Annotated in this window: 51 protein-coding genes (1 of these 51 only partly in view); 36 read left to right on the plus strand and 15 right to left on the minus strand. The window is 61.4% G+C overall.

All coding sequences use genetic code 11. The annotated features are described in order from the left end of the window. The first annotated feature begins 145 nt into the window (after positions 1-145). Positions 146-358: a hypothetical protein gene (locus YH62_RS31125; RefSeq protein ID WP_348625792.1), complete on the plus strand. Its 213-nt coding sequence runs from the start codon at positions 146-148 to the stop codon at positions 356-358. A gap of 335 nt (positions 359-693) precedes the next feature. Here the strand turns inward: YH62_RS31125 and YH62_RS26545 are convergent, their stop codons facing one another. After that, complete coding sequence (locus tag YH62_RS26545; RefSeq protein WP_245282212.1) at positions 694-1,266, minus strand: TetR/AcrR family transcriptional regulator; 573 nt, start codon at positions 1,264-1,266, stop codon at positions 694-696. A 151-nt stretch (positions 1,267-1,417) separates the two neighbouring features. On the opposite strand from YH62_RS26545, the gene YH62_RS26550 reads away from it, so the two are divergent. Beyond that, entirely contained in the window at positions 1,418-1,840 is a 423-nt protein-coding gene (locus tag YH62_RS26550) for a DUF6463 family protein (protein ID WP_046797335.1), read from the plus strand. A gap of 290 nt (positions 1,841-2,130) precedes the next feature. On the opposite strand, the gene YH62_RS26555 is transcribed toward YH62_RS26550, so the two are convergent. The 3 genes from YH62_RS26555 to YH62_RS26565 all read right to left on the minus strand — a co-directional run bounded on the left by YH62_RS26555 (position 2,131) and on the right by YH62_RS26565 (position 5,390). Further along, positions 2,131-2,877 carry a DUF899 family protein gene (locus YH62_RS26555; protein WP_046797336.1) on the minus strand — a complete coding sequence of 249 codons (747 nt, stop codon included), beginning with the start codon at positions 2,875-2,877 and terminating at the stop codon, positions 2,131-2,133. A gap of 63 nt (positions 2,878-2,940) precedes the next feature. Further along, positions 2,941-4,158 (minus strand): MFS transporter, encoded by a 1,218-nt coding sequence (locus tag YH62_RS26560; protein WP_046797337.1) that lies wholly within the window; start codon positions 4,156-4,158, stop codon positions 2,941-2,943. A gap of 479 nt (positions 4,159-4,637) precedes the next feature. After that, on the minus strand, positions 4,638-5,390 hold the full coding sequence (locus tag YH62_RS26565; RefSeq protein WP_046797338.1) for an SDR family oxidoreductase: 753 nt from the start codon (positions 5,388-5,390) through the stop codon (positions 4,638-4,640). A 97-nt stretch (positions 5,391-5,487) separates the two neighbouring features. Here YH62_RS26565 and YH62_RS26570 point away from each other — a divergent pair, with 97 nt between their 5' ends. Beyond that, positions 5,488-6,387 (plus strand): AraC family transcriptional regulator, encoded by a 900-nt coding sequence (locus tag YH62_RS26570; RefSeq protein WP_046797339.1) that lies wholly within the window; start codon positions 5,488-5,490, stop codon positions 6,385-6,387. A gap of 327 nt (positions 6,388-6,714) precedes the next feature. Continuing rightward, positions 6,715-7,500 (plus strand): TIM barrel protein, encoded by a 786-nt coding sequence (locus YH62_RS26575; RefSeq protein WP_046797340.1) that lies wholly within the window; start codon positions 6,715-6,717, stop codon positions 7,498-7,500. 65 nt (positions 7,501-7,565) lie between these two features. Here YH62_RS26575 and YH62_RS26580 read toward each other — a convergent pair whose 3' ends face one another. Then, positions 7,566-8,390, minus strand: a complete 825-nt coding sequence (locus YH62_RS26580; RefSeq protein WP_046797341.1) for a bifunctional allantoicase/(S)-ureidoglycine aminohydrolase — start codon at positions 8,388-8,390, stop codon at positions 7,566-7,568. A gap of 24 nt (positions 8,391-8,414) precedes the next feature. On the opposite strand from YH62_RS26580, the gene YH62_RS30345 reads away from it, so the two are divergent. After that, on the plus strand, positions 8,415-8,693 hold the full coding sequence (locus tag YH62_RS30345) for a hypothetical protein (protein WP_137326792.1): 279 nt from the start codon (positions 8,415-8,417) through the stop codon (positions 8,691-8,693). A gap of 10 nt (positions 8,694-8,703) precedes the next feature. After that, complete coding sequence (locus tag YH62_RS26585) at positions 8,704-9,999, plus strand: NCS2 family permease (RefSeq protein ID WP_046797342.1); 1,296 nt, start codon at positions 8,704-8,706, stop codon at positions 9,997-9,999. Positions 10,000-10,096: 97 nt separating this feature from the next. On the opposite strand, the gene YH62_RS26590 is transcribed toward YH62_RS26585, so the two are convergent. Together YH62_RS26590 and puuE are read right to left on the minus strand one after the other, a co-directional pair. After that, on the minus strand, positions 10,097-10,582 hold the full coding sequence (locus tag YH62_RS26590) for an ureidoglycolate lyase (protein WP_046797343.1): 486 nt from the start codon (positions 10,580-10,582) through the stop codon (positions 10,097-10,099). Positions 10,583-10,667: 85 nt separating this feature from the next. After that, the gene (gene puuE, locus YH62_RS26595) at positions 10,668-12,086 is read right to left on the minus strand and encodes an allantoinase PuuE (protein WP_046797344.1); all 1,419 of its coding nucleotides are present in this window, start codon (positions 12,084-12,086) and stop codon (positions 10,668-10,670) included. A 161-nt stretch (positions 12,087-12,247) separates the two neighbouring features. Between puuE and uraH the strand changes: the two genes are divergently transcribed. Genes uraH through xdhC form a run of 4 tightly spaced genes read left to right on the plus strand, consistent with a single transcriptional unit; the run spans position 12,248 to position 17,325 of the window. Further along, complete coding sequence (gene uraH / locus YH62_RS26600; RefSeq protein ID WP_046797345.1) at positions 12,248-12,616, plus strand: hydroxyisourate hydrolase; 369 nt, start codon at positions 12,248-12,250, stop codon at positions 12,614-12,616. Positions 12,617-12,619: 3 nt separating this feature from the next. Beyond that, positions 12,620-14,101, plus strand: coding sequence for a xanthine dehydrogenase small subunit (xdhA, locus tag YH62_RS26605; protein ID WP_046797346.1), 1,482 nt, complete (start codon positions 12,620-12,622; stop codon positions 14,099-14,101). Between the two features lie 3 nt (positions 14,102-14,104). Next, on the plus strand, positions 14,105-16,471 hold the full coding sequence (gene xdhB, locus YH62_RS26610; protein ID WP_046797347.1) for a xanthine dehydrogenase molybdopterin binding subunit: 2,367 nt from the start codon (positions 14,105-14,107) through the stop codon (positions 16,469-16,471). A 5-nt stretch (positions 16,472-16,476) separates the two neighbouring features. Continuing rightward, a complete protein-coding gene (gene xdhC / locus YH62_RS26615) occupies positions 16,477-17,325 on the plus strand; it encodes a xanthine dehydrogenase accessory protein XdhC (RefSeq protein ID WP_046797348.1) in 849 nt (282 codons plus the stop codon). On the opposite strand, the gene YH62_RS26620 is transcribed toward xdhC, so the two are convergent. Then, on the minus strand, positions 17,315-18,259 hold the full coding sequence (locus tag YH62_RS26620) for a LysR family transcriptional regulator (protein WP_046797349.1): 945 nt from the start codon (positions 18,257-18,259) through the stop codon (positions 17,315-17,317). The two genes, xdhC and YH62_RS26620, sit on opposite strands and share 11 nt — an antisense overlap. Positions 18,260-18,398: 139 nt before the next feature. Between YH62_RS26620 and YH62_RS26625 the strand changes: the two genes are divergently transcribed. Both YH62_RS26625 and guaD read left to right on the plus strand, forming a co-directional pair. Further along, on the plus strand, positions 18,399-19,640 hold the full coding sequence (locus tag YH62_RS26625; RefSeq protein ID WP_046797350.1) for a urate hydroxylase PuuD: 1,242 nt from the start codon (positions 18,399-18,401) through the stop codon (positions 19,638-19,640). Beyond that, on the plus strand, positions 19,637-20,977 hold the full coding sequence (guaD, locus tag YH62_RS26630) for a guanine deaminase (protein WP_046797351.1): 1,341 nt from the start codon (positions 19,637-19,639) through the stop codon (positions 20,975-20,977). Before YH62_RS26625 ends, guaD begins: the two co-directional genes overlap by 4 nt. Before the next feature lie 88 nt (positions 20,978-21,065). Here the strand turns inward: guaD and YH62_RS26635 are convergent, their stop codons facing one another. Beyond that, positions 21,066-21,908: an IclR family transcriptional regulator gene (locus YH62_RS26635; RefSeq protein ID WP_046797352.1), complete on the minus strand. Its 843-nt coding sequence runs from the start codon at positions 21,906-21,908 to the stop codon at positions 21,066-21,068. A 159-nt stretch (positions 21,909-22,067) separates the two neighbouring features. Between YH62_RS26635 and gcl the strand changes: the two genes are divergently transcribed. The 4 genes from gcl to YH62_RS26655 all read left to right on the plus strand — a co-directional run bounded on the left by gcl (position 22,068) and on the right by YH62_RS26655 (position 26,921). After that, the gene (gcl, locus tag YH62_RS26640; protein WP_046797353.1) at positions 22,068-23,852 is read left to right on the plus strand and encodes a glyoxylate carboligase; all 1,785 of its coding nucleotides are present in this window, start codon (positions 22,068-22,070) and stop codon (positions 23,850-23,852) included. 32 nt (positions 23,853-23,884) lie between these two features. Further along, positions 23,885-24,703 (plus strand): hydroxypyruvate isomerase, encoded by an 819-nt coding sequence (hyi, locus tag YH62_RS26645; protein WP_046797354.1) that lies wholly within the window; start codon positions 23,885-23,887, stop codon positions 24,701-24,703. A gap of 3 nt (positions 24,704-24,706) precedes the next feature. Next, positions 24,707-25,591 carry a 2-hydroxy-3-oxopropionate reductase gene (locus YH62_RS26650; RefSeq protein WP_046797355.1) on the plus strand — a complete coding sequence of 295 codons (885 nt, stop codon included), beginning with the start codon at positions 24,707-24,709 and terminating at the stop codon, positions 25,589-25,591. Positions 25,592-25,652: 61 nt separating this feature from the next. Further along, complete coding sequence (locus YH62_RS26655) at positions 25,653-26,921, plus strand: glycerate kinase (protein ID WP_046797356.1); 1,269 nt, start codon at positions 25,653-25,655, stop codon at positions 26,919-26,921. Between the two features lie 85 nt (positions 26,922-27,006). On the opposite strand, the gene YH62_RS26660 is transcribed toward YH62_RS26655, so the two are convergent. Continuing rightward, entirely contained in the window at positions 27,007-27,903 is an 897-nt protein-coding gene (locus YH62_RS26660; protein ID WP_046797357.1) for a LysR family transcriptional regulator, read from the minus strand. A gap of 108 nt (positions 27,904-28,011) precedes the next feature. On the opposite strand from YH62_RS26660, the gene YH62_RS26665 reads away from it, so the two are divergent. The 6 genes from YH62_RS26665 to acnA all read left to right on the plus strand — a co-directional run bounded on the left by YH62_RS26665 (position 28,012) and on the right by acnA (position 36,172). After that, complete coding sequence (locus tag YH62_RS26665) at positions 28,012-29,040, plus strand: alpha/beta hydrolase (protein ID WP_245282214.1); 1,029 nt, start codon at positions 28,012-28,014, stop codon at positions 29,038-29,040. 431 nt (positions 29,041-29,471) lie between these two features. Further along, positions 29,472-30,443 carry a tripartite tricarboxylate transporter substrate-binding protein gene (locus YH62_RS26670; protein WP_046797358.1) on the plus strand — a complete coding sequence of 324 codons (972 nt, stop codon included), beginning with the start codon at positions 29,472-29,474 and terminating at the stop codon, positions 30,441-30,443. Between the two features lie 48 nt (positions 30,444-30,491). Next, positions 30,492-30,965, plus strand: a complete 474-nt coding sequence (locus YH62_RS26675) for a tripartite tricarboxylate transporter TctB family protein (protein WP_046797359.1) — start codon at positions 30,492-30,494, stop codon at positions 30,963-30,965. A 9-nt stretch (positions 30,966-30,974) separates the two neighbouring features. Next, positions 30,975-32,474, plus strand: a complete 1,500-nt coding sequence (locus tag YH62_RS26680) for a tripartite tricarboxylate transporter permease (RefSeq protein WP_046797393.1) — start codon at positions 30,975-30,977, stop codon at positions 32,472-32,474. 74 nt (positions 32,475-32,548) lie between these two features. Beyond that, on the plus strand, positions 32,549-33,430 hold the full coding sequence (locus YH62_RS26685) for a GntR family transcriptional regulator (RefSeq protein ID WP_046797360.1): 882 nt from the start codon (positions 32,549-32,551) through the stop codon (positions 33,428-33,430). Positions 33,431-33,547: 117 nt separating this feature from the next. After that, positions 33,548-36,172 (plus strand): aconitate hydratase AcnA, encoded by a 2,625-nt coding sequence (gene acnA / locus YH62_RS26690; protein ID WP_046797361.1) that lies wholly within the window; start codon positions 33,548-33,550, stop codon positions 36,170-36,172. A 4-nt stretch (positions 36,173-36,176) separates the two neighbouring features. Here acnA and YH62_RS26695 read toward each other — a convergent pair whose 3' ends face one another. Then, positions 36,177-37,130: a LysR family transcriptional regulator gene (locus YH62_RS26695; protein ID WP_046797362.1), complete on the minus strand. Its 954-nt coding sequence runs from the start codon at positions 37,128-37,130 to the stop codon at positions 36,177-36,179. Positions 37,131-37,254: 124 nt separating this feature from the next. Between YH62_RS26695 and YH62_RS26700 the strand changes: the two genes are divergently transcribed. From YH62_RS26700 to YH62_RS26725, 6 genes are all read left to right on the plus strand, one after another. Beyond that, a complete protein-coding gene (locus YH62_RS26700) occupies positions 37,255-38,199 on the plus strand; it encodes an ABC transporter permease (RefSeq protein WP_046797363.1) in 945 nt (314 codons plus the stop codon). Next, positions 38,196-39,014, plus strand: coding sequence for an ABC transporter permease (locus YH62_RS26705; RefSeq protein ID WP_046797364.1), 819 nt, complete (start codon positions 38,196-38,198; stop codon positions 39,012-39,014). The genes YH62_RS26700 and YH62_RS26705 overlap by 4 nt, the downstream gene beginning before the upstream one ends. Next, positions 39,011-40,639: an ABC transporter ATP-binding protein gene (locus tag YH62_RS26710; protein ID WP_046797365.1), complete on the plus strand. Its 1,629-nt coding sequence runs from the start codon at positions 39,011-39,013 to the stop codon at positions 40,637-40,639. Before YH62_RS26705 ends, YH62_RS26710 begins: the two co-directional genes overlap by 4 nt. Continuing rightward, positions 40,636-41,493 carry a serine hydrolase gene (locus YH62_RS26715; RefSeq protein ID WP_046797366.1) on the plus strand — a complete coding sequence of 286 codons (858 nt, stop codon included), beginning with the start codon at positions 40,636-40,638 and terminating at the stop codon, positions 41,491-41,493. The genes YH62_RS26710 and YH62_RS26715 overlap by 4 nt, the downstream gene beginning before the upstream one ends. 27 nt (positions 41,494-41,520) lie before the next feature. Beyond that, a complete protein-coding gene (locus YH62_RS26720; protein WP_046797367.1) occupies positions 41,521-43,065 on the plus strand; it encodes an ABC transporter substrate-binding protein in 1,545 nt (514 codons plus the stop codon). A 132-nt stretch (positions 43,066-43,197) separates the two neighbouring features. Next, positions 43,198-44,670 (plus strand): M20 family metallopeptidase, encoded by a 1,473-nt coding sequence (locus tag YH62_RS26725; RefSeq protein ID WP_046797368.1) that lies wholly within the window; start codon positions 43,198-43,200, stop codon positions 44,668-44,670. 66 nt (positions 44,671-44,736) lie between these two features. On the opposite strand, the gene YH62_RS26730 is transcribed toward YH62_RS26725, so the two are convergent. Continuing rightward, a complete protein-coding gene (locus tag YH62_RS26730) occupies positions 44,737-45,489 on the minus strand; it encodes an IclR family transcriptional regulator (protein WP_046797369.1) in 753 nt (250 codons plus the stop codon). Positions 45,490-45,687: 198 nt separating this feature from the next. On the opposite strand from YH62_RS26730, the gene YH62_RS26735 reads away from it, so the two are divergent. From YH62_RS26735 to YH62_RS26770, 8 genes are all read left to right on the plus strand, one after another. After that, entirely contained in the window at positions 45,688-47,262 is a 1,575-nt protein-coding gene (locus tag YH62_RS26735) for an ABC transporter substrate-binding protein (protein WP_046797370.1), read from the plus strand. A gap of 56 nt (positions 47,263-47,318) precedes the next feature. Further along, a complete protein-coding gene (locus YH62_RS26740; RefSeq protein ID WP_046797371.1) occupies positions 47,319-48,173 on the plus strand; it encodes a hydrolase in 855 nt (284 codons plus the stop codon). Next, on the plus strand, positions 48,170-49,780 hold the full coding sequence (gene ggt, locus YH62_RS26745) for a gamma-glutamyltransferase (RefSeq protein WP_046797372.1): 1,611 nt from the start codon (positions 48,170-48,172) through the stop codon (positions 49,778-49,780). The genes YH62_RS26740 and ggt overlap by 4 nt, the downstream gene beginning before the upstream one ends. A gap of 14 nt (positions 49,781-49,794) precedes the next feature. After that, complete coding sequence (locus YH62_RS26750) at positions 49,795-50,769, plus strand: ABC transporter permease (protein ID WP_046797373.1); 975 nt, start codon at positions 49,795-49,797, stop codon at positions 50,767-50,769. A gap of 4 nt (positions 50,770-50,773) precedes the next feature. Then, complete coding sequence (locus YH62_RS26755) at positions 50,774-51,685, plus strand: ABC transporter permease (RefSeq protein ID WP_046797374.1); 912 nt, start codon at positions 50,774-50,776, stop codon at positions 51,683-51,685. Further along, complete coding sequence (locus tag YH62_RS26760) at positions 51,685-52,659, plus strand: ABC transporter ATP-binding protein (RefSeq protein WP_046797375.1); 975 nt, start codon at positions 51,685-51,687, stop codon at positions 52,657-52,659. The genes YH62_RS26755 and YH62_RS26760 overlap by 1 nt, the downstream gene beginning before the upstream one ends. Further along, on the plus strand, positions 52,649-53,707 hold the full coding sequence (locus YH62_RS26765) for an ABC transporter ATP-binding protein (RefSeq protein WP_046797376.1): 1,059 nt from the start codon (positions 52,649-52,651) through the stop codon (positions 53,705-53,707). The genes YH62_RS26760 and YH62_RS26765 overlap by 11 nt, the downstream gene beginning before the upstream one ends. Positions 53,708-53,777: 70 nt before the next feature. Continuing rightward, entirely contained in the window at positions 53,778-54,980 is a 1,203-nt protein-coding gene (locus YH62_RS26770; protein WP_046797377.1) for a M20 family metallopeptidase, read from the plus strand. A gap of 54 nt (positions 54,981-55,034) precedes the next feature. On the opposite strand, the gene YH62_RS26775 is transcribed toward YH62_RS26770, so the two are convergent. The 3 genes in view from YH62_RS26775 to YH62_RS26785 are tightly spaced (each overlapping or abutting the next) and all read right to left on the minus strand, a layout consistent with a single transcriptional unit that may run on beyond the window. Beyond that, on the minus strand, positions 55,035-55,781 hold the full coding sequence (locus YH62_RS26775; RefSeq protein ID WP_046797378.1) for an amino acid ABC transporter ATP-binding protein: 747 nt from the start codon (positions 55,779-55,781) through the stop codon (positions 55,035-55,037). Beyond that, positions 55,778-56,875: an amino acid ABC transporter permease gene (locus tag YH62_RS26780; protein WP_046797379.1), complete on the minus strand. Its 1,098-nt coding sequence runs from the start codon at positions 56,873-56,875 to the stop codon at positions 55,778-55,780. The genes YH62_RS26775 and YH62_RS26780 overlap by 4 nt, the downstream gene beginning before the upstream one ends. Further along, positions 56,872-57,129, minus strand: the final stretch of a protein-coding gene (locus tag YH62_RS26785) for an ABC transporter permease subunit (protein ID WP_046797380.1). It continues 867 nt past the right edge of the window; only the last 258 of its 1,125 coding nucleotides appear in the window; its start codon lies beyond the right edge, outside the window; its stop codon occupies positions 56,872-56,874. The genes YH62_RS26780 and YH62_RS26785 overlap by 4 nt, the downstream gene beginning before the upstream one ends.

Genomic DNA, 57,129 nt, shown 5'->3' on the forward strand with positions numbered 1-57,129 from the left:
ACCGGATACGCCGCTGGGGCGATGGCCACCCACAAACAAGGCTTCCCCAGCATAGTTCCAGACAGCTCCTCAAAAACAAGGCCGGGTGTTCATGTGAAATCCGGATGCCGGTGATTTCTAATGTTATCAAGAACTCGCTGATGTAATGTCGGGCATGACCGAGCGCCCGAGAAAACCACCCTTCCAAGCCGCTGCTCAACGAAACCGATCTGCCGCTCCTGAAGCCCGAGGCGCCGCATGGTCCTTCGACAACGATCCGGATGAAATGTTCCGCGATGCCTGCCAGTCGGGCCTGGAAGGCATCATCGGCAAGCACCGGGACCCCCGTATCGATCCGGACAAACCGGCGACTGGCTGAAGATCAAATGTGCCCTCAACGACAGCTTCACGGTCGTCGGCTACGAGCCATCCACGAAAGTGTCGGTCGCGGTCGCAAGCCTTCTCCTGGCGACGTTCAAAGACGTTGGCATAAGCAGAAAGGCTTAAGCACAGGCTTGAGGCCAAGCTTATGTCTAACGAGTATCGACGCGTCGAAGTGATCACGGGTGACCGGCACTGCCTGGATGGTGCTTCACCGCCTCAGCTCCGTGGATCTAGACGAGGCCCTCATCAGGGGGAAGCCAAGATCCGTCGCTTCCGACCGTGAGGGACGCGCCATGGATATTCGTCTTCCATAAACATCCGTCATCATTGTCATTTTGCGGCATCCAACGCGAGGTCAACGATGCGCCTGAATACGTCATCCTCGGCTAGGACGGGATTGTAGCGGCGGGCGGCAAAAACTCCGAGCAGCGCCAGGTAGATGCCCTTGGAGAGCAATTCGGCATCTGTCGCATCGAGTCCCATAAGCGAAAGCTCGCTCACCAGATAACCGATACGCCGCGCTTCGACAGCGCGCACTTTAGCCGCAGCGACAGGGTCAAGCACCGCCCACGCACTAAACGCCCCCTCGGCGTGCGCTACGTCCACACCATTGTTGCTTGCGTTCAGTACTTCTTCGGCAAGAGCATGCAAACGTGCGCGCGGAGTGGGCAGGGGAGCGACGGTGGCGATCAGTTGGTCCGTAAAATCCCTCTCCCATCGGTCAAGCAGGGCGGAAAGCAGATCTGATCGATCCGAAAAATGCCAGTAGAAGGATCCCTTGCTGACCTTCAGTCGTTTCGCGAGACGCTCCACTCGGACGGCATCTATGCCGCCTTCGGAGAGGGCCGCTAGGCCGGCTAGAACCCAGTCGTCGCGGGTCAGGTCTTGCGTGTTTCTATTCAAATACCTCTCTCCGGTGAGCGAACGCCGAGACATCTTTCCATCCATACGTTCGCGTATGGACTTTGGAAAGGCGTTAAGCTACGTACGCTACCGTATGGATCACTTCAATTAACGTCGCTTGCGCGGCCTTAAACAGCGAGGATCGGAAATTATGATCAGGTGGAGCGGAATCGCGATGGTGGTGGTCGGCATTTTGCACATGATCGTGCTGGGTATCGACGCTGTAGGGGAGATCCCTGGCTGGGTGAGGTTTGAGCTTTGGACGGCGGAGCACTGGCGACCGCTCCGCGCTCAGGCGCCCGAGCTACTGGTGAGCAATGCCGCCTTCTGGTCGACGATCGGCAGCTTTGCTGTGCCACTCATTATGCTTGGCGCTGTGGTGATCTGGCTGGACAAAAGGCAGATTTTCCTCCCCGCATTCCTGGGTTGGTCGCTGCTGGTTTGGATGGTCACCGCGTCCCTAATAATCGAGGTGAGCGGCTTTCCGCTAGGTATTCCCATAGCGATCTGTCTTATTCTCGGTGTTAAGCAGCAACGAGCCGTGCCTCACTTGCGTGACGTCCGTCGCGCGTAGCTCAATTTTCCTGAGAGAGTAATTCAGTAAAACATTTGGAAGGGTGGCTGCATTACCGGAGGCCGTGTTGCAGGACTTTACGGCGTTCTGGCCCAGCGTCTCCTGCTGGCGCTGTTGTCGGCAGCGGGAACATTTTTTTCACGACGTCCTCCACGCACGAGGTTCCCTTTCAAGTGGCGCCACTTCCACTTGCCTTCGTGTCCACAGCAAGGCCGTGAGTGGATACGATTTTTTTCAGTTGTGACGCTCGCCCCAGACGAAACGAACCTCACAAGCCAAGCTGGCGCCGTTCAGTGCCTAGCTGCTCCCAAATCGTCGGAATGTCCCTCCTTCAAGCGACGCCATTGAGAGATGGGGCGGCCATCACGTCGAAACGGATGGTTGGTTTTGCCCCAGTGCTGTGGCCAGCCGGCTGGCGAGTCTTCCCAGTCCTCTTGCCGTCCATAGACCGTCAGGTCGAGCAGGCGGTAGCTGTTATCCATCGCCTCGACGCCACGACGGGTGGTCCAATAGGTCTCGAACACGTCAGACCCGCGCCTCAAATAGCAAACGAGGTACATCAATCCGATACGGCGGCCGACGAGCAGCGTATCGAGTGAGTCCTGGGCCGAGTACCAAGGCATCTTCCAACCCATGAAGTCGCGGTATCGGGCGCTCTCCTCATAAGACCCTTGGCTGAAGGTGGCGTAAGTGACGTCGCGGGAATGTATATGGGAGAGTTCGTGCACCTGCGTCGTGAAGAAAGTGCAACCCTCGCATTGCTCGGGTGTCGGCTTGCCTTCGAACCACATGTGATAATAGGCGATGAGCATCTGGCGCCCCTCGAACGCGTCCAACAGCGTCACCGGCCCACCTTCGCCTACGAGCGGAGTGGCGCCATCGACCTTTATCATCGGCAGCTGCCGGCGGGCCGCTGCGATTGCGTCACCCTCTCTGGTATGTGCCTTCTCGCGAATGCGCAATGCGTCCAACTTTGCCTGAAACGTCGCTTGATCGACGACTTCGGGTGCTGCAGAGTTTACTTTGTCATCAGACATGATCGTCTCCTGTTGTTTGATGGATGGCGCTCGAGTTGGTGTGTTGGGCGTTGGCGCCTGCGCTCACTCGGCAGGGGCCAATGCCGAAGCAGGCGTCTGCGAAACCACATCGGGGGCCCGTTGCGTGACAATCAGGATGGCTGCAAGCAGAGCACAGGTGGCGGTCACATAGAGCGGCGCGCTTGTCCCAAAGCTGTCGACAGCGATCCCACCGACGATGGCACCTAGGGTAATGCCGAACTGAATGACGGCCAGAAAGAGCCCACCCACACCCTCGAGCTGATCGGGCGCGGCACGACCCATCCACGTCTGGGTCATCACCGGTCCCGCGCCTATGGCGACGCCCCAGGCAGCGGCGAAGGCAAGCACCGCGACGTAGCTGTTGCTAAGGGTCGACAGGCCTATCGTGGCGATCCCCAGCACCAGGAACGTGGTGGCGAAGCCATCGCGAAGCACACGGTCGGCGAACACGCCGGCGATTGCGCTGCCGAGCAGACTGGCGAGACCGAGCACCAATAGAACGGGAGCGATCGAAGTCGCATCGAGCCCCCCCTCGCTTTCGAGGTAGGGCCGCATGAAGGTGAAGCCGCACACTTCTCCGCCAAAGAACAGAAGTCCAACGACCAATCCCACCCGCACGTGCCGCCGCTTCAGCAAGCCGAACAGGCTCGAAAGGCTGGTTGCACCCGTCGCCGGCACGCTCGGCAAGCAGATGATCTGTAGTAGCAACGCGAGCAAACCGGCCCCGGCTGCGGCCATGAACGCTACTCGCCAGCCGAATGCTTCTCCGATGAGGGTACTGGCCGCCGGCGCAATGACTAGGCCTGCGGAAAGGCCCATGAATACGATAGACATGCCCTTACCCATGTCTTCGATGGAGACAAGCCGGACCACGGTCGCACCAGCCAGGGCAAAGAAGCCGCCAATAGCGATACCGAGCAGCGTACGGGCGGCAAGCAGCACAAGATAATCTGCCGTGAGCGCGACTGCGATGTTGGAGGCAACCACCAAGGCACAGAGCATGAGGTTGATCAGCTTGCGGTCCAGCCGACCGATGATGAGTGCCACCGTGGGAGCTGCGATGCCGGCAAAGACCGCCGTAAGGGTCACCGCCTGACCGGCGGCACCTTCCGTAACGCCTAGATCAGCAGCCATAGGCGTAAGTACCGCCATAGGCAGCAATTCGCTGCTGATCAGAGCAAAGCTTCCGAAGGTAAGCGAGACGACGGAAAGCCAGGTCGATACAGACCAGGCGCTGCTCTTGGGGATCGGTTCAGACATCTTGTCCTCCTAGTTCGACGTTCGTGGCAGTTGCACAAGGCTAACGCCGGCGCGACATCGAGCGAGAGTGACAAATGTGTCGGGATTTAACCGACCCATGTGAGAGCCGGTCGTCCGCGATCAAGCTTCACTTAGTTGAGGCAGAGTTTGCCCCAGGCGGTTGTACGCTCATTTTTGGTCGTTCACCCACTTTCCCTGGAATGCCTGCAAGCGGCCAGTCTGCTCAGTGCTCAGTGAAGTCAGCACTGGGGTGGGAAATGGACTGGCCAGTTTTGGGTGGCCAAGCCCGGAAAGCTGCCCTTCACCTAGTGACCGAACTTCGGCAGCTCTGCGCTCAAATACGAATATCGCACCCCAAAAAGCGTCAACCCTTCGACGGTCCCAAGGGGAACGAGCCATTCGCCAGGCGGCGGCGCATTCCCTTTGCTTCATTGGCCAAAGCGGCAATGGTGTCACCACTTTGGCTACCGCAGGTCCGGTTACAAACCTGCCTCGGCCATCCAAAGCTCTGCGTCCGCACCACCGGGAATACGCAGTGGGGCAGATGGGTCGGTGGCAGCTCGCCAAACCGCCTCTGCCACGTCAGGCGCATGGGTCACGGGACCTGTGTCTTCCTGCACACTCTTTACGAATTGCTGGAGAAGCGGGACGTAGTCCGGATCGTCCATGCCACGCAGATGCGGACGAGCATTGGCGCCAAAGCTCGTTTCCGGCGCACGGCCCGGCAGAACGATATGGACGCGCACACCAAATGGCTCCATTTCCACCGCCAATGACTCGGTGAAGGCGTTTACCGCGGCCTTGCTCGCGCGGTAGACCCCAACGACCGGCAATGTCTTGACCGTCACCGTGGAAGTGACGTTGATGATGACCCCAGCCCGGCGTCGTCGCATTTGCGGCACTACAGCCTGAACCATCGCGAGTGTTCCGATCGTATTCGTCTGAAACAGCGCCTGGACCGTTTCTGGTGCTGTCAGTTCGACCGGAGATGGAGCACCGAAGCCGGCATTGTTGACCAGAACGTCGATGCGGCCTGCTGCCTCCACTGCCCGCGCGATGCTTGTCGAATCGGTGACGTCGAGCGCAAGCATGCGCAGGCGCCTGGAGGCCGGCAGCAAATCTTCGTTGGGTGTTCGCATCGTCGCGATCACGTCCCAACCCCTTTCGAGGAACAGTTTTGCGGTTTCCAGACCGAATCCGGACGAGCAACCGGTGATCAATATCGTAGGCATAGACATCTCCATACAAAAGAAACGATCCTATCGTAATGACCAGACAAAGGACTTAATATAAGCTATAGTCCGCATTTCTTTAGCGTTAGTCCAGATAATGACCGTCGATCCTCTTGCCGAATTCGTCGCTCTGCTACAGCCTGCCGCCCGCTTCTCGAAGCTGGTGGAATGTGCGGGCTCATGGCGAATTCATCGTGAAGCGACAGGCGAACCATTCTATTGCGCGATCTTAGAGGGGAGTTGTCGCGTCACGTTTGACGATCATCAATCATTCATCCTTCAGGCCGGCGACTTTGTACTCGCGCCAGCGATGCGGAACCTGGTCAACGAGAGCATCGATGCGCCGGCCGATCTGTCAGCCATGATCCCGACACAGGTTGGCGAAGGGTATTTCCGGGTCGGACGCCGTGACGGTCCTGCCGATCTGCGCATGCGGATCGGCCATTGCAGCTTCGGCACGCCGGATTCAGCTCTGCTTGTCTCACTGTTGCCGGATGTGGTTCTCGTTCGCGATCGACCCCGGCTTGCCACACTGATGCAGTTGGTCGACGAGGAAACGCGTGAGCAGCGAGCGGCACGCGAGATCGTGCTGGCGCGGCTTCTCGAGGTAGTGTTGATCGAGGCGTTACGATCCGGAACGGAAACCACATCCGCGCCCGGCCTGAGCCGCGGCTTGGATGATGAACGCCTGGCGGCCGCGCTTCATGCGATGCATGCTCGCCCTGAACATCCTTGGACCGTCGCCGATCTTGCTAACGAAGCCGCACTGTCCCGTTCGGCTTTCTTTGCGCGTTTCAACCGCATCGTCGGCCTCCCCCCGATGGAGTATCTGCTGGCTTGGCGCATGGCACTCGCAAAGCAGCTATTGCGAAACAGGAACCTCGCGATCGATCAGGTGGCGGAACGCGTGGGCTATGGGTCGGCAAGCACCTTTAGCGTTGCATTTGTGCGGCATGCCGGAATGCCGCCGGCTCGATATGCACGCACGGTAGGCTAGGAAAGCGATGATGGACATATAGCCAACTGCCAGCGAGGATCACTCAGTTTTGGAATGGCAGGTTTGTGCCAGAAGTGGCCATGGTCGGCTGAGAATCGTACGTTCGCATTTGAGGCGGCCGCGCCGAGAGAAGGCGTCCGGTTCCGGTTCCTGCACTGTCGTACGTTGTACTCGAGCGAACGGCAGGTTTCGGGTGCCGCAGAAACGCTACGAACGGCCGCAATTGGGGTCGGGACCTGCTGTCGTGGGTTTTGAGGCGGCCTCTAGAACTTTCGCGGCAGGGAAAATGTGACAAAGATGCCCGGCACTTTACAATCGAGGTCTGACATGCGTTTTGCCATCAATCACATCGCAGCGCCGAAGCTGACGCTTGCCGAATTCTTCGCCACGGCCAATGCGCTCGGCCTCAAGGAGGTGGAGATCCGCAACGATCTCCCCGATATCGTCGGGACGGTGCGGCCTGAGGTCGTGAGGGAAGCGGCCGAAAAGGCGGGCCTCACCATCATTTCCATCAATGCCCTTTATCCGTTCAACGTCTGGTCGGGTGATCTGCCTGGCCGCGCTACCGCCCTTGCCGATTATGCCGCGGCAAGCGGTGCGAGGGCGCTCGTCATGTGTCCTCTGAACGATGGGGCAAGGGTCCCATTCGGCGACCTCGTCGCGGCGTTGAAGGAGATGAGGCCGATCCTGGCCGATCGCGGGCTGACCGGGCTTGTGGAGCCGCTCGGCTTTCCGATTTCGTCCCTGCGCACCAAGCGCGAAGCCATCGAGGCGATCGACGCGGCCGACGGCGGCGATGTCTATAGGCTCGTGCACGACACCTTCCACCATCATCTTGCCGGGGAGGCCGAGTTTTTCCCTGAGCGGACAGGGCTTGTCCATATCTCCGGCGTTACGGATGGGACCCTCACGGCGGAGGAGATGCTCGACGCTCACCGGGTGTTGGTGGACGCCTCGGATCGACTGGAGAACCTATCGCAAATCAGGGCCTTGATCGCCGGGGGCTTCAAAGGCCCGTACAGCTTCGAGCCGTTTGCCACCGAAATTCATGCGCTTGCGGATGCCAAGGCGTCGGTGCGCGACAGCATGGCCTATATCGATGCCTCGGTTTGAGCCGGCGGCAAAGGCCTCGTTCGGGCCTTCGCCTAAAATACATCGCTTCGTCGTGAAGCCTGCCGTTAGCGCGACAGCTTCATGTGGCGGTTGACGTCCTTGTAGAGGAGGTAGCGGAATTTGCCCGGTCCGGCGGCATAGCAGGCCTGCGGGCAAAAGGCGCGCAGCCACATGAAGTCGCCGGCCTGAACTTCTACCCAGTCCTGGTTCAAGCGGTAAACCGCCTTGCCTTCAAGGACGTAGAGACCGTGTTCCATCACATGGGTTTCCTCGAAGGGGATGACGGCTCCGGGCTCGAAGGTGACGATCGTGACGTGCATGTCGTGACGCAGGTCCAATGGATCGACGAAGCGGGTGGTCGCCCATTTTCCGTCAGTTCCCGGCATCGGCGTCGGTGCGATATCCTGTTCATTGGCGAAGATCGGCTCCGGAGCCTCCAGCCCTTCGACAAATTCATAGGATTTGCGGACCCAGTGGAAACGTGCGGCAGCCGATCCATGATTTCGCAGACGCCAGCCGCTCGAGGGCGGCAGGAACGCGAAGCCGCCGGAGCGCAGCACATGGCTTGCTCCGCCAAGCTCGATCGTCACCTCTCCCTCGAGGACGAAAAGGGCGCCCTCGGCATTGGGATCGACTTCCGGCCGATCGCTGCCGCCTTCCGGGGCGACTTCCATGATGTATTGGGAGAAGGTTTCCGCAAAGCCTGACAGGGGACGCGAAAGCACCCAGAGGCGTGTGCCGTTCCAGAAAGGCAGGTAGCTCGTGACGATGTCCATCATCACGCCTCTGGGGATGACGGCATAGGCTTCGGTGAAGACCGCGCGGCCGGTCAGAAGCGCCGACTGTTCCGGGTGGCCGCCTGTCGGCGCGAAATAGGTTGACTTGCTCACTTTGCACTCCGCGAAATATGGTACATGATTATCCTTGTCCGGCCGGCAGAAACAGTGCCTGTAAGCAGAACACAGCGGCGAGGTATTCGCTTGCAAATATCTTTTTTGGCACTTTCCGCTCCTCAAAAGCAAATCGGATCGTCCGGAAATAGCTGCAAAAATTTGAAAGTCTTTTGCGTTTTTGCGGAGAAATCCCGCACTAGCGGCGCGCGCAACAACAAAGCACAATTCCCCGCCTTGATCCCGCGTCTGGAGGAGATGCAGGGCTATTGCTGTTTGGCGGCGACGGGGATGCTCGCCTAGGGAGGGAAATGTGTTCGAACGGTTTTTCAAATTGAGTGAGCACGGTACGTCCGTGCGCACTGAACTGGTCGCGGGCGTGACGACGTTCCTGACGATGTCCTACATCATCTTCGTCAACCCGGACATCCTGTCGACGACAGGGATGGACCGCGATGCGATCTTCGTCGCGACCTGTCTTGCCGCGGCACTCGGTTCCATCGTGATGGCGCTGGTCGCCAACTGGCCGATCGGCATGGCGCCCGGCATGGGGCTCAACGCCTTCTTCGCCTTCACCGTCGTTGCCGCTCTCGGCTTCACCTGGCAGCAGGCACTCGGCGCCGTCTTCATTTCCGGTGTGATCTTCCTGATCCTGACGGTGACGGGCGTGCGAAGCTGGCTGATCGCCGGCATCCCGCATTCGCTAAGAAGCGCGATCGCCGCCGGTATCGGCCTTTATCTTGGCATCATCGCGCTGAGGAATGCCGGCGTCGTCGTCGACAATCCAGCGACGCTAATCGGCCTTGGCGATCTCACGCAGACCGGCCCGCTGCTCTCCATGTTCGGCTTCTTCGTGATCGCGGTGCTCGATTCGCTGAGGGTCCGCGGCTCGATCCTGATCGGCATCCTGGCAGTCACCGTGCTTTCGATGCTGCTCGGCGTCAGTGAATTCAAGGGCATCGTCTCGGCGCCGCCGAGCATCGCGCCGACCTTCATGCAGCTCGATATCATGGGCGCGTTGCATGGTGGCCTCATCCACGTCATCCTCGTCTTCGTACTCGTCGAGGTCTTCGACGCGACCGGCACGCTGATCGGCGTCGCCAAGCGTGCGAAACTGGTGCAGGAAGGCAAGCCCAGCCGCCTCGGCCGCGCGCTTCTGGCCGACAGCACGGCCATCGTCGCCGGCTCGCTCATCGGCACGAGCAGCACCACGGCCTATATCGAAAGCGCCTCCGGCGTTCAGGCGGGCGGCCGCACGGGCTTGACCGCGCTGACCGTCAGCGCTCTCTTCCTGGCGGCACTCTTCTTCTCGCCGCTTGCCGCAGCGGTTCCTTCCTATGCGACAGCACCGGCTCTTCTCTATGTCGCCGGCCTGATGATGCGCGAGCTGACGGAAGTCGACTGGGACGATCTGACGGAAGCCGCACCGGCGGCGCTCACCGCGCTTGCCATGCCGTTCACCTCCTCCATCGCCAATGGTCTGGCCTTCGGCTTCGTCAGCTATGTCGTCCTGAAGGTCTGCACGGGCAAATGGAACATCATCCATCCGGCCACGCAGATCGTTGCTGTGCTGTTCATCATCCGCTTTGCCTTCTTCTCGCACGGTTGAGGGTCGACTGAGCGACCTGTTCTGTTAATCCCAAGCGAAATCGGCCGGGCCGCATGAACTGCGGCCCGGCCGATTTTTCTTTGTGGTCGGCGAAAAGTCAGCGGATGAGATAGGGATCCGCGTAGAAATGCTCTTCCAGGTTCACGCCCTCGCCGCCGCGATCGACGACGACGAAATCGGATAGGCCATCAAGGGGCGTGAGGATGCCGTGCCAGACGTTGCGGCCGATATTGACGCCTTGTCCCGGACTTGTCCGGAAGGCGAGCGGCTCGCCTGGACCGTTTTCCGTTTCCGGCGCCGCGACGACCAGGAAAGGATTGGCCGTCAGCGGAATGAAGGCCTGGCTGCCGAGGGGATGCCTCTCCACCATCTTGAGTTCCAGCGGCAGCGGGTAGGGCTCGCCACGGAGAAGGCTGATCATCGGCCGCGCCTTCTCCCCCGTGGTTTCGACCTTTGCGAGATCGTGATGGCGGATGCATTTCCCCGCATTGATGGGAAAACTCTGCGCCCCTTCCATTTCGATGACGTCGCCGAAGGGGGCGAAGGCCTCGCGCGTTAGCGGCCGGATTTCGATTACCTTCATTCGTGCTCCTCCGTTTGCTGTCTCCTCACTGCCCCCGGCTGTCGCCAGCCGGAGGCAGATTTGCAAGATTCTTGAACGCGAGCCTTCAGCCAGGCAGCATGGAAGCGAGGCGCAGAAACGCGATCCGCTCCACCTGGCGGCAGGCGGTCGCGAATTCCGTGTCGCGGTCGTTGCCGATGCGCGTCTCGAAGGCGGCGAGGATGCTTGCCTTGGTGTTGTCCCGCACGGCGATGATGAACGGGAAGCCGAACTTCTCCACGTATTGGGTGTTCAACTCGGTGAAGCGGACCCGCTCCTCGTCCGTCAGCGCATCGAGGCCGACGGAGGCCTGCTCCTCCGTCGAGCTTGCCGTCAGGCGTTTGGCCTGCGCCAGCTTGCCGGCGAGGTCCGGGTGGGCGACCAGCACGCCGAGCCGTTCCGCCTCGCTTGCGGCGCGGAACTGGAAGGTGAGCGCTGCCGCAAGGCCGATTGCCGTGTCGTTGGCCCGCGACAGTTCGTCAGCCCAGGCACGCCGGGCGATCCAATCGGAATGTTCGAAGACGCCGCCGAAGCGCTCGACGAATGCGCTTTCGGACAAACGCGAGGGGGGATCGGCAAGGGTCTGCGGAGGATGGGTCTTCGCCCAATGCTCGGCGATGTCGATGCGCCGTGCGATCCAGACCTTCTCATGGCTCTGGACGTAATCGATGAAACGGGCAAGCGCCATAGCCCGGCCCGGCCGGCCGGCGAGCCGGCAATGGAGGCCGATGCTCATCATCTTCGGGCTTCCGGCAAGGCCTTCCGCATAGAGGACGTCGAAGGAATCCTTGAGATAGCTGAAGAACTGATGGCCGCTGTTGAAACCCTGAGCCGTCGCAAACCGCATGTCGTTGGCGTCGAGCGTATAGGGGACGACCAACTGCCTGCGCCCGCCCTGCTCATGCCAGTAGGGCAGGTCGTCGGCATAGGCGTCGGAGACGTAGTCGAAGCCGCCGACCTCGGTGATGAGATCGATGGTGTTGGCCGAACAGCGCCCGGTATACCAGCCGCGTGGCGGCTCGCCGGTGACCAGCGTGTGCAGGCGGACCGCCTCGGCGATCGCCGCGCGCTCCTCCTCGAGACCCATGTCCTTGTGTTCGACCCATTTCAGGCCATGTGAGGCGATTTCCCAGCCGGCGTCGAGCATGGCGGCGACCTGAGCGGGCGAGCGCTTGAGTGCGGTCGCCACGCCGTAGACGGTGACGGGCACGGCCTTTCCCGTCAGCAGCCGGTGCAGTCGCCAGAAACCGGCGCGGGCGCCGTATTCGTAGATCGACTCCATGTTCCAATGGCGCTGTCCCGGCCATTGGGCGGCGCCGACGATTTCGGAAAGGAAGGCTTCGGACGCCGCGTCGCCGTGCAGCACGCTGTTTTCGCCTCCTTCCTCGTAATTGAGGACGAATTGTACGGCGATGCGCGCGCCGTCCGGCCACTGTGCCGCGGGCGGCGTCTGGCCATAACCGTGGAGATCACGGGGATATCGCATGGAACTCTTCTCCCGAATGTCTTATGCGACCGATTTCTAGCTGCAAATCGCGCGCGTTATTCCCCTTGGAAATTTTGAAAGTCTCGAACGATACCGCTGCTTTCCAGGGGAATGAGGCTGGCGGATAGTGCGGGGAGGAATGCGGTATTCGGGAGGAAAAAATGCAATCGCAGTCACACGGAAAGGGGCGCCTGACGACTCATGTTCTGGATACGGCGCTTGGAAAGCCGGCCAATGGGCTGCGCGTCGAGCTCTTCCGGATCGAGGGCAATGCGTTCCATCATCTTCATACCGTGCATACGAATGATGACGGCCGCTGCGATGCACCGCTGCTGTCCGGCGAAACCATGAAGGCCGGCACCTACGAATTGCGCTTTCACGCCGGCGATTATCTCGGCCGCACAGCTGGCCAGCAGCCGATGTTCCTCGACATCGTCCCGATCCGTTTCGGCATTGCCGAGGAGGGCGCGCATTACCATGTGCCGCTGCTCGTCTCGCCCTACAGCTATTCAACCTACCGGGGGAGCTGAACCATGGCTGTCACGATCCGCTCCGAGCTTCGCTTCATTCTGAACGGCCAGGACGTCGCGCTTTGCGATGTGGCGCCGGACCAGACCTTGCTCGATTGGCTGCGCCTCTCCCGCTCGCTCAGGGGGACGAAGGAAGGCTGCGCTGAGGGCGACTGCGGCGCTTGCACGGTGCTGGTCGGCCGCCTCACGCCGACCGGCGGCCTCACCTATGAGAGCGTCAACGCCTGCATCCGCTTCCTCGGTTCACTCGACGGCTGTCATGTGGTGACCGTCGAGCATCTTGGCGGCAGCGACGGGCGTCTTCACCCCGTTCAGCAGGCCATGGTCGATTATCACGGCTCGCAATGCGGCTTCTGCACGCCGGGCTTCGTCATGTCGCTCTACGCGCTCTGGATGCAGACGCCGAACCCGAGCGATCAGGAGATCGAGACGGCGCTTCAGGGCAATCTCTGTCGCTGCACCGGCTACGAGCCGATCCTGCGCGCCGCTCGCGCCATTTCCAGCTATGCCGGCACGGAGAAGGACCCCCTGCTTGCCGAACGCGAAACGATAATTGTGCGCCTCAAGACTTTGAAGGACGGCGCGCGTGTCGAGATCGGCGAAGGCAAGCATCGCCTGGTCGTGCCGGCCAGCCTCGACGATTTCGCCACGGTCTTGGAAGCATCGCCGACCGCGACCGTGGTCGCCGGCTCCACCGATGTGGGGCTCTGGGTCACCAAGCATATGCGCGACATCACGCCGGTGGTCTTCATCGCCGGGCTCGACGAGCTGAAGTCGATCGCGGTGAAGGATGGCGTGATCTCAATCGGCGCCGGCGTCACCTATTCCGAAGCGATCTCCACGCTTTCGCATCACATTCCGGCGTTAGGGCCGCTCATCACCCGCATCGGCGGTTGCCAAGTGCGCAACATGGGCACGATCGGGGGCAATATCGCCAACGGCTCGCCGATCGGCGACACGCCGCCGCCACTGATCGCTCTGGGAAGCACGCTGACGCTGCGCAGGGGCGGGGTCCGTCGGACCATCGCCCTGGAAGATTTCTTCATCGCCTATGGAAAACAGGATCGCCAGCCCGGCGAATTCGTGGAGGCCGTGCATGTGCCGGTTCCCGCCGCGGCGGAGAAGTTCGCGATCTACAAGGTGACCAAGCGCCGCGACGAGGACATCACGGCAACGCTCGGCGCCTTTCGCCTGACGCTTGCTGCTGACGGCACGGTGGCCGGCATCACTATTGCTTACGGCGGCATGGCGGCGACGCCGAAGCGGGCCCTTGCCGTGGAAAAGGCGCTTCTCGGCCAGCCCTGGACCGAGGCCACGGTGGAGGCAGCCATGGAGAAATATGCGGAAGACTATGCGCCGCTGACCGATATGCGCGCCACCGCGGAATACCGCGCATTGGTGGCCAAAAACCTTCTCCTGCGTTTCCATTTCGAAACGATGTCCAGCGAGGCACCCGTGCAGGTGTCCAGATATGAGGCTGCGTGAGCCATGAACAAGCACACTTCTCACCTCACGGGCGATCTCACGGCTGAAAAGATCGTTGGCAGCGTCCATTCCAGTATTCGCCACGATTCCGCGCATAAGCATGTGGCCGGCACAGCCGTCTATATCGACGACATCACCGAGCCGGCCGGCACGCTGCACGTGGGCCTAGGCCTTTCGACCGTCGCCCACGGTATCCTGAAATCCGTCGACCTATCGGCGGTGCGCGCCGCGCCAGGCGTTGTCGATGTGCTGACCCATGAGGACGTGCCCGGCGTCAACGACATCTCGCCGTCCTACATGAACGACGATCCGGTGCTCGCCAACGGCAAGGTCGAGTTCCACGGCCAGCCGATCTTCTGCGTGATTGCCGAGGCGCGCGACCAGGCTCGTCGCGCCGCGCGGCTTGCGAAGATCGAGTACGAAGAACTGCCGGCCGATATCGACATCTGGGACCTCGACGTCAAAACCCACCGGCAGGTGGTCACGCCGCTGACGCTGAAACGCGGCGATGCGGCCACCGCGCTTGAAAGCGCCCCGCGCCGGGTGAAGGGCCGCATGCGGCTCGGCGGCCAGGACCACTTCTATCTGGAAGGTCAGGTTTCGCTTGCCATACCCGGCGAGGATGACGAGATCATCGTCTATTGCTCGACCCAGGGTCCGAGCGAGACGCAGCACATGGTGGCCCATGCGCTCGGCGTGCCGAGCAATGCGGTAACGATCGAGGTGCGCCGTATGGGCGGCGGCTTCGGCGGCAAGGAAACCCAGGCGAACCAGTGCGCGGCGATCGCGGCGATCGCCGCCAAGAAGCTGAACCGCGCCGTAAAGATCCGGCTCGACCGCGACGAGGACATGGCCGCCACCGGCAAGCGGCACGATTTCGCCATCGACTACGAGGTCGGTTTCGACGAGGAAGGCCGCATTCACGCCGTCGATTATACGTTCGCGCTGCGGGCCGGTTTTTCGGCGGACCTTTCCGGCCCGGTGGGCGACCGTGCACTCTTCCATTGCGACAACGCCTATTTCTTCCCGCATGTGCATGCCAAATCGGCGCCGCTCTATACGAACACAGTCTCCAACACGGCATTTCGTGGCTTCGGCGGGCCGCAGGGCATGGTGGGTGCGGAACGCGTCATCGAAGAGGTGGCGTTTGCCGTCGGCAAGGACCCGCTCGAAATCCGCAAGTTGAACTTTTACGATGCGATGGGCGTCGAGGGGTCACGCAACCTCACGCCCTACCACCAGAAGGTGGAGGACTGCATCATCCAGCGCATCGTCGCGGAACTGGAGGAAAGCGCCGACTATGCCGGCCGCCGCCGCGCCATCGCGGAATTCAATGCCAAGAGCCGCTTCGTGAAGCGCGGCATCGCGCTGACACCTGTGAAGTTCGGCATTTCCTTCACCAAGACGGAATCGAACCAGGCGGGCGCGCTGGTGCATATCTACACGGATGGCTCCGTGCACATGAATCACGGCGGCACCGAGATGGGGCAGGGCCTGCACCTGAAGGTCGCGCAGGTGGTCGCGGAGGAATTCCAGATCGACATCGACCGGGTGAAGATCACCGCCACCACCACCGCCAAGGTGCCGAACACCGCACCGACCGCTGCTTCCTCGGGCGCCGACCTGAACGGCATGGCGGCGCAGAACGCCGCCCGCCAGATCAAGGATCGGCTCATCGATTTCGCCGCCGAAAGCCATCAGGTGCCGCGCGATCAGGTGGTTTTCCTGCCCAACCGGGTGCGCATTGGCCATATCGAGATTTCATTCAATGAACTGGTGAAGAAGGCCTATATGGCGCGCGTTCAGCTCTCGGCGGCCGGTTTTTACAAGACGCCGAAGATCCATTGGGACCGTTCCAAGGGCCGAGGCCATGCCTTCTATTACTATGCCTATGGGGCGGCTTGCTCGGAGGTTTCCGTCGACACGCTGACCGGCGAATATGTTGTCGAGCGTACCGATATCCTTCACGATACCGGCCGCTCACTGAACAGGATCATCGATATCGGCCAGGTCGAGGGCGGCTTCATCCAGGGCATGGGATGGCTGACAACGGAGGAACTGTGGTGGGACGGCAAGGGGCGGCTCAGAACCCATGCCCCCTCCACCTACAAAATCCCGCTTGCCTCAGACCGGCCCAAGATATTCAATGTGGCGCTGACCGACTGGTCGGAGGCCTATGAGCCGACGATCCATCGCTCCAAGGCGGTCGGCGAGCCGCCGCTGCCGCTCGGCATCTCCGTGCTGCACGCTCTTTCGGATGCCGTGGCGAGCGTGGCGGATCATAAGATTTGCCCGCGCCTCGATGCGCCGGCGACGCCGGAGCGCGTGCTGATGGCGATCGAGCGTCTGAAGGTTTCGAAAAAGGGGTAAAGACGATGCCGGCCGCGCGAGAAGACGTTCGGGATTTTCTTCGCCGCGAACCGGTGTCGGTCCTGGTCGAAGTGACGGGCGCGGCGGGCTCGACGCCGCGCGATACCGATGCCTGGATGCTGGTATCGGAAAGCGCGATCTTCGGGACGATCGGCGGCGGCCAGCTTGAATATATGGCGATCGACCAGGCACGCCGCGCAATCCGCTCCGGTCTTGCCGCCGAGCCGATGAGCGTGCCACTCGGACCGGAGATCGGTCAATGCTGCGGCGGCCGCGTCGGCCTCTCCTTCAAGGCGCTCGATCACGAGGTTACCGAAACGCTCATCGCGCGCAATGATCGGGAGATGGCCATGAGACCGCATGTCTATGTTTTCGGCGCCGGTCATGTCGGTGATGCGCTCGCATTGGCGCTGTCGCTCGCGCCGCTACGCGTCGTGCTTGTGGACACGCGGGAGGAGGAGCTCGTCGCCTCGACGGTGCCGCATATCGAAACATGCCTTACCGCCATGCCGGAAGCCGTGGTGCGCGACGCTCCGCCCGGCAGCAGCTTCGTGATCCTGACCCACGACCACGCGCTCGATTTCCTCATCACCGCCGAGGCGTTGAAGCGCGCGGACGCCGCCTATGTCGGCATGATCGGCTCGAAGACCAAGCGCGCCACCTTCCGCAACTGGCTGTCGCGCGAAGCCGGTCGGCCGGAACTTTTCGAACGACTCGTCTGTCCGATCGGCGGTACGGCGGTGAAGGACAAGCGCCCGCCGGTGATCGCCGCGCTCGCGGCGGCGGAGATCATGACCGCAGCGCTGAGATGGGCCGGAAACCAGGTGAGCAGGGCGCAAGCCGTCAGCCGGTAGACGCTTCGACCGCGGCCTCGTCTTCTAGCTGCTTGCCGATCAGCCGCTGACATCGTTCCGCCATGAAGTCGATCATCAGCCGGACCTTGGGGTCTTGAAAGCGCTTGTGCGGATAGATCGCGGCGAGCTGTACGGCGGCGGGCGGCGTATCCCTCAGGATTTCGACCAGCCTTCCTTCCCTCAGATAGGCTTTCACCTCGAAGAGCGGCTTATTGATGATGCCGCGGCTTTCCAGCGCCCATTGGGTCAGCACGTCGCCATCGTCGCTGTCATAGGGACCTCCGACTTCGAACTTGCGCGGACCTTCGGCGGTCATCAGCGTCCAATAATATTCCTTTGAGCCGGGATAGCGCAGCAGAAGACAGTCGTGCTTGTCGGCGATCAGCGCGTCGGCGGTCGCCGGCGTGCCGCGGCGTTCGAGATAGGCGGGCGAGGCGCAGAGCACCCGCTCGCAATTCAGGATACCGCGCATGCGCAGATTGGAATCTTCCAGAACGCCGAGCTTGAAGGCAACGTCGACGCCTTCGCTGAGGATATCGACATTGTGGTCGGAGAGCCGCAGACGCACTTCGATATCGGGATATTTGTCGTGGAATTCCGGAATGCCCGACGCGATCAGCCGGCGGCCGATGCCGAGCGGCGCGGTGATGCGAAGCGATCCTTTCGGATTGCGCGACAGGTCGGCGATCGCGGCTTCCGCCTCGTTCACCGCTTCGATGATCTTCACTGCGCCGTCATAGAAGACACGGCCGTGTTCGGTCGGCGAGAGCTTTCGCGTGGTGCGGTTGAAGAGCCGCACGCCGAGATGGCGCTCGAGTTCCTTTATGCGATTGCTGGCGACGGCAGGCGTCACCCGCTGGTCGCGCCCCGCCGCCGAAAGGGTACCAAGTTCCACCACGCGCACGAAGACGCGCACATTATCGAGATAGGACATGGGTTCTTCTACCACATTGAAGTGCAGATCATACCAGGTGCGATCTTATAGATTTTTTTGAAAGTGTTGAGGATTTGTCGGAATATCCTTGGAAATCGCGAGGTGTCAAAAGTCCGGGAAAAGTTTCTGGGAGGACGCCTTGTACGAATATGCCATCGCCTGGGACTGGCTGACATTCGCCGTTCGCTGGCTGCATGTGATTACGGCGATAGCCTGGATAGGCTCGTCGTTCTATTTCGTTGCGCTCGATCTGGGCCTGAAGAAGCATCCGGCGCTGCCTCCGGGCGCGCATGGCGAAGAGTGGCAGGTCCATGGCGGCGGCTTCTACCATATCCAGAAATATCTGGTGGCGCCCGCCAACATGCCGGAACACCTCGTCTGGTTCAAATGGGAGAGCTATGTCACCTGGTTGTCCGGGTTCGGCATGCTGTGTCTCGTCTATTACGCCGGGGCGGACCTCTATCTGATCGATCCGAACGTGCTGGACGTCTCCAAGACGGTGGCGATCGCCATCTCGCTCGGTTCGATCGCCTTCGGCTGGATCATGTACGATCTGATCTGCAAGTCGCCTTTCGGCAATGACAATACGCGGCTGATGGTGGCGCTTTATTTCATCCTCGTCGCGGTTGCCTGGGGCTATACCCAGCTCTTCACCGGCCGTGCCGCCTTCCTGCATCTCGGCGCCTTCACCGCGACGATCATGTCGGCCAACGTGTTCTTCATCATCATTCCGAACCAGAAGATCGTCGTCGCCGACCTCATCGCCGGACGCACGCCCGACCCGAAATACGGCAAAATCGCCAAGCAGCGCTCGACGCACAACAACTACCTGACGCTGCCGGTTCTGTTCCTAATGCTGTCGAACCACTATCCGCTGGCGTTCGGCACCGAGTACAACTGGATCATCGCCTCGCTCGTCTTCCTGATGGGCGTGACGATCCGCCACTATTTCAATACGCGCCATGCGGATGCCGGCAACCCGACCTGGACCTGGCTTGCGACCGTGCTGCTCTTCATCGTCATCATGTGGCTTTCCACTGTGCCGAAGGTGCTGTCGGGTGAACCCGAGGACGCCAAGGTCTCGGCCGCGCAGCAGCCTTTCGTGGCGGCTGAGAGCTTTCCCAAGGTGCGCGACACCGTTCTCGGACGCTGTTCCATGTGCCATGCGAAGGAGCCGGGCTGGGAAGGCATCATCGTGCCGCCGAAGGGTGTGGTGCTGGAAACCGATGGCGAGATCGCCGTCCACGCCCGGGAGATCTACCTGCAGGCGGGTCGCAGCCATGCGATGCCGCCGGCCAACGTCACCCAGATTTCCGACGAAGAGCGGCGCCTGATCGTTGCCTGGTACGAAAGCGCCATCAAAGGGGAGAAGACAGAATGACCGAAGTCCTGATCCGCGGTCGGGTGCTGACCTTCGTTGCCGAGCCGCAGGGCATCGACGACAGCGCATCCTATCACTACTTCGAGGACGGCGCCGTCCTGGTGCGCGACGGCAAGATTGTCGATACCGGCACCTATGCCGATATCCGCAAGCTGGCCGGCGCCAATGCGGAGATTGCCGATCATCGCCCGAATCTCGTTCTGCCGGGCTTTATCGACACGCATCTGCATTTCCCGCAAACGCAGGCGATCGCCTCCTATGGCGCGCAGCTGCTCGAATGGCTGAACACCTATATCTTCGTCGAAGAGCAGAAATTCGCGCGGGCCGCCCATGCGGCCGCCGTTGCCGAACGCTTCATGGACGAATTGCTGTCGAACGGCACGACGACGGCGGCCGCCTATTGCTCGGTGCATCCGGAAAGCGTGGATGCCTATTTTGCGGCGGCTGAGGCGCGCGGCATGCGCATGATCGGCGGCAAGGTGATGATGGACCGCAATGCTCCTGAAGCGCTTCGCGATACGGCGCAGCAGGGCTACGACGAGACGAAGCGACTGATCGAAAAGTGGCATGGCCGCGGCCGGGCCCATTATGCGATCAGCCCGCGCTTCGCCATCACGTCGACACCGGAGCAGATGGAGATGAGCCAAGCGCTCGTCAGCGAGCATCCGGAATGCTTCGTTCAGACGCATCTTTCGGAGAACCGTGACGAGGTTGCCTTCGCGACGTCGCTCTATCCGGAAGCGAAAGATTACACGGACATTTACGCCCGCTATGGCCTGCTGAACGAGCGCATGCTGCTCGGCCATTGCATTTATCTCAGCGATCGCGAGATCTCGGTTCTTGCCGAAACGGGAGCGGTCGGCGTCTTCTGTCCGACATCGAACCTCTTCCTCGGCTCCGGGCTTTTCGACCGTGACCGCTTCGACAGGCTGGGAGCCCGCTGGTCGATGGCGACCGATGTCGGCGGCGGAACCAGCTTCTCCATGTTGGAAACGCTGGCCGAGGCCTACAAGGTGCTGCATCTGCAGGGCCAGCGATTGACGCCCTTCAGCTCCTTTTACCGCATGACGCTCGGCAATGCCCAGGCACTCGGGCTGGAGCAGCATATCGGCTCGCTTCATTCCGGCGCGGATGCGGATATCGTGGTGCTCGACTCCGGCGCCAAGCCGGCCATGGAATACCGCATGCGGACGGCGACCTCGCTCGCGGAGGAACTCTTCATCCTCCAGACCATGGGCGACGACCGCTCGGTCGCGGAGGTCTATGTTGCCGGCAAGCCGAAGAAGGCAAAGGATAAGGCCAACGTCGCGCGGCAGCGCATTTTCGAAACGGCCTGATACGTTCGATCCGGCATGACCCCTCATCCGGACTAACCGGGACCTTCTCCTCTTGCTTGTTGGGAGAAGGTCCCGGGGCACTCAAGGCTTATCCCGCTGATTGGGATGAACCCAAACGTCCGCCCATCGCCTTCGTCAGAGCTTCCGCCGCCGTGCCCACGATCGGGCCGATGATTTCGACCCTTGCATCCGGCAGGCGCACCGCGGGCCCTGAGACCGAAATTCCGGCCATAGCTTCCCCATATTCATCGAAGATCGGCGCCGCGACGCAGCGCATGCCGAGCGTATGTTCCTCGTCGTCGATCGACCAACCACGGCTGCGGATCATTGCGATGTCGTCCAGGAGAGCAGGCAGCGTATCGCGAGTCTTCCCGGTGAAGTGCCGGAGGTCTCGGCCGGCGAGCAACGCCGCGATGCGGGCATCCGTCCAGGTCGAAAGAATGGCCTTGCCGATGCCGGAGGCGTGAATCGGCCCGCGATGTCCGGGGCGGAAGAAGGCACGCATCGGCGAATGGCTTTCCACCTGGGAAATGAAGACGACGTCGCCTTCCTCCTCGATCGCGACATTGGCGGTTTCACCGCAATCTTCCATCAACTGTTTGAGGAAGGGCCGGCTGATCGTGCCGAGCTTGCGGAAGCGCAGATAGGCCGTGCCGATCTCGAAAGCCTTAACGCCGATCGTCCAGGCGCCGGTCTCGGCATCATGGGCCACCATGCCGTGCCCTGCGAGCGAAGTCAGCAGCCGGTGCGCGGTGGATGGCGCCATGCCGGAATGATCGGCAAGATCCGTCAGCGTCGCGCCGTCTGCTTCAGCCACGAGTTCCAGAAGTTTCAGGCTCCGATCGAGAACCTGGACGGAGGACGGCGCGAAATTTTCGCCCGGCTTGCGGCCTGGCTTTCCTCTCGCTTTTTCGTAGTGCTGCTCGGTCATGGCGTAACTCCTCTGCACTTTCTGGCACGTCCGCGCTGTCGTGGATTGCCACAGATTACTTGAAAATGTTTATTTCCGCATGGTGGGAATAATTTCCATTCTTTTATTGCCCGCTACGCTGAATGGGATAACCTCCAGGCCAAGAGACGGAGGAAGCCCATGGCTAAGATGCGTGCTGTAGACGCGGCGGTACTGGTTCTGGAACGGGAAGGCATCGATTGTGCTTTCGGCGTTCCGGGTGCTGCGATCAATCCCTTTTATTCGGCGCTGAAGGCGCGCGGTTCGGTGCGCCACATCCTCGCCCGCCATGTTGAGGGTGCAAGCCACATGGCTGAAGGCTATACCCGCGCCCGCGCCGGCAATATCGGTGTTTGCATCGGCACTTCCGGCCCGGCCGGTACGGACATGATCACCGGTCTCTATTCGGCCTCGGCGGACTCGATCCCGATCCTCTGCATCACCGGCCAGGCGCCGCGTGCCCGCCTTGACAAGGAGGATTTCCAGGCGGTCGATATCGCCAAGATCGCCGCTCCCGTCACCAAATGGGCCGTCACCGTCATGGAGCCGGCGCTGGTGCCCTTCGTCTTCCAAAAGGCGTTCCACACCATGCGGTCCGGCCGTCCCGGCCCGGTTCTGATCGACCTGCCGATCGACGTCCAGCTCGCCGAGATCGAGTTCGATATCGAGACCTATGCTCCGCTCGAGCCCTACAAGCCGTCCGCGACGCGGGCGCAGGCGGAAAAGGCGCTCGCCATGCTGAACGCGGCGGATCGGCCGCTGATCGTCGCCGGCGGCGGCATCATCAATGCAGATGCCTCGGACCTGCTCGTCGAGTTCGCGGAGATCACGGGCGTTCCGGTCATCCCGACGCTGATGGGGTGGGGTACGATCCCGGACGACCACCAGCTGATGGCCGGCATGTGCGGTCTGCAGACCTCGCATCGCTACGGCAATGCCACGCTGCTTGCCTCCGATTTCGTCCTCGGCATCGGCAATCGCTGGGCAAACCGCCATACCGGCAATGTTCCGACCTATACGGAAGGCCGCACCTTCGTGCATGTCGACATCGAGCCGACGCAGATCGGCCGCGTCTTCGCCCCCGATTTCGGCATCGTCTCGGATGCCGGCGCGGCGTTGAAGCTTCTCCTCGACGTTGCGACGGAGTGGAAGGTTGCCGGCAAGCTCAAGGACTGGTCTGCCTGGGCGGAGGAGTGCCGCGCGCGCAAACGCACCATGCTGCGCAAGACCCATTTCGACCAGACGCCGCTCAAGCCCCAGCGCGTCTACGAGGAGATGAACAAAGCCTTTGATCGTGACACCTGCTATGTCTCGACCATTGGTTTGAGCCAGATCGCCGGCGCGCAGTTCCTGCACGTCTACAAGCCGCGCAACTGGATCAACTGCGGCCAGGCCGGTCCGCTCGGCTGGACGCTGCCGGCGGCGCTCGGCGTCCGCGCGGCCGATCCGGATCGCCCGATCGTCGCGCTCTCCGGCGACTACGACTTCCAGTTCATGATCGAGGAGCTTGCGGTCGGCGCGCAGCACAAGCTGCCCTACCTGCATGTGGTCGTGAACAATTCCTATCTCGGCCTTATCCGCCAGGCACAGCGCGGCTTCAACATGGATTTCGAGGTCAGCCTCGCCTTCGACAACATCAACGCCTCCGGAGATGCGGAGAAGGGCTACGGCGTCGATCACGTTGCCGTCGCCGAAGGTCTCGGCTGCAAGGCAATCCGCGTGCGCAGCCCGAACGAGTTCCAGGAAGCCTTCACCACGGCACAGAAGCTCATGGAGGAGCACCAGGTTCCGGTTGTCATCGAGTTCATCCTCGAACGCGTCACCAATATTTCCATGGGCGCCGACATCAACGCCGTCGTCGAGTTCGAGGAACTTGCCGAACGCGGCGAGGACGCGCCGACCGCCACGCTGGTCGGTCTCGACTGAGGGCAATTGCGCAAAATAGAGGGAGAACAACCATGCCGAAGTTTGCGGCCAATCTGACGATGCTCTTCAACGAGGTGCCGTTCCTCGATCGCTTCGCGCTCGCCGCTAAGGCCGGCTTCGACGGCGTCGAATACCTCTTTCCTTATGATTTCGACAAGGAGGCGCTGCGCGCCGCGCTCGATCTCAATGGCTTGACCCAGGTGCTGCACAACCTGCCGGCCGGTAACTGGGCTGGCGGCGAGCGCGGTATCGCCATCCTGCCGGACCGGGTGGACGAGTTCCGCCGCGGCGTGGCGTCCGCGATCGACTATGCGACCATGCTCGGCTGCAAGCAGATCAACTGCCTCTCCGGCATCGCGCCGGTCGGAGTTTCGGACGAGGTGCTGAGAGCAACCTTCGTCGCCAACCTGAAATTCGCGGCCGACGAACTCGGTAAGCACGGAATCCGGCTGCTGATCGAGCCGATCAACCGTTTCGACATTCCGGGCTTCTACCTCAACACGCCGGATCAGGCGGCCTCGATCATCGCCGAGGTCGGCAGCGACAACCTGTTCATCCAATACGACCTCTACCACCAGCAGCGCACCGAGGGCGAGCTGATCGGCACGTTCAAGAAGCACCAGGCACAGATCGCCCACGTGCAGCTTGCCGACAATCCGGGCCGTAACGAGCCGGGCACCGGCGAGATAGCCTATCCCTTCGTTTTCGAGGCGCTCGACGCACTCGGCTACGACGGCTGGATCGGCTGCGAATACAAGCCGCGCGCCACGACCCAGGAAGGGCTCGGCTGGTTCGCCACCGCGGTCGGCCGGCAGGGCAAGAGCGCAGACATTCTCAAGATCAGGAGCTAAGTTATGGCAACAATCGGATTTATCGGCCTCGGCATCATGGGCACGCCGATGGCGCGCCACCTTCAGGACGCCGGCCACAAGGTCGTCACCTCGAAGTTCGTCATCCCGCCGCGCCAGGAGCTTCTCGACAACGGACTGGAATTCGTCGAGACGCCGAAGGCGCTTGCCGAAACCGTCCACACGATCATCCTGATGCTGCCGGATACGCCGGAAGTGAAAGACGTGCTCTTCGGCGAAAACGGCGTCGCCTTCGGTCTTTCAGCCGGCAAGCTCGTCATCGACATGAGCTCGATCTCGCCGATCGAAACGAAGGAATTCGCAAAGAGGGTTCGCGGTACGGGCGCCGAATATATCGATGCTCCGGTTTCCGGCGGCGAGGTGGGCGCCAAGAACGCGACCCTGTCGATCATGGCGGGCGGGTCGCAGGAAAGCTTCGACCGGGCGCTGCCCCTCCTCCAACTGCTGGGCAAGAACATCACGCTCGTCGGCGATTGCGGTGACGGCCAGGTGACCAAGGTCGCCAACCAGATCATCGTGGCACTGACGATCGAGGCGGTTTCCGAAGCGCTCGTCTTCGCCTCCAAGGCCGGCGCCGACCCGGCACGGGTGCGCGAGGCCCTGATGGGCGGCTTTGCCTCCTCCCGCATCCTGGAGGTTCACGGCGACCGCATGATCAAGCGCACGTTCGATCCGGGCTTCCGCATTTCGTTGCACCAGAAGGACCTGAACCTGGCGCTGCAGGGTGCCAAGTCGCTCGGCATCGCTCTGCCCAACACCGCCTCGACGCAGGAGCTCTTCAATCTCTGTGCAGCCAATGGCGACAGCGGGCTTGACCATTCCGGTCTCGTCAAGGCACTCGAGCGTATGGCGAACCACGCCGTCGCATGACGGCTGAGCCGGGTGGCGAAGAGGAGCGCCGCCCGGCTTTTTCTAAAGCCGGAGAAAATCGATGCCGACCATTGCCGATCCGCGCGCCTTTCTGGAAGCGCTTTTCCATGTAGCGGTCGCTGCTGCCGATCCGGAGAAGGTGCTGGCCGCCAATCTGCCGGAAAGGCCGAAGGGCCGGACGATGGTGATCGGGGCCGGCAAGGGTGCGGCACAGATGGCGCGGGCCTTCGAACGGCTTTGGGACGCGCCGCTTTCCGGCGTCGTCGTTACCCGTTACGGCTATTCCATTCCCTGCGAACGGATCGAGGTTCTGGAAGCCGCCCATCCGGTGCCCGACCAGAACGGTTTGATGGCTTCCGGCCGGCTGATGGCTGCGGTGCGGGGCTTGACGGAAGACGACCTCGTCGTCGCGCTCGTCTGTGGCGGCGGTTCTGCGCTTCTGCCCGCACCCGCGGGCGAGTTGACGCTCGAGGATGAGATTGCCGTCAATCGGGCGCTGCTCGCCTCCGGTGCGCCGATCAGCGCGATGAATGCCGTGCGCAAGCAGGTCTCGCGCATCAAGGGTGGCCGCCTTGCGGCGCTCGCCCATCCGGCGCGTGTCGTCTCGCTCGTCGTCTCCGATATTCCTGGCGACAATCCCGCCCTTGTGGCTTCTGGGCCCACCATTGCGGATGCGACGACCCGCGCCGATGCGCTGCGCCTCATCGAGCGTTACCGCCTCGATCTGCCTGAAGCGATCATGCGCCATATCCGCGAGAACAGCGACGCCCCACCCTTGCCATCCGATGTTCGGTTTGCCCGCAACGAGGTGAAGCTTGTCGCATCTGCCGCTGTTTCGCTGGAGGCTGCCGCGGAAGCCGCACGCAAGGCGGGTGTCGAAGCGGTCATCCTTTCCGATGCCATCGAGGGGGAAGCATCCGGGGTTGGGCGTGTTCATGCGGCGATCGCCGCGGAAGTGGTTCGCCGCAACCGACCGTTCCGAAAGCCCACCGTCATTCTCTCCGGCGGCGAGACGACGGTGACGATCAAGGGTAAGGGCAAGGGCGGGCGAAACAGCGAATTCCTGCTCTCGCTGGCCGGTGGCATCGACGGTCTGGAGGGCGTTTCCGCTCTTGCAGCCGATACTGACGGTATCGATGGCTCGGAGGACAATGCCGGCGCGTTTGCCGACGGCACGACCGTCGCGCGCCTTGCCGAACGCCAGGCGGACGCCGCCGAATTCCTTGTTCGCAACGACAGCTGGACGGCCTTTTCGCGGCTGGGCGACCTGTTCGTGCCGGGCCCGACGGGCACCAATATCAACGATTTCAGAGCGATCCTCATCCAATAGGATGGTACCTGGACATTGCTTCTTCATGCGGTTCCAAGATCGGGCTCCTCGTAGCTTCCGAGCTTGTCATCGAAACCTGGAACGCTCAATTGGGCTCCGCGCGAATGAAGTTGAGAAAAGCCCGCAGTTTGGGCGGGACGAGCCGTCGACTTGGATAGTAAACGTAGAGCGGATCGAGCGTCGGACAGAACGTCTCCAAGACCTTCACTAAGCTTCTGTCATGCAAGTGCCTGCTTGCGAGGCGCTCGGTGGTGTAGGCGAGTCCGACCCCCTGTGCCGCCGCTTCCACCACGAGTGGCATGGTGTTGGCCGAAAAGTGGGGATCGGGCGTGAAACCGTATTCGCGGCCGTCCTCCACCAGGTCCCATTGCGAGACGGTGCGTGTCGATGAAAAGCGGTAGGCGATGCAGCGATGATCCACGAGATCGGCTGGACACAGAGGTGTGCCGTGCTCAGCAAGATAGGCGGGACTCGCCAGAACGGCGTTCTTCAGTGCACCGGTTGCCCGGAGGGCGATCATGTCCGCGTCCAGAAGTTCGCCAATACGGACGCCTGCGTCGAAGCCCACGGCTGCGATATCGACAAAGGTGTCGTCGAAGACGAGATCGAGCCGTATATCGGGATAGGCCGCCAGGAACTTGCCCATTAGCGGTTCTATCAGCAGCGGCCCGGCAATCCATGGCAGACTGAGACGCAGCGTGCCTGCAGGACGATCTTTGGCTTCCGCGAGGGCAATGCCCGCTGCCTGAATTTCCTCGGCCGCCGGGCGCACTCTGGCGAGATAAGCAGCCCCGGCCTCGGTCAAGCCGACGCTGCGCGTCGTGCGGTTCAGCAGTCTTATACCGAGCCGCTCCTCAAGTCCCTTTACCGCTTCGCTCAGGGAAGGCGGTGTGACACCGAGTTCGGCTGCGGCTCGCGTGAAATTTTTTGTCTCTGCGACCTTCAGAAAGGCGACGATACCGCTGAGTTGATCAAGTCGCATTATAAGGTTTTCCCGAATAGGCATGTAAAAGGTAGGCGATTTTTCAGGATAATAAAAGGAGGCAAGGTCTTCTCGACGCCGTGTGGTGTCCAATCGAATAGGAGACCAATGATGACCTCCAACCTTCTTGTGCCCACTCGCCGAGTTTTCCTCGGGCAATCCGCCTTTGCACTGGCGTCCGTCGCGAGTTTCGGCTTCTCCACCTTTGCCAAAGCGGCTCCCTTGGCCAATGCTGACGAAGTCGCGGTTCACAAGGTCCGTTTTGCGGCTGGCGACAGCTTTCTTGTCGGCAACCTCTACATGCCAGCCAACTACCGCGCCGACGGCCGCTACCCTGCCATCGTAGTTGGCGGATCGCTGACTGCGGTCAAGGAGATGATGGGCGGCATCTATGCAGCCGAGATGGCAAAACGCGGGTATATTGCGCTTAGTATTGACTATCGCCATTACGGCGAAAGTGGTGGTAGGGCTCGCCAGTACGAGGATCCGGAGGCCAAGGCCGAGGATCATGCAGCGTCCGTTACCTTTCTCGCGTCGCGCTCGGACGTGCGCCCGGAGAGTATTGGCCTTCTTGGCATATGCACCTCGGGCGGAACGGTCCTTTATGCAGCTGCCCGCGACGATAGAATTGCGGCGATTGCTTCTGTCGCCAGCCATCTGGCAGAGCCTGCGGTAACCAATCCCTTGCTCTACGGCGGACCGGAAGGGGTAGAACAGCGCCGCGCAGCAGGCCGAACAGCCCGCGCGGAGTACGAGCGCACAGGTCAAAATCGGATGATTCCTGCTTACCACAACTCTGATCCGAGTGCCTCTCATGTCGGGCCGATGGAATACTACATGGACGAGACTCGCGGCGGTGGCGTGATCGAATGGACGAACGCCTTCGCCGTCATGTCGTGGGAGCCGTGGCTTGCGTTCGATCCCATTCGCGAAACTGGGCGGATAACGACACCGGCGCTGATCGTCCACTCCGACGGATGCGCGTTACCAGATCAGGCACGCAAGGCCTATGATCTGCTGCAGGGCCCCAAAACCCTTCACTGGACTGACGGCAATCATTTCGATTTCTATGACGGCGGGAAGGTGCCGGAAGCCGCGCACGCCGTGGCGCAACACTTCGGCAAATATCTCGCCTAAGAATGCCACCTCTGCTGCCGTTCGAAGCTCATTCCGGGGCGTTCTCGCCTCGGATTCGATCGAAAGGCATTCGCTTTTCCAAGATTCTTAGCCCTCGGCATTCTGTGTTGCTCACCCACCGTGAACGTCGCGGCGCAAGGCGCATCGCCGCCGCAAAGCCAGGTACATCCACAATGATGCGTTTAGCGTCACGCTCGGTTTGAAATCGTTATAGTCTGCAAGGGCCTCTCTACCCCGTCTCAACATCCCATGGATCTTCGTTGAACCCGAGGTGCGGCACTCCGTTCGAAGCGGGAAAGCCAGGCCTTCCTCAAGCCGTGCTGCGGCCGTCCTTTGCGATGACGCTATTTACTTTTGTTATTATATAATGCAAATCTCTTCATCTCGGCTCCGGAGGGGAGCTGACAAGAACGTGAGGAGGGCAATCGCTCATGCGTAATTTCTTCAGGCACGGCCTCATGGCCGCGATAATCGGCAGCTCGCTTGCCGCTGGCGCAATTTCCGTTTCGGCTCAGGGGCTCGAGCTGACGATCACGGCACCCGCCGGAGCTGGTGGGGGATGGGATGCTGCATCCCGTTCGCTTCAGGAAGTGATGATGGCGACGGGTGCCGCAAAAAGCGTGCAGGTCGTCAATGTTCCGGGCGCCGGCGGCACCGTGGGTCTTGCCCAGTTCGTCGGTTCGGCGAAGAGCAGCCCCGACCAGTTGCTGGTTGCCGGTATCACCTTGGTCGGTGCAAGCATCTCCAACAAGTCGCCCGTCGACCTTACCCAGGTAACGCCGCTTGCGCGGCTGACCGGCGATCCGCTGGTCATTGTCGTGCCGAAGGATTCGCCGATCCAGACGATCGACGAACTCCTGAAGACCATCAAGAGCGATGTTGCCAAGGCGATCTGGGTCGGCGGTTCGGCGGGCGGCGCGGACCATATACTTGCGGCGCTCGTCACCCAGGCGGCCGGAGAAGATCCCAGCAAGATCAATTATGTCGCCTATTCCGGAGGGGGCGAAGCGCTGGCAGCCATGCTGGGCGGCCAGGCAACCGCGGGTATTTCCGGCTACGGAGAATGGCAGGGTCAGATCGAGTCCGGCGACCTGAGGGCCCTGGCGATTTCCTATCCCGAACCGATCGAAGGTATCGAGGCGAAGCCGCTGAAAGCCCAAGGTCTCGATATCGAACTCGTGAACTGGCGTGGCGTTTTCGCCGGACCCGGCGTTGAGGGTGCAGACCTGGAGGCGCTGAAGGCCTCCATCGAGAAGACGGTCACCTCCGATAGATGGAAGGAGCTTCTCAAGGCTCGCGGCTGGACGGATTACTACGCTCCCTCCGACGAATTCAAAACCTTCGTCGCTTCGGAAACGGATCGCGTTCAGGGCATCCTGAAGTCGATCGGACTGGCGGACTAATTCGGGAGGCGCAGGGAGGGGCATCCTTCCTGCGCCCTAGAGGACTTTATGAGCGGCAAGACCCTACACACTCCCAATCGCCCCGCCGCCGTGGTGGCGGTCATACTCTTCGCCATCGCTTTCATCACCTATTGGGATGCGAGTGCGATGACGGTCCGCGCCAGCTATGGAATGGGCGCAAACGCGACGTCTTATTTCGTCGCGGTGCTGTTCGTCGCGCTTGGCGTCGGGCATCTCGTCAGCGCGTTCAAGCCTTTCGATCTGGAGGCGGAAGCGTCCGACTGGAAAGCCATCGGCTGGATAGGTTTGGCGCTTGCTTCGCTCATCGGGTCCATCTGGCTCGGCGGCGGTTTCATTGTGGGCTCGACCCTGCTCTTCGCATTCACGGCGCGCGCCTTCGGTCGAAGGGCCCTATTGGCAGACATTTGTATTGGCGCCGTGCTCGCGATCCTGATCTTCCTGTTGTTCAACAAGCTCCTGACGCTGGCCCTGCCCCAGGGGCCGCTCGAACGGCTCTTCTAAGGTGCGATGATGGAATCTTTTGCTCTTCTCTTCGACGGATTTTCGCTGGCGACCCAGCCGGCCAATCTGGTCTATGCGGCAATCGGCGTCATCATCGGCACGGCGGTTGGCGTTCTCCCTGGTATAGGCCCGGCGCTGACCGTGGCGCTTCTTCTTCCGGTGACGTTCAAGCTCGATCCGGGCGGTTCCATCATCATGTTCGCGGGCATTTATTATGGTGGGATGTATGGCGGCTCCACAACGGCGATCCTGCTGAACACACCGGGGGAAAGCGCTTCCGTCGTTACGGCCTTGGAAGGCAACCGGATGGCCCGGTCCGGCCGCGGCGGGCCGGCGCTGGCAACGGCGGCGATCGGTTCCTTCGTCGCCGCGCTCATCGCAACGATTGCCCTGGCATTCCTGGCGCCATTGCTGGTCAAGATCGCGGTGAAGTTCGCGCCCTGGGATTATTTCGGGCTGATGCTGATCGCTTTCGTGACCGTATCGGCAACCTTCGGGTCTTCTCCCCTGCGCGGCCTGACGAGCCTGGCTTTCGGCCTGTGGCTCGGACTGATGGGGATCGACCAGTTGACCGGTCAAGCGCGTCTCACCTTCGGCGTGCCCGAGCTTCTCGACGGGATCGAAGTCACCACGCTTGCCGTAGGCCTGTTTGCAATCGGCGAGGCCCTGGTGGTGGCCTCGCGTCATCTCTACAAACCCGAAAAGCCGATCCCCATCAAAGGCTCGATCTGGATGAGCATGGAAGACTGGGCAAGATCCTGGAAGCCATGGCTTCGCGGAACGGCAATCGGGTTTCCCATCGGGGCGCTTCCTGCGGGCGGCGCGGAGATTCCGACGTTTCTCAGCTACAATATCGAGAGAAAGCTCAGTCGGAAGTCCGAGGAATTCGGTTCGGGGGCGATCGAGGGCGTTGCCGGCCCGGAGGCGGCAAACAACGCCTCGGCGGCGGGTACTCTCGTGCCCCTTCTGACGCTTGGACTTCCCACGTCGGCGACAGCGGCGGTTATGCTGGCGGGTTTCCAGCAGTACAACATCCAACCCGGTCCTCTCCTGTTTGCGCAGCATGCCGATCTGGTCTGGGGTCTGGTCGCCAGCCTGTTCATCGCCAATGTCATGCTTCTGGTGCTGAACCTGCCGCTGATCGGTCTTTGGGTGCGACTGCTGGCAATTCCTTTGCCCTGGCTCTATGCGGGAATTCTCGTCTTCGCCTCTATGGGAACGATCGCCGCCAATCCGTCGGTGGTGGAACTTCTCCTACTGACTGGCTTCGGCGTGGTCGGCTTCCTCATGCGGCGCTATGATTATCCCATCGCTCCCGCAGTCGTCGGATTGATACTTGGTCCACTTGCCGATAATGCGCTCAGAAGATCGCTCCAGATGAGTCTTGGCGATCCCATGGTCTTCCTGCAGCATCCAAGTTCGGCGATCATGACGGGGATAGCCTCCATCGCGCTGGTCGCGCCGTTCATCTTCAAGGGCCTGTCCCGCTTCCAGCAGGATGAAGACTAGGGGATACTGGAATACCTCCGGGCTCACGCCATGTCGGCCGAGCCCGGCGGGATTGGAAAAGCGCAGGTATCTAGATGGCAAGAAACAGTCTGTCTCCTCAGATCAGCAACAGCATCATCGAGTTCGTGAAATCGAAGGAGATGCGGAAAGGCGAACACCTTCCCCTCCAGATGCTGGCGGACGCGTTTCGCGTTTCCCGCGCGCCCGTGATGAGCGCCCTGCGCCGCCTCGAAGGCGAAGGGGTCGTGCGCGCGGAGGCAAACCGCGGCTATTTTCTCGCGGTCGACGCGGAAAACCTGGGCGACGCCTCCCGGCCGACCGAACGGGAAGACGGCGAGGACGCCGTCTATTTCCGGATTGCGGAAGACCGGCTGGCGAGCAGGCTGCCGGAGCGGGTAAGCGAAGCCGAACTCATGCGGCTCTACGAGCTGCCGCGCAGCCGGCTTTTGAAGATCCTGCACCGTATTGCCGACGAAGGCTGGATCGAGCGGCTACCAGGGAATGGCTGGGCATTCAGGCAGACGCTGACATCCAGGCAAAGCTACGAGGACGGCTATGCCTTCCGCGCCGTTATCGAGCAACAGGCGATGCTGCTTCCGAGCTTCGAGCCCGATCTCGAGGAGCTGCAGCGTGCCCGCCAGACACAGACGGCGCTATCGGCCGGCGGCTATCAGACCTGGTCCCGCGCCGAGATATTCAAGGCGAACAACGAGTTTCACGAAATGCTCGTCGGGTGGTCGAAGAACGAGTTTTTCCTGGACTCGATCAGGAGGATCAACCGCCTGCGTCGACTGATCGAGTACCAGATCACCATCGATCGCAGCCGTCTCCCCAAACAGACGGAGGAGCATCTTCACATTCTCGACCTTATCGAGAGCGGTCGAAGAAGCGAGGCTGCGGCGTTTCTCTACACGCACATCATGGGCGCGGGCCGGATCAAGGCCCCGCAGGTTTAGCGTGCAGGCGCATTCCGGTAGAGGGTTTTGTGTTCTCCGAATATTGCATTTTATTATCATAATATGTAGAAATGAAGCGAGCGCCGAAGCAGGTTCGGCAGCGAGTTGGATAGCACGATGACAGCAGTCGACACGTTGGAAGCCGAAGGGTGCGTCTATCAGTTCATCGACCTTGAGAAGGAAACCGATGGCAAGCTGAACCAGATGCCCTTCATCCATCGCATCCTGCTCGAAAACGTCCTGCGGCGCGGGGGCGAGGATGCTGAAGCCGCCAAGGCCGCGATCCTGGCCTGGCTGGATACCGGCACGAGCGAAGCGGAAATTCCCTTCCTGCCCAATCGGGTGCTCATGCATGACACCACTTGCGGCCCGGCCCTGGTGGATATCGCCGGAATGCGCTCGGCGCTGGCCGAGGCAGGTGGAGATCCCTCCTTGCTCAACCCGGTGGTACCCATTGACGTATCGACGGACCATTCGGTCGCCGTCGACGCCTTCGGTTCCTCCGAGGCCCTCAATGTGAACATGCAGCGCGAATACGGTCGCAACAGCGAGCGATACCGCTTCATGAAATGGGCGGCGAACACGCTGAAGGATTTTCGGGTGCATCCGCCGGGCACGGGCATCATGCACACTCTTAATCTCGAACGCCTGGCGACGGTGGTCGCGACCGAGGAGAGCGAAGGCCGGCCATGGGTGGTGCCGGATACGCTTATCGGCACGGACAGCCATACTCCGATGATCAACGGCATCGGGGTGCTGGCATGGGGTGTCGGGGGGCTGGAGGCCGAAAGCGTCTTCTTCGGCATGCCTGTCGCTCTTCGCGTGCCGGAGGTTGTCGGGGTACGTCTCACCGGCCGCCTAAGAGAAGGCGTGCTGGCGACCGATTTCGCGCTGACGGTGACCCACGCCCTTCGCCAGATAGATTTGCAAGACAAGTTCGTTGAGTTCTTCGGGCCGGGTGTCTCGACGCTGACGGCAGGCGAGCGGGCGGTGGTGGCGAACATGACGCCCGAGTTCGGCGGAAACAGCGGCTATTTTCCCATCGACCGAATGACTCTGGACTATCTCGTCTCGACGGGCCGCTCGCGCGAGCATGTCGATCTGGTGGAGCGCTACGCCCGTCGGGCCGGGCTGTGGTTCGATCCCGCGGCGGAACCGCGTTACACGTCCGTCGTGTCGATCGATTTGAGCAGGATCGAAGCGAGCCTTGCGGGTCCGTGTCGGCCACAGGATCGGCTCGCCGTCGGCGAGGCTGCGGCATCCCTCGCGCCCTTGAAGAGGAAAAACTCGAAAACTGGAGGGGAGGGCGAGCCGAACGACGGCGCGGTCGCGATCGCGGCGATAACCAGTTGCACGAATACGTCCGATCCTCGGCTGCTCCTTGCCGCGGGATTATTGGCGAGGAAGGCGAGGGCGTTCGGCCTGCGGCCGTCGCATTGGGTCAAAACCTCCCTTGCGCCTGGCTCGCCGACCGCCGAGCGTTACCTGACGCGCGCGGGCCTGCTTGAAGACCTGGAAGCGATCGGCTTCGGCATCGTGGGGTATGGTTGCACGACCTGTATCGGCAATTCCGGACCATTGACGGAGCCGATCGAGCGGGCGATGTCGGAGCGGGATATTCTGCCGGTCGCGGTCCTCTCGGGAAACCGCAATTTTCCAGGCCGCGTGCATCCGCAATTGGAGGCCGGATTTTTGGCCTCGCCGCCGCTCGTCATTGCCTTCGCCCTGGCCGGCACGGTCGATATCGATATCACCCGTGAACCCATCGGCATGACGGCCGATGGTCAGCCTGTGACGCTTGCGATGCTTTGGCCGACGGCAGCCGCGATCGACGAGGCGGTGGCCGCGGCGTCGGATCATGGGGATTATTCGCCGGCTTACGAGAAAGCTGAAAGCAGCCCCGCCTGGCAGGCGCTAGACGCGCCGACCACGACGCTTTTCCCATGGGACGACAAGTCGACCTATATCCGGCGGCCGCCATTCGCCGGCTTCGGCGAGGGCGCGCTCCTCGGCCGCTATCTGGCTCATCCGATCATGGTGCTGGGAGACGATGTCACCACGGATCATATTTCTCCGGCCGGGGCCGTTCCCGCCGGCAGTGCTGCCGGGAAATACCTGGTGGAACGCGGCGAAAACCCGCTCGATCTCAATGTCTATTCTTCCCGCCGCGGCAATTGGGAGGCCATGGTCAGGGGCCTGTTCACGAACAAGACCGTCCGCAACCTGCTAGGATCGGACATCCCTCCCGGCTCCACCGTGCACGTTCCTTCCGGGCAGGTCATGCCGCTTTGGGAAGCGGCAGAGAGATATAGGCTCGAACAGCAGCCCCACGTCCTGGTGGCGGGAGAGCGCTACGGAATGGGCTCGTCCAGGGATTGGGCCGCCAAGGGCGTGTCTTTGCTCGGGGTCCGGGCGGTGCTCGCGCTGAGCTTCGAGCGCATTCACCGCTGGAACCTCATCGGCATGGGCATCCTTCCTCTGAGGCTACCAGCGGAATGGGGGCCTTCCGGGCTTGCATTGCAGCCGGGCGACCTCGTCGAGGTGGACGCCGAGGAGACGCACATCGCGCCAAGAAAGCCCGTGCGCATCGTCATCAGGAGACGGAACGGCGAGACGATTTCGTTTCAGGCTACGGCTGCGATCGAAACCTCGACCGAGGTGAAGATCCTGCAAGCCGGCGGAATACTGCCGCTCATCCTGCGCAACGCCCTCGAAAGCTCCGAAAACAGGGAAGTCGTGTAATCAGTCATTCGGGCGGAGGCCGGTCAAGAGCACTGGCGAAGGCGCGGCGTGGCCGACTTTGATCCTGTGAGCGGGTGATCTGCCGCTTCAATGCCTCGCAGAGACCGAGAGCGGCGATCGACAATGGCACGGCCCCCACACGTGTTATTCCGAACTTCTGGATCGACCTTGGGCGGAACGGTCGCTGGACTATGGGAAGCTCTCGAAAGAGATTGGCGTAAAAGCTGCTGATGATTGCCACCCCAAGACCGGAAGCCACGTAGGAACATGCGGAGCTGTTCGTGTGGGTTTCGATCTTGACGAAAGGCTTGACGCCGTTTCGAGCAAATGCCTGGTCGAGGACCAGGCGGTTCGGCCTTTGACGGCCGATGAGGATCAGAGGGACATCGACCAGATCGCCGGGGGTCACCTCTGATCGGGCAGTCAGTGGATGATCTGACGGAAGGACGCACACGTTTTCCCCGGTCGCCACTTCATCGACCACGATGCCGGAGCCGAGGTTTTCTTCCAGCCTCAGTAAGCCGATATCGATCACGCGATGTTCGACAAGCCGTCTTATGGCCGTGGTTGTCTCAAAAAACGTTTCGATGCGAACGCCGGGGAAGTGGTGCGTGAAGTCGATCAGCATTGCGGGCGCAAAGTGTTCCCACATGCTGATCGGCAATCCGACGCGAACCGTTTCCTGACCCGAGACCCCCTTCCTCAGATCTTCCGCCCGGGCCGACATGCGCTCGAGCGCCATCAAGACGTCCTGCGCGTCCTTCGCCAACAATATCGCCTCAGGCGTTGGGATCAGGCGGCCTTTTTCGCGCAGGAAAAGGGTCATCGAAAGATCGGACTCGAGCTGCTGCAAAAGGCGACTGACCCCGGATTGGCTCAAGCCGGTCACTCTGGCTGCAGCAATCGTCGAGCCGGTCGTGATCAGGGCACGAAGGATTTCCAGTTGATTGAGGTTCATTCTCGTCAAGCCTCGCGTCAGCAATGAATAGAGATATGAAGAATCTCATAATATTGCAGGATTTTTGCAGATCGTCATAGTGTCCATACAAAGCTGCAAGGCACGGACCTCAGCAGGGGAACCAATGTTACGATTTATACTGAACCGCCTGCTTATGGCGCTGCCGACGATTGCATTCGTTTCGGTGACGGTCTTCGCGCTGATCCGTTTCATCCCCGGTGATCCCGCGGCCCTGATGCTCGGCGATGGCGCCGAACCCCATCAGATCGCCGCGATGCGCACAGAACTCGGCCTCGACCAGTCGATGCCGCAGCAATTCCTGATCTGGGCCGGCAATGTGTTGCAAGGAGATTTCGGCCGTTCCATTGTCAACGATGAGGCCGTGCTGCCGCTGGTGGTGTCGCGCTTCATGGTTAGCGCCGAGATCGTCGTCGTGGCGGTGCTGCTGGCCAGCCTGATCGCCGTGCCGGCCGGCGTAATCGCCGCCTGGCGTCAGAACAGCCTGATGGATCTGGCCTTGGTCGGTACCGCAACGGTACTTCTTTCCATCCCCACCTTCTGGCTCGGCTTGCTGTTGTTGCTGCTCTTTGGCCTGAAGCTCGGCTGGTTACCGGTATTGGGTTATGTCTCGCTCGCCGACAACGTCATTGGCGGTATGCTTTATCTCGTGCTTCCGATCATGACGCTGGTGATCCACGAGGCGGGCGTGTTGATCCGCATGGCCCGCGCTTCGACGCTAGAAGTGCTGCGTCTCGACTACATTACCCATGCTCGCGCCAAGGGTCTCTCCGAAGGAGCGGTGCTCTGGCGGCATGCCTTCAAGAACGCCTTCGGACCGACCTGGACGATGATCGGCCTCATCCTGGGCAATCTGCTCGGCGGCATCGCCGTCATCGAAACGGTCTTCACCATTCCGGGCCTCGGCCGGTTGATGGTGGACAGCATTTTTGCCCGTGATTACCCGGTCATCCAGGGATGCCTGCTCTTGGTGTCGCTCTCCTACGTGTTGGTCAACCTTGTCGTCGACCTGCTCTATCCCCTCTTCGATCCGCGTGTTGTTGCCGAATGAAAAAGTTTACGTTCAACGGGCTCATCGGCGGCATTTTGATCGCCATCCTGCTTGCCACTGCCGCCATCGGTCTCTTCTGGACGCCGTTCGACCCGATGAAGCTCTCCTTCACCGCGCGGCTTGCTGCCCCGAGTGCGGAACATCTTCTGGGCACGGACGAGTTCGGCCGTGACGTGCTCAGCCGCCTGATGATCGGTGCCCGGGCCAGCGTCTGGATCGGGGCGTTGACCGTCGGTTTTGCGACCGTCTGCGGTACGCTTATCGGTCTGGTCAGCGGCTATGCGCGTGGTTGGACGGATGGGCTCATCATGGCGGTCAACAACGCGCTTCTCGCCTTTCCCGGCATCTTGCTGGCGCTCGGCCTGCTGGCCGTCTTCGGCGCCAATCAGTACGGCATCATCTTCGCGCTCGGCATTGCCTATACGCCTTCCATGGCCCGCGTCGTGCGGGGTGCAGTATTGTCGCTGCGTGAGCGGGAGTTCATCGAGGCCTCGCGGGTAATGGGCAACGACGAGCTCTATACGATGTTCCGCCATATCCTGCCGAACTGCCTGGCGCCGATCACCGTTCTCGCCACCTCGATGTTCGGTTGGGCGATCCTGTCTGAAAGCGCGCTGAGCTTTCTGGGGCTCGGCGTGCCGCCGCCGGCTCCGACCTGGGGCAACATGCTGGCGGCGGGGCGTCCCTTCATCCAGCAGGCCGTCTGGCTTGGGCTCTTTCCGGGTCTCTGCATCGCGTTGACCCTTCTCGGCATCAATCTTTTGGGCGACGCCCTTCGCGACAGGCTCGATCCGCGCATGAGAGGTCTGAAATGACGACGGAAACACTTCTAACCGTCCGTGATCTCTCGCTGGAGGTCGCAAGAACCGGCCACGCAGTCGTCAGCAACGTCAATTTCGACATTGCCGCGGGCGAGATCTTCGGGATCGTGGGCGAAAGCGGTTCGGGCAAGACCCTCGCCACGCGAGCGCTGATCTCGCTCCTGCCGCAGGCGATCGCCGTTACCGGCGGATCGGTCGCCTACAAGGGGCGCGACGTAATGGGGATGAAGAGCCGCGAGCTCCGACGCCTGCGCGGCGCAGAGATCGGCGTCGTCTTCCAGGAACCGATGACCTCGCTCAATCCGTCGATGACCATCGGCCGCCAGCTGGAGGAGGGACTTGCCCTCCACACGAAACTATCGGCGGAGGAGCGCCGAGAACGCATTCTCGACATGCTGAAACGTGTCGGCATAGGCGATCCGGAAGGCGCGCTGACCGCCTACCCCCACGAGTTTTCAGGCGGGATGCGCCAGCGCATCATGCTGGCGTCCGTCATGCTTCTGAAGCCGGCGCTCTTGATTGCCGACGAACCGACCACTGCGCTCGACGCGGTCATCCAGCGCGATGTCATGGAACTGATGGTGGAACTGACACGGGCGGAAGGCACGGCTGTGCTCCTGATCAGCCACGACCTGCCCATGGTGGCGCGGTACACCAGCCGCATCGTGGTGATGGAAAAGGGCGTGATCGTCGAGCAGGGCAGGACCGCGGACCTGCTGGAGGCGCCCAAACACCCTTATACCAAGAAACTACTCTCCTCGCTGCCGTTCCGCGGCGAGTTGCGTGTGATAGACACGTCGAAGGCGCCCATGGTGTCGGCGCGCAATATCGTCGTCGATTATGCCGGTCGCAAGTCGCTTCTGAGGAAAGCCGGGTCGAAGCGGGCGCTGCATGGCGTCAGCATTGATATCCACGAAGGCGAAGTCGTGGCGCTCGTTGGAGGGTCCGGCTCGGGCAAGACGACGCTTGGCCGTACCATTGCCGGCCTTGTCAAGGAAAGCGAAGGACAGATCCGGTTCCAGGGGCGCTCGCGCGACGAGGACTGGATCGACTACCGCCTGAACTGCCAGATGGTGTTTCAGGACCCCTATTCCTCTCTTGACCCGCGCATGACGATCGAGGCGCTGGTCGAAGAGGCGCTGAGATTGGTGCCCGGTCTTGACGCCGAGGCCAAACGCAAGCGAGCCCATGAAACCCTTGAAGAAGTTGGATTGGGCGTGGATTACGCCGATCGTTATCCGCACGAGCTTTCCGGCGGTCAGCGCCAGCGTGTGGCGATCGCCCGCGCCATTGCCCGACGGCCCCGCTTTTTGATCGCCGACGAGCCGGTTTCCGCGCTCGACGTAACGGTCCGGGCGCAGGTGCTCGATCTCTTCTCCGACCTGCAGAAGCGCTACGGCTTCTCCTGCCTGTTCATCAGCCATGATCTCGGCGTCGTGGAGCAGGTGGCCGATCGGGTCGTCGTCATGCAAGACGGCCGGATCATCGAACAGGGCGACCGCGATACGATTTTCGACAGTCCGAAGGAGGCTTACACGCGCCGCCTCCTCTCGGCCATTCCCGCCCTTGATCAGAATGCACAGGGTGGCGTGTCACTCAAATGGCGCCTGGAGGCATGACCTTGACCACGAATTCCGAAGCGCTGAAGAAAGCCCTTAACGAGATCTGCGATGCGCAGCCCTTCGCCACCCGCTTCATGGCGCGAAATCTTCTGACTGGCGAAACGGTCGGCCGGGGGGAACACGAGGAAACGCCATCGGGAAGCACCCGTAAGACTTCGATCATGATGGCTGCGCTCAAGGCTGCAACGGAAGGCCGCATCGATCTCGAAGAGCGGATCACCTACGAGAAGCGCTTGTCCGAAGAGGTTGCAAGCGGCATGTTCCGCTATCTTACCCCCGGGGTCGTCATTTCACTGCGCGACGCCATCACCGGCATGATGGTGCTGAGCGACAACGTCTGCACCAAGATGGTACTCGAGCGGCTGACGCTTGAGGAAGTCGACGGCTATTGCAAGTCGCTCGGCATGGTCAACACGCATCATCGTTTTCTCATCCCGCCGCTCGCGCTTGCGGTCGATCATCCTCTCGAAACGGTAACGACCACCTCCGCCGCAGATCAGGTTTTGCTTTTGCAGACGATCCTGGACGCCCAAACCTCTCCCGAGGCGCAGCGGAAGCTGGGATGCAGTCCAGACCTGTGCGTATGGTCGCTTCAGACGCTTCGCAACCAGGTGCTGAGATACGGCATCCATTCCCGCCTGCCATTTGAGACGGCCGTTGCAAGCAAGAGCGGCCGCGGCAAGCGCGGACGCATGGATGCCGGCATCGTCTATCGCAATGGCGCTCCGCTCTTCATCATGACCGCGTATACGGACGACGTTCCGTCCGCGCTGCCCGACGGTACGCCCGGATATACGATGGCACTCGAAACAATCGGCAGACTCACGCGCGCCTGCTGGGATCGCTTCTAGTTCTAAACGCCAAGAAAGGGGAACAACATGAGCAAGATACTGCTGGCAAGCTGCATGTTCATCGCGATGGCGGCGCCATCGTTCGGCTCCGAAATCATCGTCGCGCTGAATGCCGATATTCGCAGCAACAATCCTGGCGTCAATCGCGACGGGAACACCGACGGCGTGATCCGGCACATCGTGGAGGGGCTCGTCGGGCCTACCGATAACGGCGAGATCAAGCCGCTGCTCGCGGAAAGGTTTGAGACATCGGAGGATGGGCTGACCTACACGTTCACGCTGCGGGATGGCGTGAAGTTTCATAACGGCAGTCCGCTTACCGCCGATGATGTGGTCTGGACCTTCAAGCGCTACCTGGACCCCGCTACCAAATGGAGCTGCCTGTCGGACTTCAACGGCACCAAGAAAACCAAGATCGAATCCGTCGAGGCAAAAGATACAAAGACGGTCGTCATCAAGATCAACTCGCCGAGCGGGGCCTTTCTCGGCAGTCTGTCGCGGCCCGAATGCGGTTATTCGGGCATTCTGTCAAAAGCGTCTATAAATGCGGACGGCACCTTCGCACAGCCGATCGGAACCGGGCCCTTCAGGTGGGGCGAGTGGAAAAAAAGCGAATACATCACGCTGACGAAATTCGACGACTATGTTTCGCCGGCAAATGACGGCAAGCCGGACGGCCTGGTCGGCTCGAAGCGCCCGCTCGTCGATCGGGTGAAGCTGATGATCATTCCGGACGGTGCGACGGTGAAAGCGGGCTTGGAATCTGGTGTCCTGCAGGCATCCGATATTCCCCCGAGCCTCATCCCCGAATACAGAAACCACCCGACCCTGCAGCTCATCGTCGCGCCGAACAACGGCAAGAACCTGTTTTATATGCAGACGAAGGACAAGGTGCTGAGCAATCCGGCCGTGCGCAGGGCGATGGCTGCGGCGCTGGATCTCGATGAGCTGGTGGCCGCCGCATCGAACGGCACGGGCAGCGCCAGCGCTTCGATCATCGCTTCTCACTCGGCCTATTTCAGCGAGGTCCAGAAAAAGCGCATCCCCTACGATCCTGGAGCAGCCAAGAAGGAGCTCGAGGACGCCGGCTACAAAGGTGAGCCGATCACCATCATCGCCAACAAGCGAGGGGATGTTCCGAGCTTTCCCGCCGCGGTCATTGCGCAAGCGATGATGCAGCAGGTTGGCTTAAACGTGCAGATTGAAGTCCTCGACTACGCGACTCAGGTGGAGCGCCGCCGCGCCGGCAATTATCAGGTGATTTCCCAGTCGGTCGCACCGCGCTTTGATCCAGTTTTCGCCTACAGCTTTTATGTGGGCGACAAGTCGAAAGATCCATCGCTGATGTGGGATGATCCGAAAGCGATCGAACTCATGAACGCGGCTTACGTCGAACGCGACGAGACCAAGCGGCAAGCCATTTTCGACGAGTTCCACGAATTGATGCTGCGGGAAATGCCGGGCATCTTCCTCTATGACATGGTCGATGTCTGGGGTGCCACCAAGAAGCTGAAGGGCCTGCCGGTCTGGCAGTCCAATCCCAGGCTTTGGGAAGTCTCGATAGAGGACTGAGCCTCTCTACCGCGCCGAGGCAACACTGGCGCGGTTCACCCAACGATCGGAAACCATCGATCCGGCGCGGCCGCCGGACAGTGCTTCTACGTCCATATCGGAGGCACAAGCACATGGACTTGAGGACATGCTATGAAGCGGGAAGTAATGATGTCGATCTCCGCGGCGATCGACGCGATGAAGCCGGCCTATGCCGCGCTCAGCGACAGCATTTGGGAATTCGCCGAGCTGAAGTTCGAAGAGCGGCGCTCTTCCGAAATCCTTGCCAGAACGCTCGAGGAGAACGGCTTCACCGTTCGCCGGGGTGTGGCGGAAATGGATACGGCCTTCATCGGTGAATATGGCAGCGGGATGCCGGTGATCGCCTTTCTCGGCGAGTTCGACGCGCTGGCGGGCATGAGCCAGGCCGCCGATCTTACGCAGCCTCGACCCGTCAACCCCGGTGGCACGGGACATGGCTGCGGTCACAATCTCCTCGGGGTAGGCTCGCTGATGGCCGCCATCGCGCTTGCCCAGCATCTTGAGGCCAACGGCATTTCCGGCACCGTACGCTACTACGGCTGCCCCGGCGAGGAGGGCGGTTCGGGCAAGGCTTTCATGGTGAGGGCGGGTGAGTTCAACGATGTCGATACGGCGCTGACCTGGCATCCAGCACCCTTCAACGGTGTCCGCTCCACCAACAATCTGGCCGTCCTCGAATATTACTACCGCTTCAGGGGCGTTGCGGCACATGCGGCCAATTCCGCCCATCTCGGGCGCTCCGCGCTGGATGCCGTGGAGCTGATGAATGTCGGCGTCAATTTCCTACGCGAACACATGCCGCAGGATTGCCGCCTGCATTATGCGATCACCGATACGGGCGGCAGAGCCGCGAATGTGGTGCAGGCACGTGCGGAAGTTCTTTACCTTATCCGCGCTCCGGAAATGCCGCAGGCCATGGAGCTTGCCGCCCGCGTGGAGAAGGTGGCGCGCGGTGCCGCGATGATGACCGAGACAGAAGTGGAGATCGTCTTCGATACCGCCTCCACCAATCTCCTGCCCAATATAGCGCTGGAAACAGCCATGCACCGGAACATGGTGGAGCTCGGTCCGATCGCTTTTGACGAGGCCGATCTTGCCTTTGCGAAATCGATCCAGCAAACCTTCACGGACGAGGCGATCAGAAGCAGCATCAAGCTTTATCAGATCAAGGGTGACGTCTTCTCCAACGCCAAGGTCGATGGAAGCACGCCGTTGCATCTGGGCCTCAGAGACTTCGATGGTCAGTCGCATTTCCGTGCGGGCTCCACCGATGTAGGTGACGTCAGCTGGGTAACGCCCACCGCGCAATGCTGGACGCCGGCCTGGGCGATCGGCACCAATCCGCACACCTGGCAGGTAGTGGCGCAGGGCAAGAGTGCGGCGGCGCACAAGGCGATGGCGCATGCCGCCAAGGCACTCGCAACCACCGGGCTTTCGCTGATGATGTCGCCGGAACTCTTGGCCGAGGCCAAGACGGAATGGCACGAGAAGACCAGCGGCAAGCCCTATGTCTGCCCGATCCCACCGAATGTGACGCCAGGCAAACATCTTGCGGAAGGAGCAAATCCGTCAAAGGCGGAATGATCCGGTTCGCGCATGCTGGATCGGGTGGAAATCATGCATTTCCCGAAATTGCCCACGCCCCGTCTTCTACCAGCCGATCCCCTTGGAGATTTGCTGCGCCGCATCCTTCAAGAGCACCACGAAACGCTGAAGGTCATCTTCTTGGGTGCGGAATGCGGGTGCGGCGATGTTCAAGGAGGCAACGACCGAGCCGTCGAACGCCAGGACCGGCACCGCCGCTGAAACCAGCTGGTCGCTGACTTCGCCGCGGCTGATGCAATATCCGTCTTTCCGGATAGCCTGCAGCTGAGCGGCCAACCGGACCGGATGGGTAATGGTGCGGGCCGTGAAGCGGCTGAGCTGCTCGGGAAGCATCTGTTTTTGAACCTGCGGCGGGAGGAATGCCAGCAGCACCTTGCTGGAACCAGCATGCAGTGGCCGGCGCCGACCGATCATCGCATGTACCCTCAGATCCCTGGTGGGCTCGAACTTGGCGATGCAAAGGGCTTCGGAGTTGTCGATGATCCGAAGCTGGACGGTTTCGTTCACCTTCTGGCCGACATCTTCCATGATCGGGCTTGCAATTCTCACGAGGTCGACCTGGGTGGACGCCGCCGTTCCGAGGACGAGAATGGCGTTTCCGAGACGGAACCCCCCTTTGGTGGTCTTCTGCACCATTCCACGGTGTTCCAGTGTGCGTAACATTCGAAGGATGCGAGGTTTTGTTTCGCCTAATGACCGGGCAATGTCCGATAATCTGCTGCCAGGATGTTTGGCCACCTCCATGAGTACCGAGATTGCGGTATCAACAGACTGAATTATATCGGGTTTATCGGTCATTCCTGGATCTGTTTCGCTCTTTCTGTGGAGGCGGACGAATGGGAGAGACTGCGTTTTGAAGGGAGTTTCGCACAGCGTAACACGATTTATTTCCGTTTGACAGCCGTGTGACGGATTTCTAACAATTCAGTCAGCGGTCGTACCGCGGGAAGCCGGCAGCAAGACCGGCGGCAGGTCGAGCCTATCGAGAGAGGAACAATGACGAACACAATCGTGAAATCGGCAGCCATGGCGCTGCTCGCAACCGTTGCTATTCCCGCCGTTTCGCTGGCGCAAAGCGTGCCGCTCATCATCGGCATGTCGACGACGCCCACGACGCTCGATCCTCACGAGGACAGCTCGGCGCCGAACAACGCGACCTCGCGGCATATCTGGGACAGTCTCATCGACCTGACGGGAACCTCCGCCAACGAGCCGGAACTGGCAACAGAGTGGAAGGCGGTGGACCCTACCCATTGGGAGTTCAAGCTGCGCGAAGGGGTGAAATTCCACGACGGCAGCACGTTCGATGCGCAAGATGTGATCGCTTCGCTGCTGCGGGCCCGTGACAAGCCCAGCCAGGGCTTCGCCTCCTACACCCGCAATATCGTCAACGTCACGGCGAAGGACCCGCTGACGGTGGTCGTCGAGACCAGCGTGCCGGACCCGCTGCTGCTGAACTCGGTCAGCCGTATACGCATCATCAGCGCGGACTGTGCCGAGGCTCCGGTCCAGGATTTCGACAACGGCAAATGCGCCATCGGCACCGGCGCCTACGTTTTCTCTTCCTTCTCTCCCGGCGACCGCCTCGTCCTCAAGCGTAACGAAGACTATTTCGCGGGCGCCTCCCACTGGTCGGACGTGACCCTTCGCTTCCTTCCCGATGACGGCGCGCGATTGGCATCGCTTCTGTCGAACGAGATCGACATCATCGAAGCCCTGCCGGCTGATGGCATGGCACGCGTCGAAGAGAGCAGTGATCTGCAGGTCATCAACGGTCAGTCCTCCCGCTTCGTCTATATCGGCATGGATGTGAGCAAGGATGTTTCGCCCTTCGTCAAGGCGTCCGACGGTTCGGCCCTGGACCGCAATCCTTTGAAGGATGAGCGGGTCCGCCGTGCGATCCTGATGGCGATCAACCGCCCGGCCATCGTCGAGCGCGTCATGCAGAAGAACGGCACGGTCGCCGACCAGTTCGTTGCTAAAGGCTATATGGGGCACTCGGATGCGGTCGAGCCGGTCGGCTACGATCCGGCGGCGGCCAAGGCGCTTCTTGCCGAAGCGGGCTATCCCGAAGGCTTCCGCCTGACGCTTCACGGTCCCTCGGGCCGCTATGTCAAGGATAGCGAAGTCGTCCAGGCGGTCGGCCAGATGCTGGCCCGGATCGGCATCCAGACGCAAGTTGAGGTCCAGCCGTGGTCGATGTATTCCGATGCCTATGCGAACGGTGACTTCAGCATGTTCCTGGGGTCCTGGGGCGTCAATACCGGTGAAACCACGAACCCGACGGTTGCCCTTGTTGCAACCCGCGACGAGGAAAAGGGCACCGGCCGCTACAATGGTGGCGGCATTTCGGACGCGAAGATAGACGAGGTTCTGGCCAAGGCCAGTTCGACGCTCGATGAAGCGGAGCGGCTTCCGCTGCTCGAGGAATTGTCGAAGTTGACTTTCGACAAGCTCTGGCTGCTGCCGATGCATTACGAGAACGTCGTCCTCGGCGCCAAGGCATCCGTCCGTTATACGCCCCGCGGCGACAAGTACACGCTCGCCTATTTCGTGGAACCCGCTCAATAATCGCGGCAGGAAAGGCGGCTGAAGCCGCCTTTCCGTTTCATTCTCAGGAGATCGGCATGCAGGAACTCGGTACGAGCGGTGCTGCCGCCCGGGCACGGGCGATCTATGACTACGGACAGACGGCGATCTTCGCGTCGTCGGCGGATCCGAGGCTTCATCTTCTTCTCTATGTCCCGCCAACGGCGGCAGAGGGGCGAAAGCTCGATCTCCTCGTGGCGGTTCATGGTACTGGGCGGACATCGGCGATCGACTTCCGCGACGGCTTTTCCGAATTCGGGCTTTACAACGACTGCGCGGTGCTGTGCCCGATCTTTCCCATGAATGTCCTGGGTGACGGCGCGCGATCGGGCTACAAATATATGCAGGAAGGCGATATCCGCTACGATCAGGCGGTGCTTTCGATGGTCGCCGAGATGGCGGCCAAGTACGGGCAGGACTGGTCGAAATTTGCGATATTCGGTTTCTCGGGCGGCGGGCATTTCGCCCATCGCTTCGCGATTCTTCACCCCGAGAAACTCTGGGCCGCCTCCATCGGTGCCCCCGGCTCTGTCACGCTTCTCGATCCGAACCGCGACTGGTGGGTGGGAATCCGCGACATCGAGGCCCGCTTCGGCAAGCGGTTCGACGCCGCGGCACTTTCCAAGCTACCCGTGCATATGGTCGTGGGGGATGCCGACCTGGAAACCTGGGAGATCACCCACAAGTCGGGAAGCGCCTATTACATGGAGGGCGCTAACGATGCCGGCGCCACCCGGCCGGAGCGTCTTGAAGCACTCGCCGCCTCCTTCCGCGCCGCCGGTGTCGATGTCACGCTCGACAAGGTGGCCGGCGTATCCCACGACCGCATGAAAGTGCTCGGCCACGTCAAGGCGTTCCTGGCGAAGGTTCTGTCCGAAAGGCGCGCGGCATGAGGAATGCGACAATCGTTGCGCCGCAGCCGGAGGCCGTGGAAGCCGGGGCCGCGGTCCTGGAGCGTGGTGGTAATGCCGTCGATGCGGCACTTGCCTGCGCCTTCGTCCAGGGAGTGGTCGATCCGCAGATGGCCGGCATCGGCGGGTTCGGCTCGATGCATGTCTACATGCCCTCGAAGGGGGTGCATGACATTCTCGAATTCTATGCCCGTGCGCCGCTTTCGGCGACGCCCGACATGTGGGTCGACAAGGTTCAGGGCCAGAGCCGGGACGGTTTCGGATATATCCTAGACGGCAATATTTCTGATATCGGCTACCTGGCGGTATGCACTCCGGGTTCGCTGAAGGGCTATGAGACGGCTCTTCGCGATTACGGCAGTTTCGACTGGGCAGACATCGTCGCTCCGGCGATCGATTATGCCCGCAACGGCTTCATGATCCGCAACCACATGCACTGGTACTGGAGCAAGGATCAGTCGTCCGACGGTTTCGCCAACACGCGCGACAAGCTCCAGCTTTCCCGGACGGGACGTAACGTCTACTTCCATCCGGACGGCAGCCTGCGCGATGTCGGGGAGATCCTGAAGAACCCGGACATGGCGGATACGCTGGAGCGGATTGCCGCAAGCGGCGGGTCGGACATCTTCTATCACGGCGAGATTGCAGAACAGATCGCCGAAGACTTTGCCGCCCATGGCGGGCTTATCACGCGCGCTGATCTTGCAGCTTACGAGCTTTCGAAGACCGCCCCCATATGGGGCGACTATCGCGGTCATCGCATCGCCACGTCGCCACCCCCCGGCTCGGGCTTTCCGATGATCGAGTTTTTGCACATCATGGAAAATTTCGGTGTCGGCGCGATGCGCCATGGTGGCGCCGAGCATGTGAGAATATTGTTCGAGGCGATGAAGCGCATGACCGTCGACAAGGATGCGCATATGGGCGATCCGGAATATGTCGAGGTTCCGTTCGAGCATCTGATATCGAAAGGCCATGCGGCCGCGCACGCGCATTCCATCCAGGCAGGGGAGCGTGCCGAGGTCAGCCGTCTGGATCGGTCGCAGCGTGACACGACCCATGTGTCCGTGGTCGACAAGTATGGAAACGCGGTGGCGATGACCCACACGCTCGGCAGCCCGTCTGGCGTGATCACCGACGGATTGGGCTTCATGTACAACGGTACGATGAGCCGGTTCAATCCATTCCCCGGCAAGCCCGGTTCCATCGCGCCGGGCAAGCGTCGGCCCAGCTCCGCCGCGCCGACGATCGTCTTCAAGGGCGACGACCCCTTTGTGGTGGTCGGGGCTCCCGGCGGAAGCTACATTGCGCCGACGGTCGCCCAGTGCGTGATGAACGTCATCGACTTCGACATGTCGGTGCTCGAGGCCGTGGTGGCGCCGAGGGTGGTCGGGGTCTCCAACAAGATCGACATCTGCAACCGCATCCGGCGCTCGGTTGAGAAGGAATTGAGCGAGATGGGCTATGACGTGGCCCGCTCGCCGCAGACCTATGCGTTTGCGGCCCTCCATGCGATCAAGATCGAGGATGGCGTGTCCGCAGGCGCTGCGGACCCCCAGCGGGACGGTCTTTCATTGTCGGTGGATTAGGAGAAGGAGGCATCATGGCAGTCTCCCTGATACGGCGGTTGATTCAGGCGATATTCGTCATCCTGGCGATGACCGTCATCGTTTTCGTCGGCGTCAACGTCATCGGCAATCCGGTCGACATCCTGATCAATCCGGACGCCAACCAGGCCGAAAGACTGCGTGTGATTGCGCATTACGGTCTCGACCAGCCCTTGTGGAAACAATATATGCTGTTCCTACAGGGGCTTGTGCATGGGGACTTCGGCAACAGCTTCGTGTACGGGCGTCCGGCGCTTAGCCTCATCCTGGAGAGGCTTCCGGCCACCTTGGAGCTGGCGATTTCCGCCCTGCTGATCGCCATCGTGATAGGCCTGCCCTTGGGTCTCTATGCCGGGCTTTATCCTAACCGCATCTCCTCCCGTCTCATCATGAGCGGCTCCATCCTGGGCTTCTCCCTGCCCACCTTCTGGGTGGGGCTGATGCTGATCATGGTCTTTGCGGTGGAACTGCGCTGGCTTCCGACCAATGGACGCGGTGCGACCGCGGAATTCCTTGGAGCGCAATGGTCGTTCCTGACGCGGAACGGCTTGTCACATCTGCTTCTGCCGGCGTTCAACCTGGCGCTCTTTAAGACCTCGCTCATTCTCCGGCTGACGCGCGCCGGCGTGCAGGAAGTCCTGCCCCAGGACTATATCAAATTCGCGCGCGCCAAGGGTCTTTCCGAGCGGCGGATCGTCTTCGTGCATGTTCTCAAGAACCTGATGATCCCGCTCGTGACGATCATCGGTCTGGAGTTCGGCTCTCTGATCGCGTTTTCGGTGGTGACCGAGAGCATTTTTGCCTGGCCGGGCATGGGCAAGCTGATCATCGACTCGATCAATCTTCTCGATCGCCCCGTCATCGTGGCTTACCTGATGATGATGGTGATCCTCTTCGTCGGGCTGAACTTCATCATCGACGTCTGCTACACATTGCTGGACCCGCGCGTCCGGCTGGATGCGAAGGCTTAAAGACATGACAAACCTTCCTCTTCCAGACGAAACTGCGGCTCCACTGGAACCCGGTCGACGGCGGCGGCAGTTGCGGGACTTCTCCCGATCGCCCGGCGCAATGGTCGGTGTCATTCTTCTGACCCTGATCGTTGCGCTTGCCGTGCTCGCGCCGGTGATCGCACCGCAGAACCCCTATGACCTGACGCAACTCGATATCCTCGACGGCCGTCTGCCGCCCGGCTCGGAATCCTTTTCCGGCCTTGTCTATCATCTCGGCACCGACAGCCAGGGGCGGGATATCCTTTCAGGCATTCTCTACGGGCTGCGCACCTCGCTTATCGTCGGCGTGCTTTCCGCTTTTGCTGCGGCAATCATCGGAACGACGGTCGGGCTGATCGCCGCCTATGTCGGAGGCCGCACGGAAAGCGCGATCATGCGGCTGGTGGATCTGCAGCTGTCCTTTCCGACCATTCTCATGGCGCTGATGATGCTTGCCATTCTGGGCAAGGGCGTTCTCAACGTGGTGATCGCGCTGATCATCGCTGAATGGGCGACCTATGCCCGAACTGTGCGCGGAACCGCGCTGGTGGAGCGCGAGAAGGAATATATCGAGGCCGCGGAGGCCTTCCGGCTGCCGCGCTGGCGTATCCTGTTCCGGCACCTTTTGCCCAACTGTCTTGCGCCGGTGATCGTTATCGCCACCATGCAGGTCGCCCGTGCCATCGGGCTCGAGGCGACGCTCTCCTTCCTAGGATTGGGCGCCTCGGTCACCGAACCGTCGCTCGGCATGCTGATCTCGACCGGCTACCAATACCTTCTCACCGGTCTTTACTGGATCAGCTTCTTTCCCGGCATCGCACTATTGATCACCATCGTTTCCATCAACCTGGTCGGCGACCGCCTGCGCGACGTCCTCAATCCGAGGAATGCGTGATGTCCGCTCTGCTTGAAGTTCGCAATCTGGTCACGGAATTCGGCAAGGGGCTCGGATTGCTTGCCGTCAACGGCGTGTCCTTCACGCTCGATCGAGGCAAGGTTTTGGGTCTTGTGGGTGAATCGGGCTCAGGCAAATCCGTCACGGGCTTTTCGATCATGCGGCTGCTCGACAAGCCAGGGCGGATCGCATCCGGTCAGATACTGTTCGACGGGGTGGACCTAGCGACCACCTCCGAAGGCGAGATGCGTCGGCTGCGCGGCAAGCGGATCGCCATGGTTTTCCAGGATCCGATGATGACGCTCAACCCGGTACTGACCGTGGGCACGCAGCTGATCGAGGCGGTGCTTGCCCATGAAGCCGTGCCGAAGGAGGTGGCCCGACAGCGTGCCCGCGATGCACTCGGCCTGGTCGGCATTCCGAGCCCGGAGGAAAGACTTTCGGCCTATCCGCACGAATTTTCCGGCGGAATGCGGCAGCGCGTGGCGATTGCGATCGCACTTCTCCATCGTCCCGACCTCATCATCGCCGACGAGCCGACGACTGCGCTCGACGTCACGATCCAGAGCCAGATCATTTCTGAATTCCAGCGGCTTACTGAGCAGTCGAAGACGGCGGTGATCTGGATCACGCATGATCTGGCGATCGTCTCCCGGCTCGCGGACGAGATCGCCGTCATGTATGCCGGCAGGCTGGTGGAGACGGGCAGTGTCGCGCATGTGCTCGGAACTCCGCGTCATCCGTATACGCGCGGACTGATCATGTCCGTTCCCTCACAAAATCGGCGCGGAGAACCCCTTCGGCAGATCCCTGGAATTACGCCTGCGATCAACCGCCTGCCTCCCGGGTGCAGTTTCAGGGCGCGCTGCGATCGGGCGACCGAGGGCTGTTCGGCGATGCCTGAGCTCAGCTGGGAGGGCGCGCGCGCATACCGCTGCTTCCACCCCGTGGAGGGACCGACACATGAGCGATGAGACGATGCCTCCAATGATCGAAGCCCGGAATATTTCCCGCCGTTTTGGGGCAAAGCCGGATCTGGCAACCAAAATAGCTCTTAAACTGCGCCTCGCAAAGCCTCCATCGACGGTCCATGCGCTCGACGATGTCAGCTTGAGCATCCGCAAGGGTGAGGTTGTCGGATTGGTGGGCGAAAGCGGCTGCGGAAAATCCACGCTCGGCCGTGTGATCGCCGGGATATTGGAGCCGAGCGAGGGGCAGATCATCTGGCGCGGCAAGGATCGCAACAGCCTTTCGCCGAAGGAGCGCCATGCCGCGGCTCTCGCCACGCAGATGATTTTCCAGAACCCGATGGCGGCGCTCAACCCGCGCATGACCATAGAGGATATCGTATCGGAGGCGCCTCGTGCCCACGGCCTGATACCAAAGGGCGAGCGTCGGGACTATGTCGACCGCTATCTCCGCTTGGCCGGCTTTGATCCGACGCTGAAGGGCCGCTACCCCCATCAGTTTTCAGGGGGGCAGCGCCAGCGTGTGAATATCGCACGCGCGCTGGCGGTCCAGCCGAATTTCCTCGTCTGCGACGAAAGCGTCGCTGCTCTCGACGTGTCGATCCAGGCGCAGGTGATCAACCTCTTCATGGAATTGCGCGAGCGCCTGGACCTTACCTATCTGTTCGTCAGTCATGATTTGGGGGTGGTGGAACATATCTCCGACCGGGTCGCGATCATGTATCTCGGGCGCATCGTGGAGGAGGCGCCGGTGGAGGAGGTCTTCCGCCGGCCCAACCATCCCTACACGCAGGCGCTCCTGTCGGAGATACCCCGTATCGAGCTGACCAGGCGGCGGTTCAAGGCGATCCAGGGCGAGTTGCCGAGCCCTCTCAACCCTCCCAAGGGATGCCATTTCCACCCGCGCTGTCCATTCGCGATGGAGCGTTGCCGAGTGGAGGCTCCGGCAAAGCGCGAGATTGCGCCTCGCCACTGGTCGGCATGTCACCTGAACGATGAGAACGTCACCAGTGCGGGGATTGGCGCCATCGCGGCTTCAGGCGCCTCGATATGAGATGTTGTTCCTACGGAGTTCGCGGGGCGCCGGCTGTCGGTCGGTAGGAAGTCACCCAGGGGAGAATTCGATGGCAGATATCACAACGACCGCGGACGGTGTCGGCGACATAACATCGGTCATCGCGAATATGGTTGCGGGAAACGAACGTCGTTTCATCGAGATCCGGCGCGAGCTTCATCAGTATCCCGAGCTTGCCTTCGAGGAGGTTCGGACGGCTGCCCTCGTCGCTGAAACTTTGACCGAGCTTGGGATCGAGAATCGCACCGGGATCGGCCGCACGGGCGTCGTCGGATCGATATACGGCGCCAAGCCGGGGCCGACGCTGCTGATCAGGGCCGACATGGACGCATTGCCTATTCAAGAGGAGACCGGCCTGCCGTTCGCGAGCAAGGTCCCCAATCGCATGCATGCCTGCGGCCATGACATTCATACGGCCACCGTGCTTGGGGTCGGGGCCGTCCTGAACAGCCTCAAGGATCGACTGGCGGGTAACGTCCGCCTGGTCTTTCAACCCGCGGAGGAGGCCATCGGCGGCGCTGCGGAGATGATTGCGGAAGGGATCATGGAGGGCGTCGATATGGCACTCAGCCTCCACAATCGGCCGGAGATTCCCGTCGGGCGATTTGGCATCGTGCACGGCTATGCCAACTCGTCGTCGGATGCTTTCGACATCGTGATCCACGGGAAAACCGGGCATGCGGCTCGGCCCTATGCCGCCGTCGATCCCATCGTGGCCGCGGCTCAAATCGTCAACCAGGTGCAGACGATCGTATCGCGCGAGGTTCGGGCGCTCGATTCCTGCGTGGTGACGATCGGCTCCATCCATGCCGGGGATGCCAGGAATGTCATCCCCGAGCGTTGCGAGATGAAGGGAACCGTCCGCTGCAGGCAACCCGAACTCCGAGACCTGGCGGAAGAGAGCATCCGGCGCATCTGTGAAGGGGTTTCGAAAAGCCTGCGCGTCGACTGCGAAATTCTCTACAAGCGCGGTACTCCCCCGATCTTCAATGACGAGCGCATGGTAGAGCATACGCTTGGCGCTATCCACGCGCAGTTGGGCGATGTGGCGATCGACTACGAACCGAGCATGGGAGGCGAGGATTTCGCTCTCATCGCAGCCCTGGTTCCATCCTTCAGGCTTCTGGTAGGCTCTTCCCAGCCGGGTCGAAACGACAAGGTCCACAGCTCCGTCTATCAGCCGGACGAGCGGGCGATAGCCTTAGGGACCTTGGCGCTCGCCCGGACTGCGATCAACATTCTGACTGCGTAAAGAGCCGGCCAGGGGTCGGTGGAACCGCTGACCCCGCGGTACACGGCATCTTTTTCAATGCATGATGCTCGCCAGGAAGTTCTTCGTCCTTGCGTGTCTCGGCGTATCGAAGAACGCTGTAGGCTTGTCCGCCTCCACGATCTCTCCCGTTTCCATGAAGACGACCCGGTCGGCGACCCGACGCGCAAAACCCATTTCGTGGGTCACCACGATCATCGTCATTCCCTCTTCGGCCAGCGCCACCATGGTATCGAGCACCTCCTTCACCATTTCGGGGTCCAGTGCCGATGTCGGTTCGTCGAACAGCATGATCTTCGGCGTCATGCAGAGCGCCCGGGCTATGGCGACGCGCTGTTGCTGGCCACCCGATAGCTGTCCGGGGAATTTATTGGCCTGTTCGGGAATCCTGACCTTGGTGAGGAAGTGCATCGCCATTTCCTCAGCCTCTTTCCTCCGCTTGCCTCGGGAAAGGATCTGTGGGAGGGCGCAGTTCTCCCGGACCGTCAGATGCGGGAAGAGGTTGAAGTGCTGGAAGACCATGCCCACCTCACGCCTGATCGCGTCCAGGTTTTTCAGGCTGTCGTTGAGCGAGATCCCATTGACAGCAATGCTGCCTCCCTGATGCTCCTCCAGGCGGTTGATGCAGCGTATCAGTGTGGACTTGCCGGAGCCGGATGGCCCACAGACCACGATCCGTTCTCCTGGAGCAACGCTGAGATCGATATTCTTCAGAACCTGGAAGTTCCCGTACCACTTATCGAGGCCCGAGATTTCGATTGCGCATGACGGATGGTCGGTCATCGGTAGCTCCTTGCCTGAACGCGGCTCTCGAGCCAGCGGGCGTAGTTGGATATGCCGAAGCAGATCAGGAAGTAGATCATGGCGACGAAGACGTAGCTTTCGACATAGGGCGAGGGCCAGGCGGGGTCGGTTGCCGCTACCCGGCTGGCGCTCAGCATGTCGAAGACGCCGACGATCAGCACCAGGCTGGTGTTCTTGACCATGACGATCGCCGTATTCGTCAGGGGCGGGATGACCTTCTGAAGCGCCTGCGGCAGGACAATGTGCCAAACCGCCTTCCAGGAGGGGATGCCGAGGGCTCTCGCCGCCTCGATCTGGCCCGCAGGCACGCCCTGCAGGCCGCCGCGAATGACCTCGGCGAGATATGCAGCCGCGAACACCGTGAGCGCCGCGAGCGTCCGCCCGAGCTTGTCGATGGACCATCCGGCGGGAAGCAGCAGAGGCAACAGGATCGATGCCACGAATAAGAGACCGACCAGCGGAAGGCCGCGAACGAGCTCGATTGTGATGACCGAAAGCAGGCGTGGAACCGGCAGGACTGACCGTCTGCCCAGAGCAAGGAAGACGGCGAACGGGAAGCCGAGGCCAAGGGACAGGAGGGCCAGCAGCAATGTGACGGGAAGGCCGCCCCAGTTCGAGGTGGAGACGGCGGTCATTCCGAATACGCCGCCCCACATCAGGACGAGCATGGCGGCGACAGCGACGACCCACGCATAGACGAGCCGCGTGCCCCAGAGCCTTGGCGACAGAGAGGCAAGGATCATTGCCAGGACCAGTCCCATCACCAGGAGAGGGCGCCATTGCTCCTGCGGAGGGTAGACGCCGAAGATGATGAAGCGGAACTTGGCGGCTATATATGCCCAGCAGGCTCCGCCTTCGCGGCATGCGGAGGGATCGTCGGTCGTCCAGACCGCATCGAACACGGCCCAGTTGACGGCCGGGATCATCGAGATCAGTAGGGCTGCGGTAAGCACGGTCAGGCAGGATGCGGCGAAGTCGCCGAAGAACAGCCGGATAAGCGACCTGCGGGACGGCCTGGGCGGGCCTGGCGACTCGATGTGGCCGATGGGTGGGTTCATGTCGATAGCGGTCATCGTGCCTCCACCAGGGCCACGCGGGCGTTATACCAGTTCATGAAGAGCGATACTGCGATGCTGATGGTCAGGAAGATCCCGAGCAGCAATGCGATGCTCTCGATAGCCTGACCCGTCTGGTTGATGACCGTGCCTACGACGAGGCCGAGTTCCGGGTATCCGACGGCGAGCGCAAGTGTCGTGTTCTTGACGGTCGAGAGATATTGGGAGGTCATCGGCCGGATGATGATGCGCAGCGCCTGCGGAATGACGAC

Origin of the sequence: Rhizobium sp. LC145, from assembly GCF_001005825.1 — a bacterium.
GTDB lineage: Bacteria > Pseudomonadota > Alphaproteobacteria > Rhizobiales > Rhizobiaceae > Neorhizobium.

What these genes read in the sequence shown, in the direction of transcription:
- YH62_RS26775 (WP_046797378.1), bottom strand. Translation starts at nt 55,781, where the DNA reads ATGACCGACCATCCGTCATGCGCAATCGAAATCTCGGGCCTCGATAAG.
- YH62_RS26655 (WP_046797356.1), top strand. Translation starts at nt 25,653, where the DNA reads ATGCCGACCATTGCCGATCCGCGCGCCTTTCTGGAAGCGCTTTTCCAT.
- xdhA (WP_046797346.1), top strand. Translation starts at nt 12,620, where the DNA reads ATGGCTGTCACGATCCGCTCCGAGCTTCGCTTCATTCTGAACGGCCAG.
- YH62_RS26710 (WP_046797365.1), top strand. Translation starts at nt 39,011, where the DNA reads ATGACGACGGAAACACTTCTAACCGTCCGTGATCTCTCGCTGGAGGTC.
- YH62_RS26685 (WP_046797360.1), top strand. Translation starts at nt 32,549, where the DNA reads ATGGCAAGAAACAGTCTGTCTCCTCAGATCAGCAACAGCATCATCGAG.
- YH62_RS30345 (WP_137326792.1), top strand. Translation starts at nt 8,415, where the DNA reads ATGATTATCCTTGTCCGGCCGGCAGAAACAGTGCCTGTAAGCAGAACA.
- YH62_RS26555 (WP_046797336.1), bottom strand. Translation starts at nt 2,877, where the DNA reads ATGTCTGATGACAAAGTAAACTCTGCAGCACCCGAAGTCGTCGATCAA.
- YH62_RS26780 (WP_046797379.1), bottom strand. Translation starts at nt 56,875, where the DNA reads ATGACCGCTATCGACATGAACCCACCCATCGGCCACATCGAGTCGCCA.
- guaD (WP_046797351.1), top strand. Translation starts at nt 19,637, where the DNA reads ATGACCGAAGTCCTGATCCGCGGTCGGGTGCTGACCTTCGTTGCCGAG.
- YH62_RS26650 (WP_046797355.1), top strand. Translation starts at nt 24,707, where the DNA reads ATGGCAACAATCGGATTTATCGGCCTCGGCATCATGGGCACGCCGATG.
- YH62_RS26565 (WP_046797338.1), bottom strand. Translation starts at nt 5,390, where the DNA reads ATGCCTACGATATTGATCACCGGTTGCTCGTCCGGATTCGGTCTGGAA.
- YH62_RS26735 (WP_046797370.1), top strand. Translation starts at nt 45,688, where the DNA reads ATGACGAACACAATCGTGAAATCGGCAGCCATGGCGCTGCTCGCAACC.
- YH62_RS26705 (WP_046797364.1), top strand. Translation starts at nt 38,196, where the DNA reads ATGAAAAAGTTTACGTTCAACGGGCTCATCGGCGGCATTTTGATCGCC.
- YH62_RS26590 (WP_046797343.1), bottom strand. Translation starts at nt 10,582, where the DNA reads ATGAAGGTAATCGAAATCCGGCCGCTAACGCGCGAGGCCTTCGCCCCC.
- ggt (WP_046797372.1), top strand. Translation starts at nt 48,170, where the DNA reads ATGAGGAATGCGACAATCGTTGCGCCGCAGCCGGAGGCCGTGGAAGCC.
- YH62_RS26730 (WP_046797369.1), bottom strand. Translation starts at nt 45,489, where the DNA reads ATGACCGATAAACCCGATATAATTCAGTCTGTTGATACCGCAATCTCG.
- YH62_RS26570 (WP_046797339.1), top strand. Translation starts at nt 5,488, where the DNA reads ATGACCGTCGATCCTCTTGCCGAATTCGTCGCTCTGCTACAGCCTGCC.
- YH62_RS26715 (WP_046797366.1), top strand. Translation starts at nt 40,636, where the DNA reads ATGACCTTGACCACGAATTCCGAAGCGCTGAAGAAAGCCCTTAACGAG.
- YH62_RS26635 (WP_046797352.1), bottom strand. Translation starts at nt 21,908, where the DNA reads ATGACCGAGCAGCACTACGAAAAAGCGAGAGGAAAGCCAGGCCGCAAG.
- acnA (WP_046797361.1), top strand. Translation starts at nt 33,548, where the DNA reads ATGACAGCAGTCGACACGTTGGAAGCCGAAGGGTGCGTCTATCAGTTC.
- YH62_RS26575 (WP_046797340.1), top strand. Translation starts at nt 6,715, where the DNA reads ATGCGTTTTGCCATCAATCACATCGCAGCGCCGAAGCTGACGCTTGCC.
- YH62_RS26750 (WP_046797373.1), top strand. Translation starts at nt 49,795, where the DNA reads ATGGCAGTCTCCCTGATACGGCGGTTGATTCAGGCGATATTCGTCATC.
- YH62_RS26755 (WP_046797374.1), top strand. Translation starts at nt 50,774, where the DNA reads ATGACAAACCTTCCTCTTCCAGACGAAACTGCGGCTCCACTGGAACCC.
- YH62_RS26700 (WP_046797363.1), top strand. Translation starts at nt 37,255, where the DNA reads ATGTTACGATTTATACTGAACCGCCTGCTTATGGCGCTGCCGACGATT.
- gcl (WP_046797353.1), top strand. Translation starts at nt 22,068, where the DNA reads ATGGCTAAGATGCGTGCTGTAGACGCGGCGGTACTGGTTCTGGAACGG.
- uraH (WP_046797345.1), top strand. Translation starts at nt 12,248, where the DNA reads ATGCAATCGCAGTCACACGGAAAGGGGCGCCTGACGACTCATGTTCTG.
- xdhB (WP_046797347.1), top strand. Translation starts at nt 14,105, where the DNA reads ATGAACAAGCACACTTCTCACCTCACGGGCGATCTCACGGCTGAAAAG.
- puuE (WP_046797344.1), bottom strand. Translation starts at nt 12,086, where the DNA reads ATGCGATATCCCCGTGATCTCCACGGTTATGGCCAGACGCCGCCCGCG.
- YH62_RS26550 (WP_046797335.1), top strand. Translation starts at nt 1,418, where the DNA reads ATGATCAGGTGGAGCGGAATCGCGATGGTGGTGGTCGGCATTTTGCAC.
- YH62_RS26695 (WP_046797362.1), bottom strand. Translation starts at nt 37,130, where the DNA reads ATGAACCTCAATCAACTGGAAATCCTTCGTGCCCTGATCACGACCGGC.
- YH62_RS26660 (WP_046797357.1), bottom strand. Translation starts at nt 27,903, where the DNA reads ATGCGACTTGATCAACTCAGCGGTATCGTCGCCTTTCTGAAGGTCGCA.
- YH62_RS26670 (WP_046797358.1), top strand. Translation starts at nt 29,472, where the DNA reads ATGCGTAATTTCTTCAGGCACGGCCTCATGGCCGCGATAATCGGCAGC.
- YH62_RS26665 (WP_245282214.1), top strand. Translation starts at nt 28,012, where the DNA reads ATGATGACCTCCAACCTTCTTGTGCCCACTCGCCGAGTTTTCCTCGGG.
- YH62_RS31125 (WP_348625792.1), top strand. Translation starts at nt 146, where the DNA reads ATGTCGGGCATGACCGAGCGCCCGAGAAAACCACCCTTCCAAGCCGCT.
- YH62_RS26680 (WP_046797393.1), top strand. Translation starts at nt 30,975, where the DNA reads ATGGAATCTTTTGCTCTTCTCTTCGACGGATTTTCGCTGGCGACCCAG.
- YH62_RS26770 (WP_046797377.1), top strand. Translation starts at nt 53,778, where the DNA reads ATGGCAGATATCACAACGACCGCGGACGGTGTCGGCGACATAACATCG.
- YH62_RS26725 (WP_046797368.1), top strand. Translation starts at nt 43,198, where the DNA reads ATGAAGCGGGAAGTAATGATGTCGATCTCCGCGGCGATCGACGCGATG.
- YH62_RS26675 (WP_046797359.1), top strand. Translation starts at nt 30,492, where the DNA reads ATGAGCGGCAAGACCCTACACACTCCCAATCGCCCCGCCGCCGTGGTG.
- YH62_RS26620 (WP_046797349.1), bottom strand. Translation starts at nt 18,259, where the DNA reads ATGTCCTATCTCGATAATGTGCGCGTCTTCGTGCGCGTGGTGGAACTT.
- YH62_RS26560 (WP_046797337.1), bottom strand. Translation starts at nt 4,158, where the DNA reads ATGTCTGAACCGATCCCCAAGAGCAGCGCCTGGTCTGTATCGACCTGG.
- YH62_RS26760 (WP_046797375.1), top strand. Translation starts at nt 51,685, where the DNA reads ATGTCCGCTCTGCTTGAAGTTCGCAATCTGGTCACGGAATTCGGCAAG.
- hyi (WP_046797354.1), top strand. Translation starts at nt 23,885, where the DNA reads ATGCCGAAGTTTGCGGCCAATCTGACGATGCTCTTCAACGAGGTGCCG.
- YH62_RS26720 (WP_046797367.1), top strand. Translation starts at nt 41,521, where the DNA reads ATGAGCAAGATACTGCTGGCAAGCTGCATGTTCATCGCGATGGCGGCG.
- YH62_RS26765 (WP_046797376.1), top strand. Translation starts at nt 52,649, where the DNA reads ATGAGCGATGAGACGATGCCTCCAATGATCGAAGCCCGGAATATTTCC.
- YH62_RS26740 (WP_046797371.1), top strand. Translation starts at nt 47,319, where the DNA reads ATGCAGGAACTCGGTACGAGCGGTGCTGCCGCCCGGGCACGGGCGATC.
- xdhC (WP_046797348.1), top strand. Translation starts at nt 16,477, where the DNA reads ATGCCGGCCGCGCGAGAAGACGTTCGGGATTTTCTTCGCCGCGAACCG.